Consider the following 54366-nt stretch of genomic DNA (forward strand, 5'->3'; position numbering starts at 1 on the left):
AGTTGAAGGTTCCCCCAACGTGGTACAACCCGGCCCAGTTCAGGGACTGTGGCGGTATCCTGGGACCCGTGTGGAACTTGCTCTCAGGTTACCAGGCGATATTCATGGGGTTGATGACCCAGGCGCCCAATTTAAGAGTGCGGAACAGCATGTTGACGTATAGGGACAAAAAGGGAAATTATAACCTATCCAGGTCAGGCGAAGAGGAAATGAAGTTAGCCTCAGACAACTATCCCTTCGTCTACGAGGGAATAGGGGCCACCCCAGCCAAGCCCATACAGATAGGCAGCCTCTCCATCCCCACCAACATGTACTTCCCCTTCTTCACGTTGAACGGGATGAGCCAGGAGATCGCCTCACTCTGTACCCAAATTATGCCCAAGTATCTATGCGACCTAGGTAAGTCCATTACCAGTATTGGTGACGCCGACCTGGGCGCTCCCATCCTCACCTCCATCGCCTGCGGGAACACGTGTTCAGGTTTCGGGATAGCCGGCCTGGTCTCGGGATACCACATCCTCCAAGGCCTAAACGCGGTCGCGGTGAGGGCAGTGACACCACCTCCCTTCACCTCCTCGGGCGTCATGACCTGGGCAAGAGACCTGGGCCTCGAGCAGGAACTCCTGGCTCTCCTGGACGCCAGGAACCGCTTCAGGAGGGCCCTCTCCGAGCTGGGCTTCCCTCCCTTCATTTCCCTCGCCGCTGCAACCCTGGTTGACTGGATGGACCAGTCCTACGAGCAGGCCCTGGCCTCGGCCAGGGAGATAGCCCAGGAGCTCCAGGCCACCTACAGCAGGCTTGTCCAGGAGCTCTCCGGAAATCCTCCCCCAATCACGGACAGGTTGCTCTACAGGGAGTGGTACGAGCGCAAGCTCAGGGTGGAGAACTGCGCCTCCGAGGCCATCCAGGATCACCCCGACTACTCCTACGACGATCTCGCCGAGATGGTTAACGACTGCGCCTCCACATACGACTAATTTAACCTGTTTCTGACTCCCTTCAACGAGGGTTGGCAAGAGGTTCTTCAGGAAATGTCATAACTACTTTAAGCTATCGTCGCGAAATATCTGGGTCCACATGAGATAGAGGTGGAAAACAAATTACCTGAAGTACTAGTATATTTGTCACTTATCATATTTATCTATCATCATGATGTCATGTAAATACTAAAACCTTTTACACTTAACACAATTAATGGTATTTATCTTTATAAGTTTACATGTAAAGTTTATCATGATAGTTATGTTAGTTGCCAAGCCTAGGTTAATGCTGGGTAATGAGGCTATAGCCTATGGTGCTCTCGCGTCTGGTGTTGCTGTGGCTGCAGGTTATCCGGGCACTCCATCCACCGAGATAATTGAGACACTTATGAGATTCAAGGATGTTTATACTGAATGGAGTTCCAATGAGAAGGTGGCCTTTGAAACCGGATTTGGGGCCGCTATGATGGGTGCCAGGGCACTGGTGACAATGAAACATGTGGGAATGAACGTTGCCTCCGATTCTCTTATGTCATCTTCCTATACAGGTGTATCAGGGGCCCTTGTGGTGGTCTCGGCTGGGGACCCGGGTATGTGGTCTTCGCAGAGCGAGCAGGACACCAGATATTATGGACTCATGGGAATGATTCCAGTGTTTGAGCCCTTTAATCCTCAATCCGCTCATGATCTAACAGTTGAGGCATTTAATCTGAGCTCGCAGGTTGGCCATCCTGTTATCATCTCCACAAATACAAGAATAAGTCATGTCAGGTCACAGGTCAATGTTCTTCCCAAAGGGGAACCTGTGTATGGGAGATTGCAGAAGAACCCGGGAAAGTATTCCCTTGTACCAGAGGTCTCTAGAAAAGACAGGGAGGAACAGCTTAACAGGTGGGAGAAAATCAAGTCGCTCACATCACATCTGGTGGAGTCTCGTGGAGATGGCGATGTTGCGGTGGTAGGAGCTGGAATCTCCTATTCCTATGTCTTGGAGGCCCTGAGAAATCTCGAGATCGAGAAGGTCAGGGTTGTGGGCGTATCCTGCTCTGTGCCCCTGCCGGAGAAAATTCTGGACTACCTAACTGACGTTAAGAGAATACTCGTAATAGAGGAGCTAGACCCTATAGTGGAGAACCAGTTGAAGTCCATGTTGCTTGACCATGGATTGCGCGTCAAGGTTGAGGGAAAGAAACTCACTGGATACATGGGAGAGATGACCCTCGAAAGAGTGTTAAAGGCTGTAGCCACTTTCCTAAACATTGGGGTCGACCCCATAGTTGACTCCCCAACAGTTCCTGAGGATGTTCCCAGAAGACCTCCAGCAATGTGTCCAGGCTGTCCCCATAGATCCAGTTTCTTCTTCCTTAAGAAGGGACTCGCCCTAGGTGGGATTTCAAGCACCTTCTATTCAGGAGATATAGGTTGCTACTCTTTGGGTGTTCTTCCACCCTTTAACGAACAGGACAGCTTAATATCCATGGGTAGTAGCTTGGGAATAGCCAACGGAGTGTATAGATCTACACACGTTATTCCCGTGGCGGTCATTGGAGATTCAACGTTCTTTCACACTGGACTTCCAGCCTTGGCAAACGCTGTGTATAATAAGTTTCCAGTTCTCGTGATAGTCCTAGATAATCGTTCCACTGCCATGACTGGACAGCAAGGGAGTCCATCAACAGTTATTGATATTGCCAGTGCTGCCAAGGGATTAGGAGTTGAGTATGTGGAGGTGGGAGACCCGTTCAGTCCCGCTTTTTCCAGGATTGTGGCCAGGGCCTCTGAATGGGTAAAGAAGAACCTAGCTCCAGCGGTGGTTGTGGCAAAGAGGGCATGTGCACTTGAGGTCTTGGATAGGGTGAAACCCACACAGGTTGCCGTCGTGGATTACGATAAATGCACTGGCTGTACCATCTGTTATGACCACTTTACTTGTCCTGCAATCCTGAAAAGGACTGATAAAAAAGCAGTAATTAACCCGGAAGATTGTATTGGATGTGGTGCCTGCGTACCTGTTTGTCCCTTTAATGCAATTAGACTTGAGGGAGATAAACCGGCAGGATGGGATGAGGCGTGGACAAGCTAAGCGTGTTAATAGCTGGAATAGGAGGTCAGGGCGTCGTCACTGCAGGAAGAATAATAGCTGAGGCTTTTGGTAATAAGGGATACAGGGTATTTGAGGCTGAAACTCACGGTCTATCCCAGAGAGGAGGCGCAGTGAACGTTCATGTCAGAATTGGAAACGTTGAGGCTCCCCTCATACCCCGTGGAGGAGCAGATATAATGATTGCTCTGGAGGCCACAGAGGCGCTAAGGAACATTGAGTATCTTTCAAAATCAGGAGAGATCTTCTTGAACGCATCAGTGAAGCCACCTTCTCTCCCTAAGGTTCAAGAACATGATGCAGAGCAAATACTTGGAAGGCTGAAAGATTGGAAAGTGTATGTTCTGGACTGCAACAAGATAACAGGGAATGCAGGTAAATGCAATACCGCTCTTTTAGGTATAGTATATCAAGCAAGGTTCTCGGAGTACTTAGAGGAAGAGGATTTTCTATCCTTATTAAGAGACCAAAATAATAGGAACTCCTTCCTGGCCGGAGTCAGATATTGGGAAAGGGTCAAGGAACAAGGACTGGCCGTGCAAAAGTGAGAGTGGACCGGCCGGGACTTGAACCCGGGACCTCCTGGGTGCGAACCAGGCACTCTTCCAGGCTGAGCTACCGGCCCACTAAAACTCTTAGTGTTATCAAGTTTTATTTCTTTGGGGGTTAAGGAGGCGGAAGACCCCATCCGCGAGGGTGGGCAGTTCATTTTTACCATCTTCGAGGTTCAAGTTAGTCTCTGGAGGTAGATCTGCGATAGTGGGCATACTTCCTTTAACTTCAACATCCTGATCCCTTCACTCACGGCTCGCATGCCTCTCATTCATCCTTGCGAGGTATCCTACACATATACACTGTTTTTAAATCCCAAGAAAGGAAGATGGATGGCTTCAGCACATTGTCCGGGAAGTGGTATACAGGTACAGGTGATTCAGGGCTTACAAGAATCCCATCTATAGGTCAGGTCTGGAAAGATGACAAGCTAGTGGAGGCACTGGGCAATCTAGATGAATTGAACTCTGTTTTAGGCGTGGTTGCGTCCCTATACCCTAGGTTAAGGGAATTAATTCATGATATACAGAGGGACATTTTTGAGATCTCTTCGGAAATAGCTGGATTTGGTATGGGGTTTGGGAAGTATAAAGTTGAGAAAATTGAAAAACTAATCGAGGTCTATGGCAACCAGCTAGACCCACTGAAGAACTTCGTCTTACCTGGAGGACATATTGCCTCTTCCTTCCTGCATTTAGCTAGGTCCGTCTGCAGGAGGGCAGAAAGGAGTGTAGTAAGTCTGTATAGAGAAAATATAACAAAGGAGGATCATGTAATTTACCTGAATAGATTATCAAGCCTGTTATTCGTGCTTGGGCTTTGGGTCAACAAGGAGACAGGCAATCCGGATGTGATTTGGAAAGGTAAAAGTAAGTGACTAGTTCCCTTCCAAGTTAGGAATAACTATCCTCACCTCAAATCCTTCGTTTCTCAATTTCTCCAGTTCCCTCCTGAGTTTACCCTTTCTCTCAAGCCTTATAATCAAAGGCTCCATGGTGTCCAAATCTGTGGATTTTATGTACTCCACTAGTCTTCCTCGACTCAAAGGAATAATTACTATATCTGCGCTGGTCCTCCTCAAGATAGAGCCTATGTTCATCTTCTGTTCCGTCAGCGTCGCTTTTCTCCAGTTAACAAGTTTGACCATGAGTTACTGTGCCCTGCAGTTCCAAATATTAATATTGTCACTGGATTACGACCGCTATCTCCTTCTAGACAATTGCGGGTGTTACACCTTTAAAAGGCTCCCTAGGGCATTTGGCAGTGAGAAGTTACCTAAAAGATTCCACATTGCCAAGAAGAAAGACAAGAAATACTACAGGATTTAGGCTCATCCACTTGCAAGAATATGGCTGTTTCAAAATTAAATCAGTTCGGAATATTTAGCTTCCATGAGGATAGCATTTTCTTCCACTTCTATTCTTACAAATTCAATGATTCATTTCCATTACGTGCCCATTGAAAGCGGAAATATTTTCTTTGCGAATCACTATAGACCAAGAAAATGATTCGGATTGCTGTGATAGGGGCCAAGGGCGGTGTGGGAAAGTCCACTGTGGCATATGGCATAGCAAAAACATTGTCGTCTAAATATAAGGTGTCAATTATTGATGTTAGTTCATCTAGAACTATATGTAATATCCACGGTATTCGTGGTAGTTTAGAGGACGGTCACGACTATATGGTAGATCAAGGAAACCTAAAGATAGTGTCTATGTCTTCTCAACTTTCCTCCTCATTTAACTTGAGCAAGATAAAGGATACGTACGATGAAATTATCTCAGATACAGACTATTTAATAGTCGACTACGGCGTTCACATATACGACAAGGTGGTTTCTGGAGAGATCCTTGCGTTCTATGATGAGAGGACTGACCCTACACATATTATAGCTGTCAGCAGTCCTCAGGAATTCGTCGTAATGTCCACGGAAAAGATGGTTGAATCATATATTGAATTAGTTAAGACTAGTAATGATTCTGCCAGAGGAGTTTTAGACTATATTGTGATTAACATGGTCAGAGAGAAGGGAAATTTCAGGATTAATATCAAGCCCACATTAGGCATGCTAGTCATACCATTTTACAGAGACCTATCATTTAATGGATTTTGGAACGCCGACATTCCAAGGGAGGTTATAGACATGGCAAACACTATAGAGAATAGAGTTAGATGAAATTCTACTCGCCGGTCAATCCCAAGTAACTAAGCGTAAAGCAGAAGGTATATAGTAAAATAACCAATAATTATTTGAACGGACCAATATTACATGATCCTATGAAAATAATTAGTAGTTCACTCGTCTTTAAATCAGTATCAATAATTGTACAGATTCTTCTCTTGCTTGGTCTGGCTTTTACCATAGCGAGTACTGCTGTTCAGATAGTTGCAGCGTTTCAAGCAGGGTTAATCTATGTCGCATCGGTCATTCTTGAAAATGTACTTTTAATCATCGTTTTCCTTGAGGTCTACTTGAGTGCCCTAGATTTCTTTAGGGGTAAGGGGAGGAGCGTTGTCTATGTTATAGACGCCATGATCTCCTTTGTATCTAGGGAGATCATCATCGAGATACTAGCTCCTCCCTTTAATTATACCGATCTGTTAACGTTTGGAGGTCTTATCGTTGCAGGTTCCCTGGCGAGATACGTCATTTCTAGAAGAACAAGAAAGAAAATCAGAGGGCGACAACTTACAAGGAAAAAAGCAAGGCAATGACTAAAATCTTCAATGGATTTTCATTTCGTATCAAATTTTTAGATTTATTTCCCAATATCCCACAGATAGAATTAGAACATCAACTCTGCCTATTCCGCAACAAGGATGTGGACCGGCCGGGATTTGAACCCGGGGACCTCTCGGTATCCTGCCCATGGGTTGCAAGCCGAGCGCTCTTCCAGGCTGAGCTACCGGCCCACATACTTTATCCTTTCGTTTGACTAAAAATGTTATCGCCAATTCTGTCAAGGTCATTCCTCCCCTATTAATGCGATGTACCCCTCGCACCTTTATAACAGATCATTACGTTAGTTACTGCATGAAAATTGCCATTAATACTCAAACTCCGCCAATTCGTTTCAACTTTACCTATAAGGAACTCTTAGAAAGATATGGAGAAGTTCCAATTCCTCTTGATTTGAGTTCCCTGTCAGAGCAGGACTATCAGATCTCGGTGGGTGGAGTAGCAAGGATGATGATGTCGCTTGTTAAGATCTCTAATTTCGAGAGAAGTAGATGGGTAGCTTTAGGTCCTGGATATCCACCTCAAGTTACATTGGAAGGGATAGAGCTCCACTTCATAGATTTACCTCCCAATCTTCTATCCAGCTACACCAGATTCAAGGAGGGTCTATATAATGAGGCCCACGGACTTTACAGATATAATATCGTTGGATCGGACTATATAGCGTACGCTTCTTATAACTGGTATTCTGCCATAAAGCTTCTTGAGTTCTATTCTGATACCGATGTGTACCTAATCAATGATTTTCAGCAGTTACTGGTTGGTGGGATTATTGGTCCATCAGCGCCAGCAGTTCTTTGGTACCATATTCCTTTCATACCAGAGAGACTGAGCGATAGGGTTAGGGAATTTCTGGTCAGATCATTTGAGGGTTTCGATCTGGTCATATCCAGTACCAAAAGGGACCTAGAGGGACTGGTCAGATCCGGTGTCAAGGTTAAGGTCAGGCAGATATATCCTTTCATAGATCCTTCAGCATACACCCCTGTAAGCAGAAGCGAAGTTGAGTCCGTCTCTGAGAAGTTCGGGATAAAGGACGACGAGAGGATAGTCCTCCTGGTTGGAAGAATGGACCCGATAAAGAGCCAAGATATTGCCATAAAGGCCATAAAGAACACCAACCTGAGGCTGGTTGTGGCAGGAAATGGAAGTTTCACGAGTAAAAACCTAGGACACGATAAGGCCAGCATCTGGGCTAGAAAATTGAGAGACTTAGTAGTCGAGTTGGGAGTTCAGGACAAGGTCATTTTCACTGGATATGTAAGCGATAGGGAGCTAATGGCACTCTACCAGAGAAGTGATGTGGTGACTCTAACTTCTAGAAGCGAAGGCTTTGGGCTTACCATCTGTGAGGCATGGAATTACAAGAAGCCGGTGGTGGTCAGTGAAGGTGCTGGCGTAAGCGAGCTAATCATAAATGGGGTAAATGGCTATACCTTTTCTCCAGATAGGCCTGATCAGATGTCTCAGGCTTTACTTGAGGCCGTCAAGAACTATGACAAGCTAGGCCAAAGGGGTTACGAGACATTAGCCCAATGTTCCGTGCAGACAGCATCGGGAAAAGTCAAGGAAGCTTTAGAGGAAGCTCAAAAGGGATACGTTCATAAGAAGTAACGTGCCTTAAGGGTGAAGATGGTGAGGACTCTTGTTTCATTCCAGGTTTAGGATCATCCAAATGTATGGCGTAGACATTCTTCAGAAGTTAACACTGATACAAGTTTTGGCCTTACTGTATCTTAGTAGAGCTTTAAATGGATCATGCTCCATGTATAATTGAAATGTTCGATTCAATTCTTGTCCCATTCGACGGATCTGAACATTCCAAAAAGGCCCTTCAAGTTGCCATTGATATCGCTAAGAGATACGGTAGCGTGATCTATGTCATAGAGGTAGTAGATGAAGCAGTATTTTACGGCTCAGGTGTGTTGCCTCCTTTAAATGCAGTAAAGGCCATGGAGAAGAAAGCTAAAGATGACATAGATAATGCATTGAAAGAAATAACGAATGCAGGTTTGAAGGGTGTGGGAGAGGCGCTTGAAGGAGACCCTGCCAGCGTCATACTTGATTATGTTCATAAGAACGGTATAAAACTGATAGTTATGGGAAGCAGGGGACTATCAACAATGAAAAGAGTCCTACTTGGCAGTGTCTCAACCAGAGTTGTTCAAGAGTCTAAGGTGCCGGTCTTAGTCATTAAGTGAGCTTATTTAACCCAGGCAAGATTAATTTCATCTAGACAATATTTCTTTACTACATGTTAAATTCAATGAACATCTAGATTAAAATTTGTTTGTGAGCTACCCCGCCCTGAAGGGCGGAGCTTCCTGCTTCATGGATGAGGCTTGCCATAGAGGCCTCATCTCCGCAGGCTCAACGGGTGGCTCCCACCCTGCCCTCCTGAGGAGGTTGAGGGAGGCGTTGAGGTCGCGGTCAAGAACCAGGCCACATTGGCAGGTTATGACGCGGTCAGAGAGGGAGAGGTTATGTCTTCTACCGCACCTGGAGCAGGTCTGAGAGGAGTATGCGGGGTTGACTTCGCGGACCTCTTTACCGTGCTTCTGGAAGACCCATTTAAGGATGAAGGAGAATCTAGAAAAGGAAACGTCGCGGAGATGCCTGTTCAGGGTTCTTGACCCGTCCCTGGTCATCTTCACCACGTTGAGGTCCTCCATTACCAGGACGTCGTAACGCCTGGCCAGGACGTTGGCCAGCTTGTAGTAGAAGTCGGTCTTAGCGTTGATCACCCGTTCCAGGAGTCTGGCGAGACGGAGCCTGGCCTTCTCCCTATTTGAACCCTTCCTCTTTCTGGAGAGAAGCCTGGAGAGAGACCTGTACCTGGATAGGACCCTCTCGAGAAAGCGGGGGTTATCCACGTAGTGGCCGTCTGACGTGACCAGGAGGTGGGAGATGCCTAGGTCGAGTGCAGCGACCTTCCCCGTCCTTTCACTTTCCACGTGAAGGTCTCCCTCCACCAGAAAGGACACGAATAACCTGTTTGTTGGCGTCACCTTCACCGCGACCCTGCTGATCTTGTCTGGAAGTGGTCGATGGGCCAGGACCTTGAACACGCCAAGACCCGAGAGGGAAAGGTGAATCCAGCTCTTCCTCCCTGATCTTGCTGGTCTAGTAGAGAGGATCTTCCATCCCTTCTGTGGATACACCAGGGACCTGTACCTTTCAGGTTTCTTCTCCCTGGGGAACCTGGCCAGCCCCTGGAGAAAGCGATCCCTGGCCTCGCAGTACCTGTCCGCTACGTTCTGGAAGACCTGGGAGAACATGCGTTTATACTCGCGATCCTGCCTTCTTAGGTCAAGGGCTAGTTGCCTTAACTCGGTCCTGTTCAACCACTTCCCATCCCTTTCGTGGAACGCGATGTCTGCATACCTTAAGGTGTTGTACGCCTCGCACAGCAACCTCAACTGGGACTTTAACTCCCTCAACACGTCAGGGGAGGCGTACGCCCTAAACCTTAAGGTATACATTACAATAAAGGTAGTTAGTTCATTTTAAATCTGTTTTGTTTGGACGCGTTCGTTCATCCCCGCCGTTAAACGGCTAGGTTTTCCGAACTTTTATAACCTTTGTCGGGAGAAATCTAACTAATGTTTGATACTCTTCTTCAGATAGCTGATGAGTTGAATAAGGGAAACCTGACCAAGGCTGGGAAGATGATACTTGAACTGGCTAAGGAAGAAGACGATGAGAAAATACTTAGGGTCTCCTCCGAAATCGAGAAAATACTTAGGGATCTAAATTCGAGAGAGTCTGTCCTAGATGATTTTGAAGATGAGGATATGGAATTGAGAAAAATAGAAAAGGAAATGGATGAGTTAAGGATGAGAAAGCTAAAGGTGCTATCCATTTATGTTCTCAGAAAACTTAGTAAGGGGAACCTGATCATAGAGAACATGATCAAGAAGTATCCAACCGCCCAAAGACCTCAGACATACATGTGAGGAGCCGCGGCCGGGATTTGAACCCGGGGCCTCTGCCTGCCCGGGTCTATTACCAGGGCAGCGCTCCAGCCAGGCTGAGCTACCGCGGCACAGTTTAGTAGAGCAAGGAGTAGTTCAAAAATTTTATCTTCTGGGTTCAAAGGGGAAGGATCCTATTCTAAGGTTAGGTGTGGAGATCCTTCAAAGGAAAAATGCTCAAAATGATATAGACTAGGTTTACTGCGGGTCTACTCATTTTGATGAATTAAGGGGCCTTTAACTTGAGATGTGCAACATACCTGACTAAGCCCTATTGCGGTCTATTAGTCTCATCATACGGTCACGTGGGATGGCCACCCGGGACTGAACTCAAGGTCGGCCTTGTAAAGACTAATTTCTCCGTGACCCTACTGCACAGGGTCTTGGATGAATTCCGTCGGACGAAGCATCTGCCATGGGGAGAGAGGTCCGAGCACGGTCAGTAAACCAAGAAGTCTATCTGTGAGGGTGGAGCAGTTTACTCAAGGTCATATTTTAGCGAGTATGAAAAGATACACCGGGAATAAGGATACAAGTAAAGGAAGTTCATCCAATAATGTAAACCAGCTACATAAATCAAAAATTCCACTTTATAGAATAAGTCAATAAGCCTTCCATCGATCTCGTCTCCCATATGATCCCAAAATTTTGAGAGAGTGGGCCAAATCAGATTAGTAACGACCTTCTCTCCCTTCTATATATTTTTCTAAAAATACGATGGAAGTAGAAAATGTAAATCTAATAAGGAAAGTTGTTAATGAACTCATTTCAAGGCTTCCTGAGGATTGTGCCGAAATAGCCAATGAGCACTTCAGTTTAATGTTAGATGAGATAAAAGAGAAGGGGATAGAGAGGGCTACCAAGGATTGGTATATTGGAGAGACCGAGGACGTAGAATACAGTTTTAACCTTTAAAAATAAAATTATATAAGTTAAAGGATTTTTCTACCTTGCATGGAACAATTTTCTCTACCTCGTTCTTGGAAACTCTCAATTAACGATCTTTGGATGCTGGCTAGTAAAAATACTAGCCAGTGTGTAGTACCATAGTGATGTCCACCGGCTAACCGCTCACCCTTATGGATGGGGTCTTCCTCTCCCCCAACCCCCAAAGAGATAAATGGGAAACTTGGTGGCCCACTACTTAGTCGCAATAGAGGACACTTTCCTTAAACTACCTTCCAACTCTAGAAGTCTCCTCTTTAGATCCACACCTCTGGAGTATCCACCTAATCCAGTCTCTGCTACAACCCTATGGCACGGAATCAATAACAAGATTGGGTTTTTAGATAAGGCAACACCTACCGCCCTGGGTGAAGTGCCCACAGCATCTGCGACCTCCTTGTAGGTAGCCACTTCGCCCCATCTTATCTTTCTAACTTGTTTGTAAACTCTCATCCTGAAGCTGTTGGAATTGAGCCTGATAGGTATATCATCAAATTCCGTTCTCTTACCCTGGAAATAATTATCAAATCTTTTAAAAAGATCCCTAAAACTATCGTTGTCTACAAGGCTTTCCTCGGCGCATTTACAGAAATCTAGCATAACTATTTGCTCATCATCTGAAACAACCGTAATAGGGCCCAGAGAGCTAACGTAAGTCCCATACTTTATCATTCATCCAATCCTCTTAATCAGAGTGTTTTCAGCATCTCTATTCTTTATTTCCAGAGATATCTCATCTACAAATTTTGAAAGAGGTACACCCTTAATCTCAACATTTCCTCTGGCCCTTATGGTCACCTTTTCCTCCGAGGCCTCTTTCCTCCCCACTATGAGAAGGTATGGAACTCCGTCATCGTAACCTCTCTTGATTCTCTTCGAGAGAGTCTCACCACTCGGGTCAATCTCTGTCCTGATTCCCCTCTGGAGTAGCACATCTGCTACCTTCCTAGCGTAATCCAAGTTATCCTCGCTTATGGGGAGAACCCTCACCTGAACAGGAGACAGCCAGGTGGGTAGTTTTCCGCGGAAATGCTCAAGAAGTATAGCTATCATCCTGTCCAGCGAACCATATATGGCTCTGTGAACCATTACCGGCCTCTTCTTGCTTCCGTCTTCATTCACGTACTCCAGCTTGAATCTTTCGGGTAGATTGAAATCAACCTGAATGGTTGAGAGTTGCCACCATCTGTTCAAACTGTCCCTGATGTCGAAATCTATTTTGGGTCCGTAAAATGCACCCTCCTTATCCTTAACCACGTAGGGTACATTGAGCTCCTTAAGTACGTCGAGTAGGGCCTTAGTTGCCTTCTCCCATTGCTCATCACTTCCTATGCTTTCATCAGGTCTTGTGCTCAGGTTTATCCTGACGTCCTCTCCTTTGAACCCAAACCTGCCCAGTACGTCAAGCGTCTTCATAACTAGGTTCTTTACCTCATCTTTTAGCTGGTCCTCCCTCAGGAAGATATGACCGTCGTCCTGTGTAAACCCTCTGGTTCTAAGGAGGCCGTAAAGCTCACCCTTTTTCTCCCATCTATAGACGTTACCGAACTCCGAGAACCTGATGGGAAGGTCCCTGTAGCTCCTCACCCTAGATTTGTAAATCAGAATGTGAGCAGGGCAATTCATTGGCTTTATCCCAAGTTCATCATCGTCTTTCTGGAAGATCAACATCTTATCCCTGTAGGTATCGTAGTGACCACTTATCTTCCAGAGGACTGTCCTGAACACGTGGGACGTGTAGACCTCCTGATAACCCATAGATGCGTTAATTTCCCTCATGTAGTTTATCATTTCGTTTCTGATTAGCTGACCCTTAGGATGGAACAGGACTAGACCAGGACCAGATTCCTCGTGGAAGCTGAACAGATCCATCTTTTCCCCTATAATTCGGTGATCGGTCTCAGATGCCTTCTCCAGCCATTGTAGGTAGTCATCCAGCTGTTCCTTGGTCTCAAAGGCTATACCCCTTATTCTCACCAATTGTGTGTTGGCTGAAGGGTGATGTACCGAGATGTTTAAGACCTTAAAGTATCTAGGCTCCCCCGAGGGTATCACATCCCCTTGGAAGCTTATCTGTTTACCGTTATAGATTATCTTTCCGTCCTTTATTTCATATTTGTAATCCTTCCATTGAGCAAACTTCTCAGACTCCTGAAGAGAAAGAGACGAGTCGGACTGAACGTCAATGTAGAAATCCCTCTCTCCTAGGCCTACCTCAACTGGTGCAAGCCCAGCATTATGCATGTTCAACGCCATTATTATTGCTCCCTTTAGCCACAATCCTCTATAGGACTCCATGTTAGCCCTAAATAGGCTAAAAGGGTAAAAATCTTATAGTTTAGCATGAAGAGACTGCTCATCATAGCCAGCGGAGGAGGCCATACTGGATTTGCCAAGGCCATAGCGGAGTACCTCCCCTTTAAGGCAGACTTTGTAATTCCGGAGGGAGATGAGAACTCCAGGAAGCTAGTGAGTCCCTACGCCGGAAAAATATATGAGGTCAGTAAACCAAGGGATCCCAAGGGGTCAAATTACTCCCTTGTTACTAAGGGATTCAGAGCTCTCCACCAATCAATCTCGTTACCCAGATATGACGTGGTTGTTGCCACTGGTTCGAATCACTCAGTTATCCCTTCTCTCTTTCAGAGAGTAAAGGGATCTACTTTGTTCGCCCTGGAGAGTCAAGACAGGATTGTAACTAGAGGAAAGGCAGTTTCTGTTCTCTCGCACTTCTCCAAGGGAGTGTTTCTTCATTGGAAGGAGCAATCATCGCTTTATAGAAACGGAATAGTGGTGGGACCTATTCTTCAAAGGAGGAAATACGATCCAGTAGACGAAGGATATATCTTGGTTACTGCAGGAACAGAGGGTTTCAAGGCTCTCTTTGATAAGATATCCAACCTGGGCCTAACAAACTTGATAATTCAGACCGGAAAGGTATCTCCAGAGCCCTATGCGAAAAAGGGGATCAAGGCCTTCAGTTTTGATCCAGATATTGAAAGGCTGATTGCAGGGGCCTCCGTGATAATAACTCATCAAGGTAAAACGGCCATGGAGTCTGCTGTACTTTATGGTAAACCCACAATTCTAGTATTCAATAGAAGCCTTACTAGGGCAGCTACTTTTGAGGATGTGAAACTTTACTCCGAAATAATAGGAGCAAGGTTTTTAGAGGACCCCTCTACCTGGGATGATGAGAAGTTAGTGGAGGCCATCAACGAGCGTAAAAAACCCAACTCCCATCAACCTGGGACGGAGAAGCTGGTAAAGGTGATCATGGATTATCTTGAATGAACTTGTGGGACTTTTTCAGGAGAACAGGGATATAATAAGAAGTACAGGCTGGGTTATCACTGATCCCAAATCCTATGCGTGGTGGGACGGCTTCGATTCTGCAGACAAAATTGTAATCTCCGCCTTTCTTGTTCAATTGACCAAGTGGGAGTCAGTTAAGAGAGTGATAAGGACACTTGAGGAAAACAGCCTAGCCAAGGTAGAGTCCTTGGCTGACCTTGATCTTCCCTCTCTAGAGACCTACTTCAAGCCCATCAATTTCTATCGAACGAAGGCTAGAAGGGTTATGAGCTTCGCGAGGTTCGTGAAGGAAATGGGAGGTCTTGATAAAGTCCTAGTCCTCGAAAAGAGACCCCTTCTACTGAAACAGGAGGGGGTTGGCGAAGAAACCGCTGATTCCATTCTGTTGTTTGCGGGAAATCAGCCCATTTTCCCCAGCACGGAGTACTCCAGAAGAGTCCTTAGCAGAGTAACAGGGCGAGACATGAGTAAAAGGGAACTTCCGGGATTCGTCTATAGCAATGTTCAACAGGATCTGTACCTGTATAAGATTTTGCATGCAGGTTTAGGCGCTGTTGGAAAAGCTTTTTGTTTACTAACCAAGCCTAAGTGTGATAGATGCTTTCTTAAACAAGTATGCGAATATAATTATAGATAGCCATGAAACTTTATGAGTACGAGGGAAAAAGACTTTTTTCGCTCGTCAATATTCCAGTGCCTCGCGGACAGGTGGTAAGGTCCCCGGTTCACGTTCAAGGAAAAGTTGTGGTCAAGTCGCAGTTACTCGAGGGAGGTAGGGGAAAAAGGGGACTTGTGAGGGTGACTGAGGACAGTTATGGAACCATTGAAGAGCTAATGAAGGAAGGCGTTAACACGTTCTTAATAGAGGAGTTTGTTCCTCACTCCAGGGAAATATATCTTTCAGCCATGATGGATAGGGAAACTGGAAATCCAATGATAGTGGCTTCCCCATTTGGCGGGATTAACATAGAGGAAAGCAAGGACGTAAGGACATTCGTTATCCCCATAGACAGAAAACTCATGAGATATGATATTGATGCAGTAGAGAAATATGTGGGATACAGGGGTCTAAGTTCAGTTATAGAAGGTCTACTCAGGCTCATCCTGGAGTATGACGCGGAACTGGCAGAAATTAATCCGCTGGCAATAACGGAGAACGGTCCCTTGGCTCTGGATTCTAAGGTTATCCTAGACGACAATGCGTTGTATAGGCATGAGGAGTTACTGAAGGAACTGCAAAGGGAGAAGGTCCCCACGGACTCATATGTGGAGCTGGAGGGTGACGTGGGTATAATAGGTAATGGCGCAGGTCTCACCATGGCAACAATGGATCTAGTGAAGCTGATGGGAGGTAATCCTGCGGACTTCTTGGACGTAGGAGGCGGTGCAGATACTGAGAAGGTGGCCTCGGCGGTAATTAGGGTTGGGAGTAATCCGAGGGTGAGAAAGATAGTGATTAACATCTTCGGGGGAATAACTAGGTGCGATGAAGTCGCTAAGGGAATTGTAGAGGCATATCAGAAGGTGAACAAGCCCATTTACGTCAGACTTACGGGTACAAATGAAGAGGAAGGAAAGAAAATCCTTCAAAGTCACGGAATAAGGGTATACGAAGACGCATTAAGTGCTATAGGTGATGCTCTACGTTCATAAATTCAGGTACTAGGGTTCTCGTTCAGGGAATTACTGGAAAGGAAGGAAGCTTCCACACCTCGATGATGCTCAAGTACGGAACTAAGATAGTTGCGGGAGTAACTCCAGGAAAAGGCGGAACTGAGGTAAATGGGGTTCCAGTGTATGATACTGTTAGGGAGGCGCTCAAGGAACATGAAATAGACGCATCCATAATTTTCGTTCCAGCACGCTTCGCTAGCGAGGCTGTATATGAGGCCGTGGACGCAGGAATTAAGCTGATCACGGTTATCACGGAGCACATACCTGTGATCGACGTTGCCAGATTCGTCAGGTATGCCAAGGTCAGAGGAACCAGAATAATTGGTCCCAACTGCCCTGGACTCATAGTGCCAGGAGAGTCACTCCTGGGAATATTACCAGCTAAATACTTCAGGAAAGGGACCGTGGGGATAGTGTCCAGATCTGGTACTCTTACGTATGAGGTCTCTCATCTAGTTGGAGACATGGGACAGTCCACTGTGATTGGAATAGGAGGAGATCCAATTGTTGGAACATCTCTTCAGGAAGTGGTTCAGGAGTTCGATCAGGACGAGAGAACAGAGGCAATTGTGATAATAGGGGAGATAGGTGGAACAATGGAGGAGAGGGTAGCGCAACTCAAGAGAGAGGGAAAGATCAGGAAGCCCATAGTGGGTTACATAGCTGGCTTAACGGCTCCCAGAGAGAAAAGGATGGGTCATGCCGGTGCGGTCGTCTATATGGGTATGGGAACCTTTGAAAGCAAGATAGAGGCCTTCAAGAAAGCTGACATACCTGTAGCTAAAACTCCTTACGAAATAAGGGATATCTTGACCAAAGTCGTCAGGAAATAAGATCAGTTGTTTCTAGGTTTTATCGTTATGGTACCAGTGTCCTCATCGACCTGCAACATATATCTTTTTCCAAATTTTTCCACCATTGACTTTGGAATATACAGGTTTAGAGGTAGTGTGTAGTATTCATATTCATAAACCTTTCCTCTAACCTGTTTCTTTCCCACGAGCCTCTTTGCCTCAACCTCTCTTTCTTTCATAAGATAATAGTAAGGTCTCATTTTTTAAAACCTTTCCTTAAGCAGTTCCTTCTTTAGTTTCGAAGTAAAAGTAAAACTAGTATAGTCTAAACGACTTGTTAAGCATATGGAACACAAGCTCGTTTTTCAGTGCTGTTGGGGTAATTCTGAAGACTGTAGCCTCAAAAGAACCGTCCGAGAACCTTATTTTCAGATGGTAAATCATGTCGTTACCAGAGAAGATGGCCATATAGACGCAGTCGTTATACTCACAGTTCGGGCCTATGCTGGTCCTCACCCTTTCCCCGTTTACTATGGTAAACATTGTTTGTAGGGACCAGTCGGAAACATTGATTATCTCGAGGGAGTCTACGAGCAGTTTATAGAGTAGCCCTATCTGAGATATTTCAAAATCCTTTCGTGAGGGAGCAATCTCATCTTTTCTAACTCTGGAAAGTACGTCAGTTAGTTCTTCCTCAGTAAGCGATATAACAAGTTGTTTGTCATCTATATAAAAGTGGATGAAACCATCCATTGGTGGCGATACGTGGATAGAGTTAACCCTGAAGGACTCTATTACCCCATTGAATCTGGCCTTATCACCGTCAATCTCCACGGAGACCTTTTCATTTCCATCCATCACTAATCAGTTTTGTAGACGACGTATAAAACCATGTTTTACACTCCCTTCAAAAACTAAACTCTCCCAACGCTAATCTTAAAAATTTCATGAAGGCATTTGCTAGATGAACCCCGTTCACATCCTTGCAAAGAAGGGAGATATTGCAGAGAAAGTTTTAGTTGTGGGAGATCCGGGAAGAGCGGAACTTCTCTCCTCCCTGCTTGAATCTCCTAAGCTCGTTAACAAGAACAGGGGCTTTCTAGTCTACACTGGTACATATCGCGGTACTAGGGTTAGTATAGCCACTCATGGTATAGGTGGACCTTCTATGGCCATAGTTTTTGAGGAATTGCACATGCTGGGAGGCAACACTTTCATTCGACTTGGCACAGTTGGTGCCCTGAGGCCTGAAATAGGCCTGGGAGAATATATTATTCCCACGGGTGCATCCTATAATCCAGGAGGACTTTTCTTCCAGTATGTGGGGGATCTAACCTCTGTTTCGGCAACACCTGACCATGAGATAGTCTCTAGGCTTATCACATCTTTTGCCTCAGCGGGACGCAGATTTTACGCTGGAAATATTTTCAGTAGTGACGCTTTTTATGCTGAGGACGAGCATTTCGTAAAGAGATGGTCGGATAGGGGTAATATTGGCGTGGAGATGGAATGCGCCACCCTCTTCTTCTTGAGCAGGTTAAGGGGGACGAGATCTGCTGCGGTGCTGGTGGTTAGCGATAACTTGGCTTCTGGTGGAAACTGGATCTCCAAGGAGGACCTTGAGAGAAGCGTTATCGACGGTGCAAAATTGATTTTAACCGTATTTTCGGAAATGAAATAATGAAATTAATAAGAGATCCAGTTCATGGCTACATAGAGGTCCCTGACAGGTTACTTCCTGTAATCTCAAATCCGCTTTTTCAGCGCCTTAGATACGTGAAGCAGACTGCCCTCGCTTACATGGTATACCCGGGGATGAATCACTCCCGTTTCGAACACAGCCTTGGGGTGATGCATCTCTCCCTGGAGTTTCTCAAGTATATCAAGGAAAACTCATCGCTAGAATTCCTGGACCAGGAGCTTATGGAACTTATAGCTACCACAGCAATGCTCCACGATGTAGGGCATCTTCCCTTCTCTCACACGTTTGAGAACGCTCTTCAGGTCGCAAAACGGATTTATGGCGTGGATGTATTTGAAAGGGACAAGAAGACCCACGTCATTCTGGGTACTCAGCTAGTGGAGAGTGGTTTGGGATCCGAGCTCGAGAAGAGCTTTAAGACGTTCGAGGACCCGGTTAAATTCATCACCAGGGTATTGCTAGAGACCCCCTCGAACAAGGAGGAGAAGCTAGCTCATTTGATAATCTCCAATTTCATTGACGCAGACAGGAGCGACTATCTCCTCAGAGATTCCTATTACGCTGGGGTGGAATATGGCCAGTTTGACATCGAAAGGTTGAAGAGATTCCTCTTTTTCGAGAATGACATGCTTGTAGTCCTGAGCAAGATCTTACCCATAGTGGAGCAATTCCTTCTGGCCAGAATGTACATGTTCCAGAACGTGTATTTTCACAGCGTTGTCGGGATGTATAACGCAATTCTCTCACAGGCCATAGCTCAGTTGTTAAGGGATGGATACCTAGTTGTGCCAACAGAGGTGAAGGACTTCCTGGTCTTTGATGATAATTTTGTGGTTTCAAAGTTACAGCTGGTCAGGCATGAATTACGTAATGCAATCATGTATAGGCAGGGTTTCAAGAGAATCAAGATTGAACCGGGTCCCAGTTGTATAGACAAGCTGGAGTCGATGAAGAAGGAAATATATGAGGATGTTAGGTCCTCTGATGGCCTTCTCGTTTACCATGAATTCAACGATGTTCCGTACAGGGAAGAAAAGGATGAAGCGGTTTATATCCTCACTCCGCACGGGGTTGAGAGACTAAAGAGGATATCACCAGTTATCGGTTCATTAAGCGAAATCAGAAAGGTAGTTGTGGGCTATCATGTGAGCAGGGAGGATCTTGGAAGAAAGTATGAGAAGATCTTGACTGAATGTAGGGACTGATCATGCGTTCAATGCGAGGCGAGAGATAGCTCGCATTCAGGTTAGACTAGATAAGGGCCCTTTCCAACCCTGTTCACTAGAATCTTTACGCTTCCAAGTTCCTTCAGGAATTTCATCACTTCATCCATGTCCTTCTCCAGCACAAATATGTGTGGATTTGGACCAGCATCAAATGTGTACCCAGCTTTACCGAACTCGGCTATCCACTCCATTACCCTGAATGATTTCTCGTTCAGATAATTCATTGGGGGCCACGAGTCCAGAATTACAGCGTGCATACTATTGCTATGTCTCATGGTGAGCTCGAAGAACTTGCTCGCATTTCTTGTCCTTATTGCGTTGACTACTTCCTCAAACGTTTCCTTAACGAACTCTAGTCTGCATTTCATCAGCGAGGAGGTGGCAGTAGTGTTCTCCATTCCAGATCTAGAGGACACCTTCTTTTTCTCCTCTCCGAAAATTGCTATGATATCCACAAGTTCCGGCCAATGATTAGGTGGGAAAATCTCCTCGCAGAAGGAATCCTCACCACTATCCAGGTCACCCTTATTCCATTTCACGAATCCGCCGAACATACTCCTGCACGCGCTTCCTGATCCGATCCTGGCAATCTTGGATAGCTCCCTGTTGCTCAAGCCCAGTCCTAGAGCAGAGTTTGATGCAAAGGTCAGCGCAGCGATTCCTGCTGCAGAGGATGCCAATCCAGCCGAGCTGGGGAAATTGGTTGTGGACTCTATCCTAGCGAATATACTTTTCCCGTATAGTTCCCTAAACCTTCTCAAGACCCTCCCTGCATACTCGTTCACCTCTCTCTCATCCAGTCTTTTACCATTTATGAGAACCTCATCCCTATCCAAGGATTCATCGAATGTAACCTTCGATCTGACCCACAGGGAGTCAAGTGATACGGAAAGTGAAGAATTCAACGGCAGATTGAGCTCCTTGTCTCTCTTTCCCCAGTACTTCACGATGGCAATATTGGAGGGTGCAATTGCCTCAGCTTCCAGTTTCAACTCTCACACCTTCATCCTGTTTAACATCTATGGTTCTAATACTCATTTTCTGCCAGGCCTCCCTTACTTTCTCAAGGTTCTCTCCTAAAGCCATTATGAGATCTCCTCCACCTGCTCCAGGCATTAGGGATATAAGGGCACCATTTTTCTCGGCTAGTGCCATCAGTTTCCTATCCTCCTCGGTCTCTAGTTCCACGCCCACAACCTGTTTCGAGAGCAAGTTCAGGTTTCGTCGCGCCAACTTTATGTGAGGTATCGCGGCGTCAACTTTCCCGAGCTCCAGTAGTTTGATTGCCATCTCGTTATCTATTTCAATCTCGTGCATTACTTCCTTGAACCGCTGGTTTTCCTTAGCTTCCTCGAATCTCCTGACCAAGTTTACCGTGTTAGCACTTCTTCCTGTAAAACCCAAGAGGATCTGTAAGTTGTCGGGAATCTGTAGTTTCTTTATGGTGGAATCCACTTTGTTGATATCGTTATATCTTCTGTACACAACACTACCGAAGGTAGCCGCGGCTATGTCGAACCCACTCCCAATACCTTTCTGTCGCCTATAGTTAGCCCTCTGCGAAAGCCTATACACCAGATCCACGTCCAGTTTTCCTTCTAGGGTATATATGAGGCAACCCGTTAGCGCCACAGTTCCTGCAGAGGAGCTTCCAAGACCGGTCTTCTTCCCATCTATCTGGAACTCTGGGTCGTTTATGAGGTAAACCCTTAAGGGAGGAATTTCGTAAACTCGTCTAACTTCTTCAAGCACGCTGTCAATGAGCTCGTTTTGACCCTCGAGGAAATTCCCGTATGATGTGATGAACTCCAGCCTTTGAGATTCCTCACACCTGCACCTGACTCTCCTGTTTATGGCTATCACATGTGATATCCCACCGAATACCACTGAGTAGCTCCCTATCCATAGGACCTTTCCTGGCGCCGTTACCTCATTCTGCATTTATTTTACTCAATTGAATAAGACCATAAAGCTATTCAGGTGTGTTTACATGAGCTCTTAAGGTGTGAGCAACAAGATCAGAATATAGCTAATTTCTTTATTCGAGATTTTTAGAATTTCCATATGGACTTTCTTGACAAGAAACACAGGACGGTTCTGGTGGCCGTAGCCAAGGAAGGTTATGGAGGAATCTCCATTGATCAGCTTTTTGCCACTCTGTCTCCATTTCTTAGCAAGGACACCATTGTGAAACTTATTGAAGATTTATACTTTTCCCAGTATATCGTGATCGTGAGGGACTCTGGCGAAATAAGATACATAGCGAGTAAGAGCGTTAGGAATGCAATGATCTCGCTGGAGCTTCAGAGATATAGATTGACCAAGTTTCTTGAGTCCCTTAAATCCCTTGGAAACTCTCAAGAAAAACCTAAGCCAGAGGAAATATCCAACTTAGTTGAAAAGGGATTAAGAATAGTGTCCACAGGTTATATTCAGCTACTTTCCGAAGTTCCAGAGCTCACTATTCCGGAGTACACCGAGATGATGGAGCTATTGAGTAAGGAATTGTTCGGAAAACTAATCCAGACGGTGGAGAAGGAGACACCCAACGATGAGATGGAGAAGTTGGTTGAATTAATTGGTAAATATCGTGGAGAAAGGGATGCTGAGGTAATAAAGAATCTGATGTTTATAACCACGAAACAGAATCAACCTCAATCAGGGACATCAAAATGAACTGGAGAGGATCCTTTGAGTTAGTTTAAGAAATCCATTTTGTTACGAAACTACTTGATTTTTACTATGTAAACAAGTTTACATGGGTTATTCATGTTTGCTCATCTGACAAACCGTCAGTTGATATGAAAACGCTTAAAAAGAACAACTGTAGTATTATACTCATGCGATCTCGGAGGACATCAGTGGAAATAATGGCGGATATACTTGAAGTGGTTAGTAGTGGGAGTACTAGCAAGTCCTCCATCATGAAGAATGCTAATTTAAGCGAAGGGCTTACAGAAAAATATCTATTAATACTGAAGAGTAAAGGTCTAATTCAACAGAAAGATGGCTCTTTCGTGTTAACCGAGAAGGGTAGGCAGATCCTTAATAACTTTAGAGAAATTAGAAGACTAGAGCTAAGATTGGACGAACTCTTAAATTCGACATTAAATGAATTATCTTAGATGGCATCAACATTTGTACAGGAGGCCCTTCTGTTTTCGCTAATAATCCTCATGGAGTTAGTGATCTCCTACTACGGTCTTCAGAGGTTTGTAAGTAAACTGGAGCCAGTATCGCACAAGGTGGAAGACGTATTTCTGCTTTACACCTTTAAGCAGATCGTTAACTTCGTTTCAGATAACGACCTAGTTCAACAGAGCCTCATTGGTTCGCTGGCCGGTATGAATGATAAGGATCTTTTGGACTTTATGAGGAATAAAATTGGTGATATAAAGAGTCAGCTCAGCGAGATCGGGGATGGAATCTCCAGATTCGAGAAGGCACGCAGGACCATATCCAGGATACTTACAATGTCTCTTCAGATAAGGATCATGATTATAATCAGTCTAATAGGCCTAGCCCTGGTGATTTTCCTGCCCTACGATGCCGAGCTGATGGACTTGGGGTTAATGTACGGGATTGAACTGGTGGCGCTCTATTACACCTTTCTATCCATTTTCCTCTATATTTCCTTGTCCAGGGATTACTCCAGTGTCTTAAAGTCCATAGAAAGTCTGGAGACCTCCAAGTAGGCAAGAAGGTCTAGTATTTTCCTCATATAGACCTTGACAAAGTAATACATCCTATACCTTCTGAAAACGTTCTCATCCTCTTGGAGAATGTTTATATAACTATCTGGATCGTACCTTTTCACATTTAGATTTCTGCCATCTATTGATAGGGAGTTGGGGCATTCCCTCTTGGATACGATGAGTATTTCGTCACCGTTTATTCCTGCTAGCATAACATCCCATTTGCCCACCATCTCAACGGCTTGGAGAACTACCTCTTTCTCACTTAGCAATTCTGCTGGCCTCCTTTTCAAATATCTCCTTCACTTCGCTCAAGGGTTTGAAGGAATTTCTGTCCATCTCCTCTACCCTTATTTTCACGATCCAGCTTCCATAGGGATCATCGTTCAGCAGGCTGGCGTTATCCAGGACTCTTTTATTAACCTCTATCACCTCTCCCTGAATTGGGAACCTGAACTTTCCTATCCACTTTGCGCTTTCCACAGTGAATACAGGCGTCCTGGGGTTGATCTTCTCTCCCACATTTTTAGCAGATACTTGAAATATTTTCCCAGTCATATACTGTCCCAGATCGGTTACTCCTAGGGTCAGGACGTTTCCTTCCAGCTTTGCCCATACGTGTTTCTCAGGGTCATAGAGAAGGTCTTCGGGAAATGAAAAGCCATTTATTTGCATGTGGAATTTGAGGTAATCAATACTTATAAATCTTAATTTATTAAAAAACCCATGGATTTTGGGATATGGCTGGACGGCGTAGTTTTAGACGCGGATACAACCGAGTCGCTCTACTCCAGTTATAAGGGCAGTAACTCACCGGTTCCCATAACTAGTAGGGTGAACCCTGATTGGCCAAGCTTCTATGCACGGGTGAAAAATAGGGGACGCGTCTACCTTCTCTCCCCTTACTCCTGCGAAGATACCCGGGAAATATTGAGGAAAGTGGGGATGGAGGAGAGGTTTGTGTGTAACACGGGCAAAACCAAGCCATCTAAGGAACCAACGGAGAGACTTGTCATGGAGAATGGGCTAGATCCTCTAAATCTGGTGATCATAGGCTCATCACCATTGGATCTTCTTTCAGCGAGATTCTACGATTCAAGGATTAGGGTAGTCTGCGTGGTGAGGAAGAGCGATTGTTCCAAGTATAGCCCTTTCATTCAGGTCAAGAACCTAGACGAGGCCTTGAAGTCCCTGGAGAGGCTTAAATTACTGCCATAGATAGTTGGTCCTATCCTCCATGTCTGCTATCTTGAACGCCAGTTTCCTTGCCTCACACTGGGAACATCTTCCACAATGGGCCCTGTGACCTAAAAGGCACGAGTAAGTATCTAGCGGATTCATGCCGTACTCAACTCCAATCTTGAGTACGTGGGCTTTGGATAGTCCCATAAACGGGAAAACGAGGTTTATGCGGAGAGCTTCAGCTAACTTTCGCAGGGCACTCATAATCTCAGGCTTGTTGGATTCGTATTGACATTCTTCACTAACCGTGAAAACGTAAACTGAGGAGTAACCCATTTCCAAGGCATACGTGAGTGCGAAGGGAATCATCACAGCATTTCTATGTTTAATGGGTTCGTGCGGGATCAGGGACTTCCCTTCTCTGAAGTATTCTCCCATCTTCCTCACGTCAACCTCAATCAGTCTCTTTCCCAGCCTTTCGCAATTGACCCTCGCGTACTTAACCTGTTCCTTGAACGCTCTCTGACCGTAATTCATTATCATACAATCGTAATCCATTTCCCTGTATCTGTACATACCCGCAGTGGAGTCCAAACCACCTGATACTAGGAACAAGGACTTCATGCTTTTTTAAATAACAAAAAACGAAAATAAGTTAATGGAAAGCAAGGAAAACGAGGCCAAAAAACTGGCAGCCACCTACGCCAGATGGCTGCGAAATCCGGAGGAGGCCCTCTTTGGAAAAACGGGGAAGGGTGTGGTTATGCAGATGTATAACGCAATAAAGCAGGCCAAGACCAAGGACGAACTTGTTCAGGTTCTGGACCTATCCAAATACGAGCTGTCTAAACAAACTTACAATGATATGACCAGATTCATTAACGAACTCAGAAACAAAATTTCCCAAATGCCTGACCAGGATGCTATAAACTTTACAATAGAGGTAATGAGATACTTTCAGATATCTCTTTTCACCAAGCTCGAGGATATGAAGAGGGGACTTTGGGCCTAATGAATATTTTATTCTTGCAATAATCACGAGATACATTTTTGCTAAAATAAGCAAAGATTTATATATACGTTTTTACCACATATTATGTGAGTTAGAATGGAAGTCCAAAAATTAAAAGCTAGACTCCCTTCCGGAAGGGAAGTAGGATTGGTGGAAGCGCTGAGCTTCTGCTACGACATCTCTGACACGGATTTTCAGATACTTAAGGCATTGATAAACATGGGACCTAAGACTGAGGACGACCTGGCCTCCGTGCTGAAGCTTAGTAAGGCGTCCATAAACAGGTCCGTGAACAAGTTAATCTCCATTGGATTCGTGGAAAGGGTAAAGGATCAAGGATCAAAGGGAGGAAGACCAAGATACATATACAAGGCCGTGGACGCGGAAGCTCTCACGGATAAGATATCGAAGGACTTCGAATATTGTGCCAAGCTATTTAGTGGTCTAACTCCCGCTGAACTCAAGAGCTTTCCGAAGCCCTAGGGCATTTATAGCGGAACCTATCAGGCTCTCTCATGAAGGTGAGCTGGCAGATTTCTGTGTCAAAATAGTAAACCGTTTCCTCGTATTTTTGCTGATAGGGTGTGCATTCCGCTTCAAAGAGTCTATTACAAACTGGACATACAACTTTCATGATTTCTTTCATGATTAAGAAGACTTTTTAGCTTTTTGGGTTCATTAAATGCCATGGAGGAGCTAAATCTCTTGGATCTGGAATGTCCCGAACCATTCATGAAGGTAGCTGCAAAATTAATGAAAATGAAAGAGGGAAGGCTAAAGGTAACGTTCAAGGACCCCAAATGCGATGACATGATAATGGAAGCGGTGAAATTGATGGACTGCAAGGTTATAGAACATACCTCTCAGGGAGGCACTTACACCTTAGTTCTTGAGAAGATGTCCTCCTCTGGTAATGAAGGTAAGGTTCAAGAGTTAGGAGGTTGCTGATAGAATCTTTTCGGCGCATCTCTTCAAGTCAATCTTGACTCTCTCCTGAAAGCTGTCAGAGACCGCATAAAGGAACTTCGGCCTTCCTATCTTTTTCCCGTCGACCTTGATTCTTTCGACCAGTCCAAGTTCTATTAACTTCTTCATGCTATTTTCCACCGTGGTTTTACTTAGCCCCATTATCTTACCAAGTTCCACCGAGGTCTTTGGCTCTCCAAGCTCAAGCAACTTGAACAGGCAATCAACATCGGTATCGCTGATCTTATAACAACACCTTATACTCTCCTTCTTCTCCTTCAATGTATCTTTAAGTGCGTCGAAAGTTTCCATCATAAATATTTATAAAGTATGCCCGTTAAAAACTTTTTCTATTTTTTCAGACATCATCCCAAAACCGTGGGCTCTATTGTCCGAAGAGTTTCACATACTCCTTATACATGCATCTATCTTGGATTACTATTAACCCCTCAGACCTAGCCTTTTCGGCAGACTTATCATCCCTTATTCCTTCCTGAAGCCAAACAGCCTTCACGTCGTTCCTTTCCCTTTTCCTTTCCAGCACTTGGTCAATAATGGCGGGTACATCCTTTGAGGGTCTAAACACCTGAACCACATCTATATCATCTTGAACGTCTTTTAATGAAGGGTATGATTTCCTCCCAAGAATTTCAGTTACGGTGGGATTTACCGGGTAAACGACATATCCGTGCTCCATAAGAAATTTGGGAACCCTGTGTGATGGCTTCTCGGGATCCTTGGAGAACCCGATTGTGGCTATCCTCTTGAAGTTGGTTAAAACATACCTTATCTGACTTTCCTCCATGGATTTATATTAGGTACGGAACATTTTAAAAGCTAATACTTGGTTTTCTAGCTATACTATTGAGTTTTACATGATATTTACAAATCTTTCATTTAATAGTAGAATGAAGAACAGAATTGTGATCGTTCCTGTAGCGACATCCAGCACTCGGTCAAGGTTCCTAGGAAGGCGTAGGGTAGCCATTCCGACAAGTATGATTGAGAGACTGGTTACTATGGCGAACCAGGTTATTACCCCAGCCCCAAGGAGTATGGATCCCGTATTCATGGCTAAGATTATTGTAACTATCTTAGAGGGAGTAACGTTGAACATGCCCTGAATTAGTCCCGTGCTCTTGGGTTCGACTTCGAACTCCAGTCTAAATATCCCGGAAATTAGAAGGAGGCCTCCAAACACTATCCCCAATAGGTCAGAGGCCAGTTCAATTTCAGGCTTCACGTAACTAAAGTAAATTAGGACAAGAGAGAGCGGGATCGCTATCAGGGCGAAACCCGCCGAGTGAAATATGGCCATTTCCACCAATTTTCTGTTTTTCCTCACTAACCTAGCCGAGGAGATGTGATCGGGTTCCAGACCGTGCGCTACGCCTATCAGACCTACAGTTGCCAGCACGTCAGCAATGTTTATCATGACTCTGGCTACTCGCGTCCTAAAAAATACGTTATTGACACCTAAACCCAGGAGAATTGCCACCTGATGCTTAAAATAAACAAAACGTAAAAAGATACTTATAATAAGTTTTTTGGGGAAAATCTTTATATATAATATGGTACATTAAGTTAACGAAATGCCCAACTTTAGGTTTATTTTAGAGAAGGGACCTCAGCACAGGATCCTCGCTGGGGAGGAGGCCTTGTTGGATTCCGTTGCTGAGGGATCTGAACCTGTTCTCAGGTTTGTTATCTTTGATCCTACCGCAGTTCTTTTGGGCTATCATCAATCTGCTGAGCAGGAGGTTAACTTGGAGAGGGTGAGAGAGAGGGGATGGGACGTGGGGAGAAGACCCACGGGTGGAGGCACAATAATCATGGGCCCAGATCAGCTGGGCTGGGAGATATATTCAGAATCGTCGCTTTTAGGAGGCTCTGTGGAATCAGCTATTAAGCGTTCAGCAGATGCAGTTATATCAACCCTTTCCAGGTTTGGGATCAAGGCCAATTTCAGGCCCAAAAACGACGTTGAAATAAATGGGAGGAAGATTTCAGGTTTGGGGGCATTTTCCGTGGGGAAGTATATCTCGGTGACCGGAACGATTCTGGTGGACTTTGATGTACAGGCCATGGTTGACACTCTGAAGTTGAGCACAGAGAAAATGAAGGATAAGGTATCAAGGGACTTCAGGGAAAGAATAACTTGGTTAAACAGGGAACTGGATTCCCGGGTTCCCATGGAAGAGGTGATAAGGGAAGCCAGATCAGCCTTCCAGGAATCGCTTGGCGTGGAACTCCATGACGAGAAGTACTTGCCTAGGGAGGAGGAGAACATCAGGGAGCTTGAGTTGAAGTATAGATCTCAGGAGTGGGTCTTCGGCCTTAGGAAAACTCTTGAAGGAGAGGATGTTAGGCAGGGAGAGATCAAGCTTCCAGGCGGACTCTTTAGGGTCCAGGTTAAGCTGGCCGGGAAGGGCCTTATACAGTCAGTTCTAATCACTGGAGACTTCTTCGTGGAACCTAGAAGAAGCATTTATGACCTCGAGGCTAGACTCAAGTGGTCCAGGGTAGAGGATCTAAGAAGAGAGGTCTCTGACTGGTTTCAGGGCGTCAAGTTCCTGGGAGTGGACAGGGATCAATTCATTCAGTTTCTGGAGGGTCTGGTGAAATGAAACCCATCTTCTTTTACGCGCCCTCACTTAAGAGGTATGAGACGGACTACCTAAGCTCAGATGATGGGTGGAAACCAATCTCCGTAACCGGCACATCCTGTGCCTTCAGTTGCAAGCATTGCGAGACCAGAGTTCTTGAGGGAATGGAGGACGGATCCACAAAGGAGAAGTTTGAGAGGATCATGGAAAATGTTAGTAGGGCAGGTCAGAAGGGAGTGATCCTGTCTGGAGGATCTTCTCCCAGGGGAGACGTCCCAGTCTGGAAATATGGTGAAGTCCTCAAGAAGTATCCACAGGTCACTGTTATAGCTCATACAGGAGTGGTCAAATCCAGGGAGATAGCCAAGAGATTCAAGGACAGCGGGGTGAAGATCGCATTATTGGATATGGTTGGGGATCAGGAGACCATAACCGAGGTTTTGGGACAGCCATTCACAGTTGATGATTACCTTAACTCGTTTAAGTTCCTTAAGGAGGCAGGAATCAAGATTGCCCCTCATGTCATAGTTGGGCTCAGCAAGAGGGGAGTGGAGGGAGATCTTCATGCGCTGGAACTTTTAAGGGAGGTCAATCCAGACGCCGTGATTGTTGTGGGACTAATGCCACTGGTGGGAACTCCCTACAAGGGAGTGAAGGAACCCTCCCCAGAGGAGCTGGGAAAAGTCCTCATGAGGGCCAGGGAGCTTTTCACGTCTCCTGTCATGTTGGGCTGTGCTAGGCCCAGGGGGAAGGCCTACCTTGAAGTGGAGAAAATGGCCGTGGATCAGGGTATAGACGGTATGGCATTTCCCTCCCAGGAGACCATAGAGTATGCCATGGGGAGAAGGGAGGTAATCCTTAGCCACGCATGTTGTGGCAACGTGATACATGACTTTCTATTACGGGTGTCCATATGACCCTAAGATTGAATGAAGTAAAACCCATAAGTAGTCCTGAGTGGGTGAGACTCAGCTTCGGTGCAGATATGGTGCTAGGTTTTTCACCTGGAAGGTTTCTGAAGGGAGCACTGAACACCACCATCAACCTCCTGCAGTACTACCCTGATGGGTGTAAGGCAAACTGCATCTACTGCGGTCAGGCAAGGGAAGTAAGTCAAGGTCCTGAGTGCAAGACTTTGATAAGGGTAGAATGGCCATTAAGGCCTCTAAATACAGTACTTGACAGAATAAAGGAGAGACAGGGGGATCCAAACTACGGGTTACAGAGAATCTGTGTTGGTCAACTGGCTCATCCCAGGGCGTCCCCCGATTCCGTGGAGATAACCAGGAGAATTAGAGAGAAGGGAATAGAGCTACAGATCTCCGAGCTGGTTACAGCAACATACACTAGCAAGGACGACATGCGCAAGATGAAGGAGGCAGGCGGAAACATGATAGATGTTGCCATAGATGCTGCTAGCAAGAGGGTCTTTGACGCCGTGAGGGGGAAACCTGTGAGGAGTATGCATAGCTGGGATAGATACATTCATGCCATAGACAACGCGGTGGAGGTATTCGGCAAGAAGAACGCCGGGATACATCTAATCATTGGACTTGGCGAAACAGAGCAGGAAGCAGTATCCCTTATGCTTTACGCTCATTCCAGGGGAGCCAAAATAAGTCTCTTCGCCTTCTACCCGGAAGAGTCGACCCCCATGGAGAATAGAAAGCCCGTACCCCTTCACGTTTACAGGAGAATGCAGATATCGAGGTGGTTGATTGAGAACGACTTGGTGAAGGCTGAGGACTTCGTGTTCGACGAAAAGGGACAGTTAGTGGACATTAATCTGAGCCCCGATATAACCCTTCAGGAACTCTCTGGAGCCTTCTTGACTAGCGGGTGTCCAGGATGCAACAGGCCTTATTCCAATGAGAGACCTGGGGATAGATTGAGGAATATTCCCTGGTATCCCAACGAGAAACAGACCCTCAATGCAATTAAGTCATCGAGACTACCTCTGGCTAAGAGGTTCCTGAACTAAATGAGGTTTCCAGAGGGTAGCTTAGTCAGTTTTTTCACAAGTGGTTTCCCCTCGCACGTAAAGGTAAGTGCGGTAGATGTGGGCTCCTACGACAGGGAGGATTTTATCTCCTTTTTTAGAGGCATTGTGCTATCCGTTGAGAGGTTCAAGGTTGGAAGACCCAACAGGTATGCTGAGACAGACCACGATTACCTAGTGGTGGTGAAAAGCGGGTCCAAGCTTCTGAAGGTGCTTCATGTAGCTCCCTATCTAGAGCCTGGGGAGGAGATTAAACCAGGTGAGGCCCTGGGAAAAATGATATCCTCTCCATATACCGGTGGAGACTTTAGACATGCTCATATTGAGGGACTTAGGTTCACCTTCCCAGAAATCGAAACATCGGATGAAAGGGGTATAGGTCAGGTAGTTAAGACTTCAGAGAATTTCATTGATGTGAGACTATCTACCTATTCCATAGCAGGAGATTTCAGGGGTCTTGGGTGTTGTGGTGGTCTGCTTAACGCCAGTCTTCCCTTTGCTGGTTACGGTGGGTTAATTGGGACAAGGCAGAGAGGTGTAATCATGGTAGGAGGAAAGAAGTATAGCGTAGCCAGAACAAGACGTAATCTCAGCATCTTTGAGAGCAGGAAGGGACTTGTCAAGAACTGGGAATACGACTCGGCATTCAAGGTCATGGCAAACAGGCCAGTGGACGGTCCGCCTCTTCTGGAGAGCATTCTCTCATTCAGGGGTCGACCCGTAGTCAGGATATTTGGTAAGATGGACCTCAAGGAGGGTGATGAAGTTGACGTATGGGCGATCATTGGGGATCATATGGGATGAGAGATTCAGAGAGATTTCTTTTTCCCACCCCATGATAAGGGATGTTTCCAAGAGCAGGATATCCAAGTTCAGGGAGCTGGTCTCTGCCCTGAACAACGTTTACTTCATATCACCAAGGCCAGCCCATTATGAAGATCTCCTAGAGGTTCACGACGAGAGCCTTCTGAGGAAAATAAAGGAAGTAAGCTCCCTTCCTCACATCGGCTTCTTGGATTCCGGAGATACCGTTCACTACCCCGGAATGTTTGAGGATATACTTCTGGTAGCAGGTTCAACTCTCACTGCAATCTCCTTGTCAAGGTTCTTTGAGACAATATACATCCCGCTTGGTGGATTTCATCACGCCACAAGGTCAAGGTCCATGGGTTTCTGCCCAATAAACGACGTTAACCTAGCCATCTCAAGGCTGATCAAGAACGGGGAGAGAGTTGCCCTCGTGGATGTGGATGCCCACCATGCCAACGGTGTGGAGGAAATGTTTTACGATAAACCGGTACTGAAGGTAAACATTTTTGCCTATGACGGAAAGTTCTTTCCAGGTACCGGGGATCCCGGAAGGATAGGAGAGGGCGAAGGTTATGGATATAACTTTAATGTGGGGTTACCCCTGGGCTCCGCTGACGATTCGTTTCAAGAGGCACTGAGAATCCTAGAGGTGGTTGAGGAGTTCAGGCCCTCGGTCTTGCTCGTGGTTGCTGGAGTGGACGGTCATAAGGACGATGGACTGAAATCCCTGAACCTGACCACAAACTCTTTCAACCTACTGGGTCTCAAGGTGAGCAGGCTGGCCAAAAGGCTCAACGCAAGGATCATTTCCTATGGAGGAGGAGGCTACGGTCCAGGGTCAGCACCCTCCATGTTCTCCTTCGTGATGGGTCTCATGGAAACTAAAACTAGGGATGAAATACCAACCCAGGATGAGGAGAAAAAGGCTTACGTGAAAAAGCTGGTTGATCTATTCCTTGAACGCCTTCCCGGTAGCCTTAAGTAGAGAAGTCATTATACCCAGGGCATACTTGGAGTCTGGGTCCCTGGTTAATCCCGCCAATCCTCCTATACCCACAGGCTTCACGTTTGGCAGTTCGTTTGCCCATATCTTCATTGCCTTGGCGAACTTCTCCATTACTGAAACCATTGTATCCACAAGTTGTGGATCTGCCATCACATCCATCAGCTTGTACATTCTGTCCATGACGCCTGTCCTCTGCAGTTCAGCGAACTTCATCATCAGGTTGATCATGGAATCCATATCCATCTGAGCCAGCGCCTTGACCGTCTTCTCATCAGTTAACTTCTTCAGAACCGGCATGGAGGCCTCAAAGGCTCCCAGCATGCTCTCCACATCCAACTGCTGAATCAGTTTAATTGCCCTATCGCTGGTGAGCTTCTGCATCATGGGCATCAAGGAGTTCATGGCCCTTAGCAAGCCGTCAATATCCATCTTCTGTATCATGTTGATCGTTTCCTCACTTGTCATCTTCTCCAGCAGGGGCCACAACGCTTGAACCTTCCCTATCTGATCCATCCCGAAGGCTATCAGGGTGTTCACCAGGTCAGTCTTTTGTACAGTGTCAAGTAGTGCGAGACCCTGTTGCATGAGGTTCATTAGGTTGTCCAGCTGTCCCGATTTTTGCATCTCGCTCATCATGTTGGCAAGTTTGGTCAGGGTTGGGGTCATGGTCTCGGCAGCGGTAAGGAGGGCATCCATATCAAGGCTCTGTATTATCTTCAAAGTTTTCTCGCTTGTCAGCTTACTGAGTAGCGGTGTTAGGGAGCCCATGTATTCCAGAAGAGAGTCGTAGTCTATGCTCTGCAGTACCTTTATTGCCTTATCGCTGGTCAGCTTGTTAAGCACTGGGGTAAGCTTCTCGAGTGCGCTTAAGGTGGAGTCAATATCAAGTTGCTGGATGATGCTGATTACCCTATCACTTGTCATCTTCTCCAGCAGGGGCCACAACGCTTGAACCTTCCCTATCTGATCCATCCCGAACGAAACTAACGTGTTCATCAGATCAGCTTTCTGAATGGCGTCAGCTATACTCACGACCTGCCCCAGCATATCCAGCATGAAGTCAAGTTCTCCCTTCTTGTCCATTTCACTTAGTTTCTCAGCTACCTTCTCGAACGTGGGTAGAACGTCCATCAATTTGGTAACTTTTTGTAAATTCTCTTCTTTGAGCAAAATTTCCAGTGGATCCTGTTGCGACATACTGTTTCACTACTCCTTATATATCATTACTTAAATAATTTTAATGAATATGTTTGCCGTAATCTCACCCAGTTCTTACTCGAAACTGGCCGTTATTCTTGAGAAGTTTTCGGAGTACAAGTTAATAGTCACCACCTACGGGGTCTCTTACGCGCTTCAGAACCACATAAATATTGACTACGCGCTGGATAGGGGTGTATGGGTCAGGGCTTACTCGCATAAGCCTGGGACCTTTTCAGGCCTGCCCATGCATGAGGCAGAGGCCATAATGGTTGCGTCAGACCTTCAGGCAATTCTGATTGCTTCGGACGAGAAGGTAAAGAAGGAGGCGGAGAGACTAGGAGTTAAGGTTGTGTCCCCTGACTAGACTTTACCAGCATCTTCAAGACTATGTTGGGAGGAAATCCTCCAGGGATCTCAGTCTTGTCGTTAAGGACTATCTTTGGAACGCTCATCACGTGATATTTCTTCGCTAGGTCATCGTAGACCTCGCTATCTATGATCTCCAATTCCACGTTTTGATTCACAAGGGCAACCTGGTAGAGGAGTTCGGCAGCAATGGGACACTTGGTGCAATCTGGGGTTACGAATAACTTCACGTTTCCTCTTACCATTTTCGCCATGTCCAGCTCCTGCTGGTCGAGCTGAACGGTATTCGTGGAAATCCTGACCAGGGCATTAAGGAAAGGCCACAATTCATTCATAGATGGAATACCTAGGTATGAGAAATGCCTCCTGCCATTGGACCACACCTGAATTTGAGGCCTTTCGCATCCTTCACTTTCCTCTACTTCAATACTGGCCCCGCTAAGTTGAGATATTAACTCGGAGGCCTTACAGTGACTTATCTTCAGGTTTCTCAGAACCTTGACATACTGCTTGACAATGCTATCGTAGCTCACATGAAATACCTCAAACTCTCAATTCCCTCAAGGGCTTTAATTAACTTTTGTTCCAATTCATTTCGATCATTGAAGCGAATGACCACTTCCACAGTTGTCTCCCTCAACGCATAGGTTACTGGCTCTCCTATTCCCTGAACTAACCTCGAGGCCCTGGCATAGTAAGTCCCCATGGTTACCAGATCATCAAGTTTCTCCCTTCCCGTGGGAAGCGGTATGGGTATGTGAACCTCAGTGCCCTTAATATAAAAGGAATAATCGTCCATGGTTATCATCTCAACGTCACCGTTCCTTGTGTAAGAGAAATTCTTCTTTTCCAGATACTCCTTAAGTTCCATTCCTATCCTTGAATACATCCACGTCCAAGTTAAATAATGCTTTAGCTGCGTTACTTACGCTTTCTGAGATGGATGGATGAACAAATGGCGTGAGGGCCAGATCCCTTGCCTTCATCCTCGATTTTATTGCTATGGAAATAATGTTAATTATTTCCTCTGAGTATTGGGACACAACTTCACCAAAACACACCCTGTCCTGTTCGTCGAAACCCAACTTCACATACCCTTCCCTGATACCGTGGATAATGGCCCTTGTAGAGGCGCCAAGAGGAAAGGAACTGAACTTAACGGCGTTTTCCCTTTCCCCTACCACAGCAATCTGGGGGTCCGTGTAGACCACCTGTGGAACGGCCGAGTAATCCACCTCCACGGGCTGTCCGAGAATCGAAAGGGAAGCAATAACTCCCTCCATCATGGCAGAATGGGCCACCTTTCTCTTCTTGTCCACAACATCGCCTATGGCCCAAACCCGTGGGTTGCTTGTCCTCATGTACCTATCCACAACTATTCCATTACAGTTGAATTCCACTCCGAGGGATTTCACGTCGTCAGGGATGTTAGGCTTCCTCCCGGTGGCGTATACAACTTCACCCCTGAACTCACCGCAGGTTGTTTTTAGTAACTTGCCATCCTGATATACTGGTTCGCAGTTTTCCTTTATTGTGACTCCGTCCCACTCTAGGGAGTCCATAATCACCTTCCTCGCGTCCTCCCCCATTTCGTGGAGCACATTTCCCCGCGTGATAAGGGACACTGAGGATCCCAACCTAGCAAAGAACTGGGCTATCTCAACCCCTGCAAATCCTCCCCCGACCACAACAAGCTCCCTGGGTACATAATTGAGGTTAACCGCTTGATCCTCGGTCATCCCATCCTCTGCTCCCTTAATTCTGGGCAAAGCAGGCGAGGAGCCCGAGGCGATAACCATCTTATCGAATTCTATCTCCTTTCCATTTACCTCAACTTTTGACCCCCTAATCTTGGCCTCTCCCATCATTGTTGTCCCACCAGCATCCTCAACCAGCCTTTGTCCTGCATCAGAAAGGTACTCTATCATGGTGTTTCTAGACGCGAATATATCCCTTACTCCAACATCCACCGATAACCCCTTATAGTTCCCAATCTCAGAGAACCTTGCTAGGGAAAAAGAAACATCATATAAAAAAATACTTGGAACACATCCTGACCTTACGCAGACCCCTCCGAACTTTTCCCTCTCTATTACCAGTACCTTTTTCCCGCTCCTCGCCAGCACTGATCCTGCTATGTAACCGCCGGAGCCACCGCCTATTACCACAACGTCAAACTTCATGGGAATCAGAAGAACAGTGTTCTGTCCGCATCCAGTGTTAAATCTATTAGGGTCGATCCTCCCACAAGTTCTATTCCATCCACAACGTCACTTTCATTCATGTGGCACATATCCTTAAGGCTCTGTACACATACGTACATCTTTACGTTGTTGTCCTTTGCCATGTCGAAGAAGTGTATGAACGGATTTCCTCCTTTCTTTCTCTCATCCTCCTGCCACTTCTTTGACAGCAGTAATGGACCCTTTATCATGAAGAACACGGAAGTCTCGTATTCCATTGAGGCAGATATTGATGCCATGAAGAGGGGTGCATATGTCCTGTCAAGGTCCTCTGGTCCGTGGGTCACAACTATGAGGATTTTCTTCTTCTGTTCCTCCTGTGTTTGTTCAGTTTGGGTTTGTGCCAAGTCTATCCCTCATGATTATTTAATTTAGCTTACTTATATTTTTTATCAAACATATTCATCGAGGGATCTCTTGAGAAATGAGGGTAAGTATCTTACATACCTATCTAATTGATAATTAAAGAATGTTTTTACAAATTATAAACAACACCACAAAGCTTAAATATTTTTGATATAAAAGATATTTTGGTGAAAGTTTGGCAGGAAAGAAGTTATCCATAATAGTCTTCTCAGGAACAGTGGATAAGCTGATGCCTGTGGGCATTCTAGCTTCAGGCGCAGCAGCCTCAGGGTACGAGGTTAATTTGTTCTTCACCTTCTGGGGCTTGAACGCAATTAGCAAGAACGGAATGCAGGCTCAACCACAGGTGGACAAAAACTACGAGCAGATGGGCCCCATGATGATGAAGAGGATGATGGATATGAAGTTCCCCATGTGGCATCAGATGGTGAGAGAGGCTAAGGAAGTTGGCGAGGTTAAGGTATATGCGTGCTCCACAACCATGGAGTTCTTCGGCCTGAAGAAGGAAGATCTAGCTGACTTCGTTGACGATGTGGTAGGTGTTGCCACCTTCCTGGATAGGGCAGAGGGAGGAACAACCCTATTTATCTGAACTTGGATGGTGATATAAATGTCACAAGAGGCAAAAATAGCCAAAACCCTTGACGTAAAGGGAATGTATTGTCCCGGCCCCGTGATGGAGACCGCTAAGGCAATAAAGCAAATAAATGTTGGCGAGGTTCTTGAGGTACTCGCCACGGATCCAGCAGCCAAGCCTGATATAGAGGCATGGGCAAGAAGAACAGGACATCAAATCTTGGACATTCAACAGCAGGGCGGCGTAACTAGGATCCTCGTGAAGAGGGCCAAGTAACTTATTTTATTTTAGATTTTTTTTAACAAAACTTATAAGTCACCTTTTATCATTATTTACCTGTGGAAAGATGGCACAAGCTAAGAGTATACTCCAACTACCCGACGATCCAAGATTTCTAGATATGGCATACGACGTTCAGGGTGCAGTTCCAGAAGAGGAGAGAAATCTACTATCAAACCTGTCACCTCAAGATAGGGAAACTGCCATAAAGTTCTGGCAGGCAGTGAAGTCAGACTTTAGATATAACGAGTACCTGAGGGGTTGCTTGAACTGTGGAGTTTGCACCTCAGGTTGTCCTGCAGCCAAGTTCTACGATTTCGGTCCCAGGGAAATGATACAGTACATGATGAGAGACGAGGTGGACAAAATATGGGAGTTCACCAACAAGAAAGTATGGGCATGTGTGCAGTGTTACACGTGTTCCATGAGATGTCCATTCAACAATGAGATAGCTGGTCTGATCATGCTCCTGAGAGAGTATTCAGTTCAGTTTGCCCTGCCATCCGCCAAGGAGATCCTCGCTCCATATAGAAGGGTCCTCTATACCGTGCTAACTATGGGTAACCAAGTTACTCCAGACATGATTCAGCCAGATTCCTTCCCAGACTGGGGACCACAGGCAGTCGAGGAATCGAAGAACATGGACGTATACAGAAAAGCTATTCCCGTGGACCTGATGCAGAGGACAGACATTGGCTGGCATCCCTCGCTTCAGACTGCAGTTGAAATGATGACCATCATGATAGAGTCAGGAGTCATGGATTCACTCAGAGGAGTTGACAAAGACCTTTATGACATGATCATGGATATCTACGAGGACAGGAAGTCTCAGCTGGAGGAAATCAAGGAGAAGTGGCAAAAGGGAGAGTTGGACGAGAACGAGCTTCCAGACAGCTGGTTAGACCTTTAGTCTTTCTTTTTAACTTTTTTCCCTTTTTCTCGCTATTTGCTTGAGTTTAGAAAAACCTTTCATAGTTACATAAAATGTTTAATAAGTAAAGTATATAACCCTGAGGAATAATAATGATTGAAGGTGTAAAGTTTGGCTACGCAGGAAATGGATAAGAAAATGGAGGAAGAGCTCAAGGAAGCCTTCCCCATGGCTGACAATGTTGACTGGAACGAAGTGTATCAAAGAATAATCTACAGATATAGTACACCTCATGGCCTACAACACGTGAAGGAGGAGCTATACAAGCTTGAGGACAAGGGCGAGATAATTGTGCATCACATTAAGCCCTACAACAACCCCGTGAAGATGCAGACCCTGAACGGCTCTCCCAAGATCATTCCAACTACCAAGTTATGGCAACACAAGAGCTGTGGGCAGTGCGGTCATATCCCAGGCTATCCCACCTCCGTGTTCTGGATGATGAACAAAATGGAGATAGACTACATGGACGAGCCTCATCAGACCTCATGTACCGGATGGAACTATCACGCTTCCGGCGCGTCTAACCCTGTGGCTCTGGCTGGAGTATATGTCAGGAACATGTGGAGGGCATACGAGATAGATTACTTCCCACTAATCCACTGTGGAACCTCATTTGGTCACTATAAGGAGATCAGGAACATGCTAGTTCTCCACAAAGAGATTAGGGACAAGTTGAGACCCATCATGAGGAAAATGGATATGGATATAGTGATACCGGAAGAGGTGGTTCACTATTCAGAATGGCTATACACCATGAGCAAGAAGGCAGCCCAGCAGAAGAAGTATGATCTCAGCGGAATAAGGGCTGCAGTTCACACACCATGCCATGTATACAAGCTAGTGCCCGAGGACACAATTTATGATCCAGAGGTATTCCAGGGTAGAAGGCCAGCAGCTCCGAGCGGTACTGCACAGAACTTCGGAGCCAAACTGGTTGACTACTCCACGTGGTGGGATTGCTGTGGTTTCGGTTTCAGGCATATCCTGACTGAGAGGGAGTTCTCCAGGAGCTTTGCACTATTCAAGAAGGTTATTCCGGCAGTCGAGGAAGGAAAGGCCGACATATTCGTGACCTCCGACACCGGATGTGTTACCACTCTAGACAAGAGCCAGTGGGCAGGAAAGGCTCACGGTTTCAACTATAACTTGCCAGTGCTAGCAGACGCTCAGTTCGCTGCCATTGCAATGGGTGCTGATCCCTACACCATCGCCCAGGTTCACTGGCACGCTACTGACGTAGAAGGATTCATGAGGAAGATAGGCGTAAACGTGGATGATTACAAGGAGAAGTTCATCCAGTACTTGGCTGACCTGAGAGAAGGGAAAGCAGAGCCCGAGTACCTCTACAAGCCCCACAGGAAGATCGACTTCTACCTCTCAGTCCCAGAAAGGGTAAAGTGGTACAAGGGCGATAAGGCCCAAGTGCCAAACACTTCTAAGTAAACCTTTTTAATTATTTTTATTAAAAATGATCTGAGAGTGGGAATTTGGCAGGAGAAAGGGTTCTTGTAATAGGGTCCGGTCCGGCCGGTCTGTCGGCAACCAAGGAGCTAAGAAACCTTGGCGTAGATGTGGTTTTAGTTGAAAGGGAGTCATATCTGGGAGGCACTCCTAAGAAACTGAAGTATAGCTTACTCTTCCCAGAGCTTAGGCCAGCCTCAGAGGTGCTTGACCCCCTGATTAAGGGCGTGGAGTCAAGCGGAGTAAAAACCTACATGGAAAGTATAGTTGAGGGTGTTAAGGACGAGGGAAAAGGCTTTACCGTCTCCATTAAAGATAAGTCCGGAAAAATAACTAATGAGAAAGTAAACGCAATAATTGCAGCTTCCGGGTTTGAGCACTTCGATTCCAGGAGAAAGTACGAGTACGGTTACGGCATAATTCCAAACATATATCAGATCTCAGACATAGAAAGGATGCTCTCCGAGAATAAGCTCGTAACGACCAAGGGTGTACCACCCAAGAGGGTTGCCATTCTTCTCTGTGTGGGATCCAGGGACGCCACTGTGGGTAACACTTACTGCTCCAGGGTCTGCTGTGCGGTGTCCACGAAGCAGGCCATGGAGATAAAGGAGAGAGTGCCAGATGCGGTAGTCCACATCTACTACATGGACATCAGGACCTATGGTCTAATGGAGGATAAGCTCTACTGGAAGTCCCAGCTGGAGTACAGGGTCGGTTACATCAGGGGAAGGATATCCGAGTTCATGAGAGGGCCAAATGACACAGTGATAATCAAGGGTGAGGACACCATGAACCTGAACAGGGCGCTTGTGGTTCCCTACGATATGGTGATTCTAGCCAACGGCATGGAGTTAGGACTAGGTTCAAAGCAGGTGGCAAAGGCCCTAGGCTTAGAACTTGAGGAGCACGGGTTCGTAAAGCCCATAGACCCGGACAGATTACCGGTGCAGTCCACTAAGAAGGGAATATTCCTGGCAGGTGCCATAACTGGTCCCAAGACCATCTCTGACTCCATCACCGAGGGATATGCCGCTGCCATGAAGGCCTATGAGTATGTGACCAAGGGCGTATGGGACGAATCCGACTTCGCGAAGAAGAGGGTCGAGGTGGCCCATCATTAGCACAGTTTTTTTGAGCGTTGATTTCGTCCGTGAGATTTACAATGCAATGTTAAATGTAGACGTGAATAACACTGCCTCAGGGGACGCCAAGAAGTCCCTCAATCTCATACTTGAGGCAATGAAATTAAAGACCGACTTCCTCAGGACCGTAAAGGTTGATACTGAGGAGGAAATGAAACAGGTTTTCGACTCAGTCTTCTACGCAAGGAAGCATTACGACGACGTGTTGAGGAACACTGGTGTAACAGCGTTTTCGAAGGCCCTTGAAACCCTCAGAAACGAGAATCTGTCATATCAGGAAAGAGTGGAAAAGTTCGTCTCCGCGGTGAGGGCCTCCGATCAGGAGGACATGGAGGATATGGCCAAGGAGATAATCCATTATCTTTATCCTGAGGAGTATCCCCTGTGGACTAGATGGATATGGAATCCCAAGAGAAATACAGGCTCCATCAATTACGTGCTGAAGGAGAATCTATCTCTCAAATCCACGGAAGAGTTCCTATCCTCGGTGAACGAGCTTAAGAAGGTCCTTGAGGTCTTCGGTCTGTCTACAGGTAATTATTATCCAACTTCCATTTTTCTTGTATACGCATATGTGAGGTATTTGGACTATACTACACACCTCGCAGTCGATAAGAAGGCTGCGGGGTTAATCCCCACACACCTCACAACCACGGCCCTGGTTATGGGCCTAAAACCATATATAAAGGTGATAAAACTTGCCCATACCTAATTTGGAAAAACCCATTATAAAGGGTTTAATTCAAAAAGACAAGGTAATAGTAGATGGAGTAGAGCTAGACGGAACATGGAACGCCTTCATGATAGAGAGGACGCAAACAGGCTACGACCAGTCCGTGTGGGATGAGATTGCCAACACGGTTGAAGGTGCCACTATCAGCCTCTGCTGGCAATGCGGAACCTGTACCTCAGGCTGTACCATGAGGGAGTATGATCCAAACTACAGTCCCAGAAGGTTCATTGATCTAGCCAGAAAGGGAGACAAACAATCGCTAATAGAGCTTCAGGACAGCATCTGGAGATGTGTATCATGCCAGAAGTGCACCCATAGATGCCCTAAGGGAGTACTGGTAGAGGAGGTTGTACACAGCATTCATAACTACCTACTGAAGCATGGTCTCGTCAAGACCGATCCAGGAACCGTGTTCGATGAGCTCTTCCTGGAGACGGTGATGAAGAATGGAGGAAGGATCAGCGAACTCCTGCTTGGTGGCGCATCTGCTAAGGCTGGGTTTGTTACCATGAGCTTGAGGGATCTGCTCACCATGATGGGCCCACTGCTCAAGTCAGGGTTAATAAAGGACCTCATGAAGCCCAGTAGGGTGAAGGAGTGGGACAGGATAAAGCCTGTCCTTGAGGAGGCAATGAAGGAGGAGGTGACCCCAGAATGACCGAGATAGCTAACCCATACGGTAAAGTAGCCCTATATCCGGGCTGTGCTCTGGACGGACTAGGGAAGTCATATGACGTATCTCTACAGCTGGTAGCGAGAGACCTTGGAATAAACTATGAGAAAATCGAGGACTACAACTGCTGTGGAGCTCTGGAAGTCAAGAACGTAAATACCATGGCTGGACTACTGCTCCCCGCCAGAAACCTCTCCCTGGCGAGGCAGATGGGAGCCAATGCCGTGATGTCAGCCTGTCCAGGATGCCACTATTCCCTATCGAGGACCCAGTACTTCATGACAAGGTATCCAAAACTCAGGGAGAAGGTTAACTCCTATCTGGAGAAGATGGGAGAGAAACAGTACGATATGCAACTGCTCATGATCCATGCCGTTGAGTTCATCTACAACACAGTAGGACCAGAGGGCGTAAAAGCTAGGGTAAAGAGGCCACTTCAGGGACTGAAGGTAGCCCCATACTACGGTTGTCTGTATTCCAGACCTAAGGCCTACACGCTGACAGGGTACATGAAGATGAAGGATGACCCAGAGAGGCCAGTGTTTATGGACGAACTGTTGAGGGCGCTTGGTGCCGAAGTAGTTCCATTTGAGTCCAAGACGATGTGTTGCGGAGGACCTCACGTTTACTCCGACGTCACCACCTCACTGCATCTTGAGGCCAGGATTCTGAAGGATGCCAAGAGAAATGGTGCAGAACTCCTAATAACTGACTGCCCACTGGGACACGTGGCCATAGAGACCAACATGAACAAGATAGCTGAGAAGTATGGAGAAGATCTGAGAATGCCACTGGTGTACTTTACGCAGTTGCTGGCCTTCGCTTTCGGTCACAGCCCGGAGGAGGCTCTCCTCACGGCTAACCTCTCCAATCCCATGTCTGTCCTCAAGAGATATCTCTAAACTTTTTTCTTTCCATCTTATTCTCTAACCATGGTATCCCCATCGGACCATATGGCAAACGAGAGAACGTTTTTAGCCTGGGTAAGAACCGGAATTGCGCTCATAGGATTTGGATTTGTCATAGCCAAGTTTGCTCTTTTCCTTCAGATCCTGAAAGGGGTAAAGGGAGTGGGGCAATCCGTGATCTTCGGTGAAGTTATGATTGTGCTTGGAGCGGTAGTGATAGTGTATGGGCTCTTAGCGTATCATCTCACGGAGAGAGACTTGGAAAATAATACGTATAGATCGAGACACGTTCTCAACTCTGTTTTCGCAGCCATAGTGCTCATAGTTGCCGTGAGTCTAGCGTTACTAGTAATATAGATGACTGAAACTGTTTATATTCCAGTATACCGGTGGGTTGATTGATTCATTCACAAAGACTATCATTAACTAATTGATCTTTTGTTTTCTCTCACTCCTTCATCATCCGACTCGCCATGTTCTGAGCTTATAATACAGATGTTGTCAGTTTGACGTGATGGAACTATCTTACCTGTTATTACAGTTTTTGCTAGTGCTATTTCTAATGTTACTCTCGGCGGAACTTCTCTCAAGAGGAGTGGAGGACCTAGAGAGAGTCATGGGTCAAGGTCTCGCAGGGGGAGTGATACTGGGGACTCTCACTGCACTACCCGAGACATTGATAGTCCTTGTGGCGGTACTGGAACACAAGGGTGGGATTGCCCTCGGCTCAGCCGTTGGAGGTAATGTAGTTCTATTCACCCTGGGCCTTGGATTGGTTGCAATTGCCTATCATTTAAAGTGGGGCAAGTCCCTGACCATGAAGGGAGACTACAAGCGGGAATTATTGGTTATGACCCTTGCCTCCATCATCTTAGTTGTGTCCCTGGCCCTAGGTGACCTGAATCCTTTATTCTCTGCAGTTCTATTCTCAATTTACGTTTACTATGTAGCCTCTAGGATCAGGAGGGGTACCAGAGGTAAAATCAACGTCAAGAGCGTGATGGAGGTACTGGTTGGTGGGGGCATAGTGGTAGTGCTCTCACCCTACTTCGTCAACTTGATCTCGGATATAGCAACTTATAGCGGGATTTCTCAAACCTGGATATCCCTTGCACTCACCCCCGTTGTGGCTGAGTTAGAAGAAGGAATGTCCGCCTTGAGGATAGCCCTCAGATACCCGGCTGGAGGCTCAACCGCGGTGGTGAGTTATTTCGGTAGCAAGATACAGAATGCGACCTTTCTTCTAGGTTTAGTAGGGTTAGACTTCGTAGATGTTAGGGGACCCTTCTTACTCCTAGCTCTCATTTCCAACTTAATAGGAATAGCGATAGTTAGAGATGGTAAGTTGACGTTTGCAGAGGGGCTGATCTTGTCAGTTCTGTACTTTGTAATGCTGTACGTCGCCTTCATATTTCAATTTTCCTCAATTTGATTTGCGTGGTACCGCGTATAAGCCTATTGGAAATGGACACAACGCCAAAAAGTTTTCCTTACGTTTAACGCATCACGTCTCGATTTCACAACGAATGGCGAATCACTTTTTTATTTCTCTTCTGTAATTTTTCTCTCGCTCTTCTTTTCTAACTTAATCTGTTCTTTCGCCATGACATCAGGATAGGCAGTCTCTCCATGTACTGCGTAATCTCCCTGGGCTATCTCATCCCTAGTTAGCCTCAACGGGGTTATTTTACCTATCAGCTTAGCCAGACCTAAACTCACAATGAAGGAATAAGCTCCCACCACCAGTACTGCCAACCCCTGCACCAGAAATTGATGCCAGTTTCCAAATAGTGCACCTCTATATCCAGGAAGGAAATACTGGGACACTGCAGGATCTATCATGAGGCCGGTCAGCAAACCTCCCACGGTCCCTCCAATACCGTGAACTGGGAAAACCCCTAAGGCATCGTCTACCCTTAGCCTGGGTAGTAGCTTGTACAGCCCCATCCATACCAAGGGAGCCGTGATAACTCCTCTCTGTCCTATTGCCATAGCGAGGGCTAGCGCGGAGTACCCTGCGGTCATATGAATCACGTATCCACCAGAGTAATCCACAGCCCCTAGCTGGTTTAACCAGCCACCTGCAAATAACCAGTAGGCTACCGGAGCGTAAACCAGCACAATCCAGATGGGGGAGAACAACATCCATGCCTTGAAGTTCGTCCTCTCCACTATGGCCCCTACTATAAGTCCCGGGGTTATGGCAGCAAAGGCGAATTGAAACATAACAAATGTGAGGAATGGGATATTGAGCGGAGTCCCCGTGGGACCATACACGGTTTCCCCAAACATGGGTAAGTTCCAGGCGGGAAGAGGTAGCCCCAGGAAATTGAGCCCGCCCACATGTATGGATGATGAATAGAAGCTAAGTGAATAACCTAGGATGGTCCATACAAGGAACGTTGATGCAAAGGAGTAAAGAACCATCATCACCGTGTTCATGGAAAACCTACTTCTGGTCATGCCGGCGTAGAAGAGGGCAAGGGCCGGAACTGATTGTATCATGACGAGCGTTGTAGCCGTTAGCATCCAGGAGTTGGATCCTAAACTCAACCTTGGGGTACCGCTGCCGGCGGATATGTCGCTAGGTTTCCCAATGCCATAAAGCTTAAACTTTAGATTTATCATATAAGTTTGATTGTCTTTTGCATCAAAGATGATCAATCATAAGAATGGAGAATTAAAAAACATACAACTTATTTCCTATCATTTTATCATTATATTTGTCTACTTTTCACTCGTGACAGGATCTAGATGATGCATTGCATTTGGTAGCTTAAGACATAGCCAGGTTGTTGGAGTAACTTTTGTCCCAGAATGTTGCCCGACAAATTTTAGGTTATTCTGCGAATGGAATATTTTTGGAAATCACAAATTATTTGCTTTTGAGTCTCCAATAAGAACGGAGTTGGGCAGTGTCTAGAGTGTAAACTCTAGAAAATGAGGGAGTTTCTCTCATTTATGTTTCCGCGAAATATGTTAAAACTACGTTAGAAGAAGATTAATATTGTTATCATGCAGATCCAGAGTATAAATGAATAAAACTTGGTCATTAATTGCTTTTTTCGTCTTCCATAGGAAACAACTTCCTGGCGAAGAATTTTCTCGATTAACGTGTTTTCTCGCAACTCCTTCACTTTACCTCCGTATATCTCACTCCCTTCCACTGTCAAGTTAATCTCGAGTTAACTATACCAAATATTACTAGGGTTAAGGATATCCCCTGAAAAGACGCTATCTCCACTGGAAACCTTGGCATTCACGATCTTTTCTGAAATTGAAAGTATTACGTTAATGGATATTACTCCCTCAGGAAGAGTGAAAGTAGCTATATCCAGAGAGTGATGTAGCGAGTGTATTAAAAATTCGAAAGGGTAATTTATGGTTTTAAAGTCATTGAAGTGAAGGGACCTTGGCGAATCGCAGAGCTCCGAGTTCCACCAAAGACGGTATGGAGAAGAGATTTTAACAGTATCAGGCCAATTGAAAACGTGTTGGATTGGAGCGAGTACGAGCGATGGATGAGGGCGTCAGTAAGTACCTTGAGAAGCGCTGAAAAGGACAGCGATTTTAACTGGGCGTGCTTTAAGGCGGAGCAGGCCGCGCAACTCTCCGTAAAGGCCTACCTCATCTTAATAGGAAAGCAGTATTTCGGGCATGATTTGCCATCCCTCCTAAAGAGAACTGGACTGGACATTTCGGGCCCAATGATGGATTGTGCCCTGTTTCTTGCCCGTATCTACATACCGTCAAGGTATCCTGATGTCCTGCCGGAGGAAGCTATCCCGCAGGAATCCTATAGCGAGAGTGATAAGCAAAAGGCTATTGAGTGCGCGTCAAAAATAATAGATATGGTGAAGGTGGCTGGAGAGGATCTTAGAAGAAAGGAGAAAGCAGAGGGAAGCGGTTCTTCTTCAGGTTAAAACTTACGCAGAGGAATGGCGGAAAAGTCTGGGAAAGGTAACTGTAGTCCTTTACGGCAGTTACGCTAGGGGAGACTTCAACTTATGGAGTGACGTGGATCTGGTTTTAATTTCCGAGAAATTTGCAGGGGTCAGGTTCCTGGATCGATTCGATATGTTCAGGATTGGAGAAGGATTTGAGGTAAAGCCCTATACCCCCGAGGAATTTAGGATAAAGATGAATAAGATAGGATGGAAGGAGGCGCTAAAGGATAAGGTTGTTATACTGGACGACTATTCTCTATTTGAGTAACTTGTTTCGAAGTTCAGGAAAACCGTTTCAGGGTGGGAAGCCCGAGTTAAACCTTATTACCCTGGAAGTTAAACCATTATTATGAGATCCACCACCAAGATTCACAGGAAGGGGATAGTGGTGATTCCAAAGGAGATGAGAGATCTACATCACATGAAGGAAGGTGACGAGGTGATCATTTACAGCGATGAGTATGGGGTGCACATCCTTCCCAAGAAATCTCCCGAAGAACTGTTTGGCATGGATGAGGGGATGGGACTAGAGGAGCTGGCTAGCGAACACGTGAAGGAAAGGGAAGAGGAACGTGCAAAGGTACATCCTTGATGCCAACATCATATTCCAGTTCTTTGCAGGCACTCCCTCCGTCAAGAGGTACTTTCTGAACCGTGACGAGAAGGTGATAAATGTTATCAACCTCTCCGAGTTTGCCTTCCACTACGCAAGGAAGTTCGGGGTGAAGGCTTCAGGGGTTAGGGTTAACTACCTCCTCACCTTTGTTAAGCCAGTTGAAGTGGACAGGGAATTGGCTGAGACTGCTTACAAAATCAGGGTAAAATATAACCTATCCCTGGGGGATTCTTTTCTAGTGGCCACAGCGGATAAAATGGGTGGAATCATTGTAACATCAGATCATGAGGTGGCAGAAAGGGTATCCGGCGAATATCGAGTTGACTTGGTACCGCTATCCAAGACTTAGGGGGCCTTGAAAGGCGTAACAGACTGCAGGCTAGAAGTAAATTTGCTTTACATTGCGCCATGGTTATGATGCCTAGATGGCTATTATTAGTTGTTGATTACAAATACGCCGATTTAATAATGCTTTACAAGTAAATTTGTTTTATTTGTTTCACTGAATTGAACTGTTACCTAGGGGTCAGATCAGGATATTACGTTCCATCAGTATTACCCCTGAATGCTGTTTGTCTGGGCTATACCAAAAGAGTGATAACATTTTTCTATTAATATCCAAATCTAGTTTATTTATGGATTGACGTGATAGAGATGATCAGTGCACTGACCGGTGCATCGATAAGTGCATCAATCCATTTTCCTTACTAGATAAACGTGCTTAGTCTTAATACGCTACTGGTAAGTGAGTTGTGGAGCGTTAACCGCGATCGTTTACAGGGGTAATACAGCGACAGAATGAATCAGTAACATGGTATTAGGCTGTCTTAATGACCGAATTTCCCGTATGGACCTCACGTTATCCACGAAATGGTAGGGAACGCGTGCATTTGAAACAAGGATGCAACTTGTATTTAGCAGTGAGTCGTTGTAACCCATAGGAAGCTAACATGAATACGTGATACGATTCCCGTACTTTAATCTTAGCGTGACCCCAATTCTCGTCTGGAGTAGATGCAAGGCCCCATTTCAGGACATTTCCAGGAGGCATAAGAGATCATGCGACCATACCGTGTAATTTTAAATTACGCGAGAAATTATTATCCAGTGTTTTCCCCTTCCCCTCATTCAAGTGTTGTATTTGCTTCCTCATGTCGTGATAATAGCAAAACTTGACTGAAGTAGATTATATGGCACGGAACATTCATAAAGATTTTGCTAATGGGTAAAATTAATCCAATTATCGGGAGAACAAGCCCAGACATGAATAGCAAGTTTTATATAGAAAATATTACCTTATCTTCTATAATGAACAAAGTTAAGTGTGGTCTTTCAGACTCTATAGTTGTATTGATCTTAGTAGTGGTAGCAGTTACATTAACTTTGACTGTCTCCCTTCTTGGTTTTACACTATTCAAATCATATGGCTCGCAGAACATAGTGTATGTCAGAGGCGTTCCGACGCTTTCCGAAAATAATGGGAAACTGGAGCTAAACGTTACGCTTGAAAACTCGGGGACCACTACAATAAGAGTGGAAAGCGTCACACTAGGTAACCTGGAGAACACGACGACTTTCACATTACCTGCAGGCTCAATTACCACTCTTCACGTGGAGTTCACAGGGGCAAGTCTTTCCAATTCAACGCTGGTCAAGGTTACGATAATTACGTCTTCTCAGCTGGAACCTGTAATTTACTCATACGCTCAGGTCCAGAGCTAATCGGTACCCCGCATTGTCGTATATTTAAGGAGCCTTTGACTTGAAATACACAATAAACTGTGCTAGACCCGCTAATCTAGTTTTTCTGATTTGGCCAGATCTGATCTGGCCTCCTCCTCTCTTCCGAGCTGGGAGTAGGCCTTTGACCTCCTAATGTATGCCTCCTTGTAGTTGGGCTTGAGATTGATGCTTTTGGTGTACAACCTGATAGCTCCTTGAATATCTCCCCTTTTTTCTGTGAGGATTCCCTTGTTTAAGTATGCCTCAGCGTAATAGGGATTAAGGTTTATGGCAATATCCAGGTCCTTTTCGGCGTTTTGTTCGTCTCCCAGTGAGATCCTAGTAAGGGCTCTAAAATAGAAGAGATCAGCATCCAAGGGATAAGAGAATATGGCCCTGCTGAGATCTTGAAGCGCTTCATAAAACCTCCCCATGAAATACTCTGAGATCCCCTTTACCTTCAGAACCAGAGGATCCTTATCCTCCAGGTTTTCAATCTCCTTAAGTGCCTCGTCGTATCTCTCCTTCCTGAGAAGCAACATTGCGCGAATTATCCTGACCTCTTTACCTTCCCTATCCTTAAGAAGGTTAAGGGTTAAGTCTGGATCCTTCAATGCCAGCAACTTAGATGCGCTCACGTAATCTTCCCCCTTGATAAACGCATCAATTGCCTCATCATCTCTTCCCAGTTCCAGGAGAACCCTGCCAAGGAGCTGATAGTTCTCCTTGGATGGATTTTGCTCCACCAGTTCCCTGAGTTTCAGCAGGGCCAGATTCAGGTTGCCTGACTGTAACAGGTTTGAGATATCCATCGAAATAATTAACTCAATGTTTCCTTATAAACGTGGATAAAGGGACTAATCCCATTTGCTGTGCATCAAAGAGCTTTCAGTACAGATACAAATCAATCAGGAGCTCTGCAGAAAAATGGGTCACCTTCTCCAGGTGAGGATGGATATTGAAAGAACGATCATTCCTCCACCAACTATCTCAAGCAAGCTGGGCACTTGATTGAATATTGGCAATGCCAGGAGGGTTGCAACAACCGGCTCCAGAAGACCAATTACCTCTATATGCTGAGGTTTAACATGCCCCGAGGCGTAGATAACTGAGGTATGTCCCACCAGAGTTGGTAGGGCTATGAGTCCCAGAAGGGATAGCGTAGAGGGTAAATCTATCCTTCCGGGTCCCTGCAATAAGGCTACTGGGAGGCTAAATAAACTCGACATTAAGTAAATGTAAGATGTCAGGAGGAGAGGATCTTCAGTGCCGGTCTTGGAAAGAAGGATGGTGTAGAGAGCTATGGTGAAGGCGGATACTATCGCCATGAGATTTCCTAGAAGATAACCTTGATTTACGGGAAAATTCATGAGGACAACCCCTAGGAAGGCCACTAGTCCTGTTATGATTTCCTTTCTAGTTGTGGGGATTCCGACCAGTGGAGCGAGAGCCAAAGAAAACAGTGGAGACGTGGATACCAGCACCGTGGAGTCAATAATTGTGGTATGATAGACGCTGAAAATGAAAAGTATCATGTGGGCTGATAACAAAAGTCCCACCTTCCACTGGGAAAGTATCTTTCTAGGATCCAGTTTTCCCCTGGATAGTATTAGTCCAGCTATGAAGAATCTGGCGAAGGCAATCATTCCCGGAGACATTTCTGAAAGCTTGATGAATATGGCCGCAGTACCGAAGGTTATCCCACCTAGGATGAGGATAAAGTAATACTTGTTCAACTTCAGTGTAAAAGGGTATCCTGCGTTAATAGCGGTTTTCCTCTGACGTGACTATGTAAAGCTTGGTTGAAAGGTCATACCAGGGAGTCGTTTTTGAAAGTCATAACGAGACTTCTTGTGATAAGCAGGTAAGATACTCCCAATTAGTTCAAGTAATGAAAAGTTGAAGGAAAAGTTTTAATTATAGAATCAAACTGTTTATTCTATTCTTTCTATCTGCCCATCCCTGATGTGAACCTTTCTTCCAGCTATGGCAGCCACATCTGGATCGTGAGTTATAATGACAACTGTGGTCTTGAACTCCTTGTTGGCCTGCTGAAACGTCTTCAGTACAGCCTCACCGCTCTTGGTATCCAAGTTTGCTGTGGGCTCATCTGCGAGGATTATCTTTGGACTCTGCGCTAAAGCCCTTGCAATGGATACCCTCTGCTGTTGTCCGCCCGACAGTTCGGTGGGTTTCTTATAGGCAAGTTCTCCTAGGCCCAATTTTGTCAGAATGTCCATCGCAATTTCCCTTCTTTCCTTCTTGGGTAAATTACGAGCCACCAACGGTAACTCGACGTTCTCTAGAGCGCTCATTCTATCTATTAAGTTGTAGTTCTGAAAAACGAACCCGATATATGTGTTCCTGATCTTGGAAAGTTCGTCATCGTTCAATGAAGTTGTATCGTGACCGTAAATGTATACCTTCCCTGTGGTTGGCCTAGCTAAGGTTCCCATTATCGTGAGCATGGTGGTTTTTCCGCTTCCAGAAGGCCCAACCACTGCCACAAACTCTCCCTCCTCAATGCTAAGGTTGATCTCCTTGAGTGCGGTAACCTTGACCTTAGTTCCATAAACCTTGCTCACATTCTCAAGCTTTATAACTTCCATAAGGCAAAGGTCAAGTTACGCATTTAAAAAGATATTCCGGAGACCTCTGAATAGAGGCCGACTCTTCCTTTCCCTCTGCCCCGATATCTTCACTTCACGCACGGCTAAAATTTCATCCTCTGGTCAGAATGAGTTTAAGGCTTCTTTCTCTGGGTCGTAATAACCTTGGAGATCTTCTACATCATCACATAAGGTAAACGAGTCTTATAAAGGATGTAACAGGAGTATATGGAAAAGTCTTATAAAAGGCATATCGAATAACCGACTATGAAAAATTTGATAGTTTTACTACTTATGGTAGTATTCTTATCTCCTTTATCATTTTTTATCGTCACTGCCAATCCAGCTACCCCCACGGTCTCCATCTTGGGATATGGTTGGGGTAGCCCAAGTTCCACGGTAAGCGCTTACCCAGGTTACACTGATTTTCCATTCTATGTCGAGATAGGGGCAGTCGACTCTGCCACTCCACTGAGCGCATCCATTTCCTTTCCCACTGGTTCCCCCTTCACTGCAGTGGGCGGGAATCAGGCAGGAGTTTCTCAGGGAAGTGGTTACTACCTCGCTGTTTTCTACCTAACCGTATCTAGCTCGGCGTCCCCAGGTTACTATTCAGCTAAGGTTACGGTTAACTATGGAGCCCCAATAGCGGACCAGGTGTGTGTTGAAAGTAAAACGTTCAACATTGAAATTCCTGTATCTGCAGTCGATTTCCCAATTCCCGTGGGAATCCAGGGCGGAACCAGCCAGGTATCTCAACCACTGGTCACGGGAGAGGGGGTTACACCAATCACAGTATCCGTCTCAAACCCCTCAAGTAACACAGTAGATAATGTTCTGGTAAATTTGACCCTTCCATCTGGTTTGATGAGCGAAACAGGCAAGAACTTCCTTACGTTCACTATTCCCTCAATTCCCCCTCAGGAAACTCTTCAATCAACTCAAATGGTCAACGTTACCCAGAAGGCAGTCCCGGGGACCTACACCCTCAACTACTCGGTGACATTCACCAACTATCTGGGCTACAGGTACTATGCCACAAACTCTAACATAACTTCAGGTAATGCTAACGTAACGCTGGTTAACATACCCTTAACTCTCACCATCTATCCAAAAACGCCGTTAACCTTTTACGCTACCTCCGCTTCAGCCACACCCTCCTCTCTAGTATCCATCACGTTAAGGGTAAACTCCTCTTTTAACGCATATATTGAGTCCGTAACCCCGCAGACCAGCTTAACTCTCATTAGCTCTAACTTCACACCCACCACATTTCAGGGAACTTCTAGTTTCAACTATACATTCCAG

68 protein-coding genes and 3 tRNA genes (1 of these 71 only partly in view) are annotated in these 54366 nt (G+C 45.7%); 45 read left to right on the top strand and 26 right to left on the bottom strand.

The window, feature by feature from the left end; translation table 11 throughout:
* The 3 genes from L3N51_RS01720 to L3N51_RS01730 form a co-directional block, all read left to right on the top strand.
* Nucleotides 1–977, top strand: a 977-nt coding sequence (locus tag L3N51_RS01720; protein ID WP_238024927.1) for a hypothetical protein, incomplete at its 5' end; no start/stop codon positions are given.
* A 259-nt stretch (nt 978–1236) separates the two neighbouring features.
* On the top strand, nt 1237–3063 hold the full coding sequence (locus L3N51_RS01725; protein ID WP_428846152.1) for a thiamine pyrophosphate-dependent enzyme: 1827 nt from the start codon (nt 1237–1239) through the stop codon (nt 3061–3063).
* A complete protein-coding gene (locus L3N51_RS01730; RefSeq protein ID WP_238024933.1) occupies nt 3051–3629 on the top strand; it encodes an indolepyruvate oxidoreductase subunit beta in 579 nt (192 codons plus the stop codon). Before L3N51_RS01725 ends, L3N51_RS01730 begins: the two co-directional genes overlap by 13 nt.
* Nucleotides 3630–3632: 3 nt before the next feature.
* Here L3N51_RS01730 and L3N51_RS01735 read toward each other — a convergent pair.
* Nucleotides 3633–3706 (bottom strand) — tRNA-Ala (locus L3N51_RS01735).
* Nucleotides 3707–3961: 255 nt separating this feature from the next.
* Here L3N51_RS01735 and L3N51_RS01740 point away from each other — a divergent pair.
* A complete protein-coding gene (locus L3N51_RS01740) occupies nt 3962–4510 on the top strand; it encodes a cob(I)yrinic acid a,c-diamide adenosyltransferase (RefSeq protein ID WP_238024936.1) in 549 nt (182 codons plus the stop codon).
* Here the strand turns inward: L3N51_RS01740 and L3N51_RS01745 are convergent, their stop codons facing one another.
* A complete protein-coding gene (locus L3N51_RS01745) occupies nt 4511–4780 on the bottom strand; it encodes a hypothetical protein (RefSeq protein WP_238024942.1) in 270 nt (89 codons plus the stop codon).
* Nucleotides 4781–5152: 372 nt separating this feature from the next.
* On the opposite strand from L3N51_RS01745, the gene L3N51_RS01750 reads away from it, so the two are divergent.
* Complete coding sequence (locus L3N51_RS01750) at nt 5153–5809, top strand: P-loop NTPase (RefSeq protein WP_238024945.1); 657 nt, start codon at nt 5153–5155, stop codon at nt 5807–5809.
* A gap of 101 nt (nt 5810–5910) precedes the next feature.
* Nucleotides 5911–6348 carry a phosphate-starvation-inducible PsiE family protein gene (locus L3N51_RS01755; RefSeq protein ID WP_255775998.1) on the top strand — a complete coding sequence of 146 codons (438 nt, stop codon included), beginning with the start codon at nt 5911–5913 and terminating at the stop codon, nt 6346–6348.
* Between the two features lie 108 nt (nt 6349–6456).
* Here the strand turns inward: L3N51_RS01755 and L3N51_RS01760 are convergent.
* Nucleotides 6457–6546: transfer RNA gene (locus L3N51_RS01760), tRNA-Ala, on the bottom strand.
* 121 nt (nt 6547–6667) lie between these two features.
* Between L3N51_RS01760 and L3N51_RS01765 the strand changes: the two genes are divergently transcribed.
* Nucleotides 6668–7987: a glycosyltransferase family 4 protein gene (locus L3N51_RS01765; protein WP_238024954.1), complete on the top strand. Its 1320-nt coding sequence runs from the start codon at nt 6668–6670 to the stop codon at nt 7985–7987.
* Between the two features lie 164 nt (nt 7988–8151).
* Nucleotides 8152–8574, top strand: coding sequence for a universal stress protein (locus tag L3N51_RS01770; protein WP_238024958.1), 423 nt, complete (start codon nt 8152–8154; stop codon nt 8572–8574).
* A gap of 96 nt (nt 8575–8670) precedes the next feature.
* Here L3N51_RS01770 and L3N51_RS01775 read toward each other — a convergent pair whose 3' ends face one another.
* On the bottom strand, nt 8671–9855 hold the full coding sequence (locus tag L3N51_RS01775) for an RNA-guided endonuclease InsQ/TnpB family protein (protein WP_238024960.1): 1185 nt from the start codon (nt 9853–9855) through the stop codon (nt 8671–8673).
* 120 nt (nt 9856–9975) lie between these two features.
* Between L3N51_RS01775 and L3N51_RS01780 the strand changes: the two genes are divergently transcribed.
* Entirely contained in the window at nt 9976–10329 is a 354-nt protein-coding gene (locus tag L3N51_RS01780) for a hypothetical protein (protein WP_238024961.1), read from the top strand.
* Nucleotides 10330–10331: 2 nt separating this feature from the next.
* On the opposite strand, the gene L3N51_RS01785 is transcribed toward L3N51_RS01780, so the two are convergent.
* Nucleotides 10332–10418, bottom strand: a tRNA-Thr gene (locus tag L3N51_RS01785).
* A 646-nt stretch (nt 10419–11064) separates the two neighbouring features.
* Here L3N51_RS01785 and L3N51_RS01790 point away from each other — a divergent pair.
* Nucleotides 11065–11262, top strand: coding sequence for a hypothetical protein (locus tag L3N51_RS01790; RefSeq protein WP_238024962.1), 198 nt, complete (start codon nt 11065–11067; stop codon nt 11260–11262).
* A 225-nt stretch (nt 11263–11487) separates the two neighbouring features.
* On the opposite strand, the gene L3N51_RS01795 is transcribed toward L3N51_RS01790, so the two are convergent.
* Together L3N51_RS01795 and thrS are read right to left on the bottom strand one after the other, a co-directional pair.
* The gene (locus L3N51_RS01795; RefSeq protein ID WP_238024970.1) at nt 11488–11964 is read right to left on the bottom strand and encodes a methylated-DNA--[protein]-cysteine S-methyltransferase; all 477 of its coding nucleotides are present in this window, start codon (nt 11962–11964) and stop codon (nt 11488–11490) included.
* Nucleotides 11965–13590 (bottom strand): threonine--tRNA ligase, encoded by a 1626-nt coding sequence (thrS, locus tag L3N51_RS01800; protein WP_238024977.1) that lies wholly within the window; start codon nt 13588–13590, stop codon nt 11965–11967.
* Nucleotides 13591–13635: 45 nt separating this feature from the next.
* Here thrS and L3N51_RS01805 point away from each other — a divergent pair, with 45 nt between their 5' ends.
* The 4 genes from L3N51_RS01805 to sucD are packed head-to-tail and all read left to right on the top strand — an operon-like array spanning nt 13636 to nt 17114.
* Complete coding sequence (locus L3N51_RS01805; protein ID WP_238024979.1) at nt 13636–14586, top strand: UDP-N-acetylglucosamine--N-acetylmuramyl-(pentapeptide) pyrophosphoryl-undecaprenol N-acetylglucosamine transferase; 951 nt, start codon at nt 13636–13638, stop codon at nt 14584–14586.
* Nucleotides 14579–15244 carry an endonuclease III domain-containing protein gene (locus L3N51_RS01810; protein ID WP_238024982.1) on the top strand — a complete coding sequence of 222 codons (666 nt, stop codon included), beginning with the start codon at nt 14579–14581 and terminating at the stop codon, nt 15242–15244. The genes L3N51_RS01805 and L3N51_RS01810 overlap by 8 nt, the downstream gene beginning before the upstream one ends.
* Nucleotides 15245–15246: 2 nt before the next feature.
* On the top strand, nt 15247–16260 hold the full coding sequence (locus L3N51_RS01815) for a succinate--CoA ligase subunit beta (protein WP_238024996.1): 1014 nt from the start codon (nt 15247–15249) through the stop codon (nt 16258–16260).
* Nucleotides 16257–17114, top strand: coding sequence for a succinate--CoA ligase subunit alpha (sucD, locus tag L3N51_RS01820; RefSeq protein WP_320056934.1), 858 nt, complete (start codon nt 16257–16259; stop codon nt 17112–17114). Before L3N51_RS01815 ends, sucD begins: the two co-directional genes overlap by 4 nt.
* A gap of 2 nt (nt 17115–17116) precedes the next feature.
* Here sucD and L3N51_RS01825 read toward each other — a convergent pair whose 3' ends face one another.
* Both L3N51_RS01825 and L3N51_RS01830 read right to left on the bottom strand, forming a co-directional pair.
* Complete coding sequence (locus tag L3N51_RS01825) at nt 17117–17314, bottom strand: hypothetical protein (RefSeq protein WP_238025005.1); 198 nt, start codon at nt 17312–17314, stop codon at nt 17117–17119.
* A gap of 76 nt (nt 17315–17390) precedes the next feature.
* Nucleotides 17391–17933: a hypothetical protein gene (locus L3N51_RS01830; protein WP_238025009.1), complete on the bottom strand. Its 543-nt coding sequence runs from the start codon at nt 17931–17933 to the stop codon at nt 17391–17393.
* A 106-nt stretch (nt 17934–18039) separates the two neighbouring features.
* Between L3N51_RS01830 and L3N51_RS01835 the strand changes: the two genes are divergently transcribed.
* Both L3N51_RS01835 and L3N51_RS01840 read left to right on the top strand, forming a co-directional pair.
* Nucleotides 18040–18756 carry a purine-nucleoside phosphorylase gene (locus tag L3N51_RS01835; RefSeq protein ID WP_238025010.1) on the top strand — a complete coding sequence of 239 codons (717 nt, stop codon included), beginning with the start codon at nt 18040–18042 and terminating at the stop codon, nt 18754–18756.
* Nucleotides 18756–19982 (top strand): HD domain-containing protein, encoded by a 1227-nt coding sequence (locus L3N51_RS01840; RefSeq protein ID WP_238025011.1) that lies wholly within the window; start codon nt 18756–18758, stop codon nt 19980–19982. The genes L3N51_RS01835 and L3N51_RS01840 overlap by 1 nt, the downstream gene beginning before the upstream one ends.
* Before the next feature lie 41 nt (nt 19983–20023).
* On the opposite strand, the gene mvaD is transcribed toward L3N51_RS01840, so the two are convergent.
* Together mvaD and L3N51_RS01850 are read right to left on the bottom strand one after the other, a co-directional pair.
* Nucleotides 20024–20995 carry a diphosphomevalonate decarboxylase gene (gene mvaD, locus L3N51_RS01845; RefSeq protein WP_238025012.1) on the bottom strand — a complete coding sequence of 324 codons (972 nt, stop codon included), beginning with the start codon at nt 20993–20995 and terminating at the stop codon, nt 20024–20026.
* Complete coding sequence (locus tag L3N51_RS01850) at nt 20979–21944, bottom strand: phosphomevalonate kinase (protein WP_238025013.1); 966 nt, start codon at nt 21942–21944, stop codon at nt 20979–20981. The genes mvaD and L3N51_RS01850 overlap by 17 nt, the downstream gene beginning before the upstream one ends.
* A gap of 123 nt (nt 21945–22067) precedes the next feature.
* Between L3N51_RS01850 and L3N51_RS01855 the strand changes: the two genes are divergently transcribed.
* From L3N51_RS01855 to L3N51_RS01865, 3 genes are all read left to right on the top strand, one after another.
* The gene (locus L3N51_RS01855) at nt 22068–22679 is read left to right on the top strand and encodes a hypothetical protein (RefSeq protein WP_238025014.1); all 612 of its coding nucleotides are present in this window, start codon (nt 22068–22070) and stop codon (nt 22677–22679) included.
* A 185-nt stretch (nt 22680–22864) separates the two neighbouring features.
* Nucleotides 22865–23128: a winged helix-turn-helix domain-containing protein gene (locus L3N51_RS01860; RefSeq protein WP_320056933.1), complete on the top strand. Its 264-nt coding sequence runs from the start codon at nt 22865–22867 to the stop codon at nt 23126–23128.
* A complete protein-coding gene (locus L3N51_RS01865) occupies nt 23129–23698 on the top strand; it encodes a hypothetical protein (protein WP_238025015.1) in 570 nt (189 codons plus the stop codon).
* Here L3N51_RS01865 and L3N51_RS01870 read toward each other — a convergent pair.
* Nucleotides 23650–23970 carry a hypothetical protein gene (locus tag L3N51_RS01870; RefSeq protein ID WP_238025016.1) on the bottom strand — a complete coding sequence of 107 codons (321 nt, stop codon included), beginning with the start codon at nt 23968–23970 and terminating at the stop codon, nt 23650–23652. The genes L3N51_RS01865 and L3N51_RS01870 overlap by 49 nt on opposite strands.
* On the bottom strand, nt 23960–24373 hold the full coding sequence (locus L3N51_RS01875) for a glycine cleavage system protein H (protein ID WP_238025017.1): 414 nt from the start codon (nt 24371–24373) through the stop codon (nt 23960–23962). Before L3N51_RS01875 ends, L3N51_RS01870 begins: the two co-directional genes overlap by 11 nt.
* 51 nt (nt 24374–24424) lie before the next feature.
* Here L3N51_RS01875 and L3N51_RS01880 point away from each other — a divergent pair, with 51 nt between their 5' ends.
* Nucleotides 24425–24916: an HAD family hydrolase gene (locus L3N51_RS01880; protein WP_238025018.1), complete on the top strand. Its 492-nt coding sequence runs from the start codon at nt 24425–24427 to the stop codon at nt 24914–24916.
* Here the strand turns inward: L3N51_RS01880 and L3N51_RS01885 are convergent.
* Nucleotides 24905–25504: a 7-cyano-7-deazaguanine synthase gene (locus L3N51_RS01885; protein ID WP_238025019.1), complete on the bottom strand. Its 600-nt coding sequence runs from the start codon at nt 25502–25504 to the stop codon at nt 24905–24907. The two genes, L3N51_RS01880 and L3N51_RS01885, sit on opposite strands and share 12 nt — an antisense overlap.
* Nucleotides 25505–25538: 34 nt before the next feature.
* Between L3N51_RS01885 and L3N51_RS01890 the strand changes: the two genes are divergently transcribed.
* The 3 genes from L3N51_RS01890 (at nt 25539) to L3N51_RS01900 (ending at nt 26840) form a co-directional block, all read left to right on the top strand.
* Nucleotides 25539–25892, top strand: coding sequence for a hypothetical protein (locus L3N51_RS01890; RefSeq protein ID WP_238025020.1), 354 nt, complete (start codon nt 25539–25541; stop codon nt 25890–25892).
* Nucleotides 25893–25988: 96 nt separating this feature from the next.
* The gene (gene lrs14 / locus L3N51_RS01895) at nt 25989–26375 is read left to right on the top strand and encodes an HTH-type transcriptional regulator Lrs14 (protein WP_238025021.1); all 387 of its coding nucleotides are present in this window, start codon (nt 25989–25991) and stop codon (nt 26373–26375) included.
* A 204-nt stretch (nt 26376–26579) separates the two neighbouring features.
* Nucleotides 26580–26840 (top strand): sulfurtransferase TusA family protein, encoded by a 261-nt coding sequence (locus L3N51_RS01900; protein ID WP_238025022.1) that lies wholly within the window; start codon nt 26580–26582, stop codon nt 26838–26840.
* On the opposite strand, the gene L3N51_RS01905 is transcribed toward L3N51_RS01900, so the two are convergent.
* From L3N51_RS01905 to L3N51_RS01915, 3 genes are all read right to left on the bottom strand, one after another.
* The gene (locus L3N51_RS01905) at nt 26826–27173 is read right to left on the bottom strand and encodes a helix-turn-helix domain-containing protein (RefSeq protein WP_238025023.1); all 348 of its coding nucleotides are present in this window, start codon (nt 27171–27173) and stop codon (nt 26826–26828) included. The genes L3N51_RS01900 and L3N51_RS01905 overlap by 15 nt on opposite strands.
* A gap of 70 nt (nt 27174–27243) precedes the next feature.
* Entirely contained in the window at nt 27244–27663 is a 420-nt protein-coding gene (locus tag L3N51_RS01910; RefSeq protein ID WP_238025024.1) for a CoA-binding protein, read from the bottom strand.
* A 66-nt stretch (nt 27664–27729) separates the two neighbouring features.
* Nucleotides 27730–28293 (bottom strand): hypothetical protein, encoded by a 564-nt coding sequence (locus L3N51_RS01915; protein ID WP_238025025.1) that lies wholly within the window; start codon nt 28291–28293, stop codon nt 27730–27732.
* Between the two features lie 157 nt (nt 28294–28450).
* On the opposite strand from L3N51_RS01915, the gene L3N51_RS01920 reads away from it, so the two are divergent.
* The 5 genes from L3N51_RS01920 to L3N51_RS01940 are packed head-to-tail and all read left to right on the top strand — an operon-like array spanning nt 28451 to nt 33258.
* The gene (locus tag L3N51_RS01920) at nt 28451–29485 is read left to right on the top strand and encodes a lipoate--protein ligase family protein (protein WP_238025026.1); all 1035 of its coding nucleotides are present in this window, start codon (nt 28451–28453) and stop codon (nt 29483–29485) included.
* Nucleotides 29482–30381: a radical SAM protein gene (locus tag L3N51_RS01925; protein ID WP_238025027.1), complete on the top strand. Its 900-nt coding sequence runs from the start codon at nt 29482–29484 to the stop codon at nt 30379–30381. Before L3N51_RS01920 ends, L3N51_RS01925 begins: the two co-directional genes overlap by 4 nt.
* Nucleotides 30378–31445: a radical SAM protein gene (locus tag L3N51_RS01930; RefSeq protein WP_238025028.1), complete on the top strand. Its 1068-nt coding sequence runs from the start codon at nt 30378–30380 to the stop codon at nt 31443–31445. Before L3N51_RS01925 ends, L3N51_RS01930 begins: the two co-directional genes overlap by 4 nt.
* Nucleotides 31446–32267, top strand: a complete 822-nt coding sequence (locus L3N51_RS01935) for a hypothetical protein (RefSeq protein WP_238025029.1) — start codon at nt 31446–31448, stop codon at nt 32265–32267.
* On the top strand, nt 32224–33258 hold the full coding sequence (locus L3N51_RS01940) for a histone deacetylase family protein (protein ID WP_238025030.1): 1035 nt from the start codon (nt 32224–32226) through the stop codon (nt 33256–33258). The genes L3N51_RS01935 and L3N51_RS01940 overlap by 44 nt, the downstream gene beginning before the upstream one ends.
* On the opposite strand, the gene L3N51_RS01945 is transcribed toward L3N51_RS01940, so the two are convergent.
* Nucleotides 33223–34476 (bottom strand): DUF1641 domain-containing protein, encoded by a 1254-nt coding sequence (locus tag L3N51_RS01945; protein ID WP_238025031.1) that lies wholly within the window; start codon nt 34474–34476, stop codon nt 33223–33225. The two genes, L3N51_RS01940 and L3N51_RS01945, sit on opposite strands and share 36 nt — an antisense overlap.
* A gap of 49 nt (nt 34477–34525) precedes the next feature.
* On the opposite strand from L3N51_RS01945, the gene L3N51_RS01950 reads away from it, so the two are divergent.
* The gene (locus tag L3N51_RS01950; protein ID WP_238025032.1) at nt 34526–34843 is read left to right on the top strand and encodes a PIN domain-containing protein; all 318 of its coding nucleotides are present in this window, start codon (nt 34526–34528) and stop codon (nt 34841–34843) included.
* On the opposite strand, the gene L3N51_RS01955 is transcribed toward L3N51_RS01950, so the two are convergent.
* The 4 genes from L3N51_RS01955 to L3N51_RS01970 are packed head-to-tail and all read right to left on the bottom strand — an operon-like array spanning nt 34821 to nt 37435.
* A complete protein-coding gene (locus L3N51_RS01955) occupies nt 34821–35378 on the bottom strand; it encodes a thioredoxin family protein (RefSeq protein ID WP_238025033.1) in 558 nt (185 codons plus the stop codon). The genes L3N51_RS01950 and L3N51_RS01955 overlap by 23 nt on opposite strands.
* Nucleotides 35375–35716: a hypothetical protein gene (locus L3N51_RS01960; protein WP_238025034.1), complete on the bottom strand. Its 342-nt coding sequence runs from the start codon at nt 35714–35716 to the stop codon at nt 35375–35377. The genes L3N51_RS01955 and L3N51_RS01960 overlap by 4 nt, the downstream gene beginning before the upstream one ends.
* Nucleotides 35706–37028, bottom strand: coding sequence for an FAD-dependent oxidoreductase (locus L3N51_RS01965; RefSeq protein ID WP_238025035.1), 1323 nt, complete (start codon nt 37026–37028; stop codon nt 35706–35708). The genes L3N51_RS01960 and L3N51_RS01965 overlap by 11 nt, the downstream gene beginning before the upstream one ends.
* A 5-nt stretch (nt 37029–37033) precedes the next feature.
* Nucleotides 37034–37435: a DsrE family protein gene (locus L3N51_RS01970; protein WP_012021492.1), complete on the bottom strand. Its 402-nt coding sequence runs from the start codon at nt 37433–37435 to the stop codon at nt 37034–37036.
* Between the two features lie 194 nt (nt 37436–37629).
* Here L3N51_RS01970 and L3N51_RS01975 point away from each other — a divergent pair, with 194 nt between their 5' ends.
* From L3N51_RS01975 to L3N51_RS02020, 10 genes are all read left to right on the top strand, one after another.
* A complete protein-coding gene (locus tag L3N51_RS01975; protein ID WP_012021491.1) occupies nt 37630–38046 on the top strand; it encodes a DsrE/DsrF/DrsH-like family protein in 417 nt (138 codons plus the stop codon).
* An 18-nt stretch (nt 38047–38064) separates the two neighbouring features.
* Complete coding sequence (locus L3N51_RS01980) at nt 38065–38307, top strand: sulfurtransferase TusA family protein (RefSeq protein ID WP_238025036.1); 243 nt, start codon at nt 38065–38067, stop codon at nt 38305–38307.
* Nucleotides 38308–38377: 70 nt separating this feature from the next.
* Nucleotides 38378–39220, top strand: coding sequence for a 4Fe-4S dicluster domain-containing protein (locus L3N51_RS01985; protein ID WP_238025037.1), 843 nt, complete (start codon nt 38378–38380; stop codon nt 39218–39220).
* A 147-nt stretch (nt 39221–39367) separates the two neighbouring features.
* A complete protein-coding gene (locus tag L3N51_RS01990) occupies nt 39368–40687 on the top strand; it encodes a heterodisulfide reductase-related iron-sulfur binding cluster (protein WP_425598001.1) in 1320 nt (439 codons plus the stop codon).
* Between the two features lie 44 nt (nt 40688–40731).
* Nucleotides 40732–41829, top strand: coding sequence for a CoB--CoM heterodisulfide reductase iron-sulfur subunit A family protein (locus tag L3N51_RS01995; RefSeq protein ID WP_238025039.1), 1098 nt, complete (start codon nt 40732–40734; stop codon nt 41827–41829).
* 46 nt (nt 41830–41875) lie between these two features.
* On the top strand, nt 41876–42562 hold the full coding sequence (locus tag L3N51_RS02000) for a hypothetical protein (protein WP_238025040.1): 687 nt from the start codon (nt 41876–41878) through the stop codon (nt 42560–42562).
* Nucleotides 42549–43241, top strand: a complete 693-nt coding sequence (locus L3N51_RS02005; RefSeq protein ID WP_238025041.1) for a 4Fe-4S dicluster domain-containing protein — start codon at nt 42549–42551, stop codon at nt 43239–43241. The genes L3N51_RS02000 and L3N51_RS02005 overlap by 14 nt, the downstream gene beginning before the upstream one ends.
* Complete coding sequence (locus tag L3N51_RS02010) at nt 43238–44158, top strand: CoB--CoM heterodisulfide reductase iron-sulfur subunit B family protein (protein ID WP_238025042.1); 921 nt, start codon at nt 43238–43240, stop codon at nt 44156–44158. The genes L3N51_RS02005 and L3N51_RS02010 overlap by 4 nt, the downstream gene beginning before the upstream one ends.
* A gap of 30 nt (nt 44159–44188) precedes the next feature.
* A complete protein-coding gene (locus tag L3N51_RS02015; protein WP_238025043.1) occupies nt 44189–44521 on the top strand; it encodes a YidH family protein in 333 nt (110 codons plus the stop codon).
* A gap of 157 nt (nt 44522–44678) precedes the next feature.
* Nucleotides 44679–45596 carry a sodium:calcium antiporter gene (locus L3N51_RS02020; protein WP_238025044.1) on the top strand — a complete coding sequence of 306 codons (918 nt, stop codon included), beginning with the start codon at nt 44679–44681 and terminating at the stop codon, nt 45594–45596.
* Nucleotides 45597–45706: 110 nt separating this feature from the next.
* Here the strand turns inward: L3N51_RS02020 and L3N51_RS02025 are convergent, their stop codons facing one another.
* Nucleotides 45707–46792 (bottom strand): ammonium transporter, encoded by a 1086-nt coding sequence (locus tag L3N51_RS02025; protein WP_238025045.1) that lies wholly within the window; start codon nt 46790–46792, stop codon nt 45707–45709.
* An 863-nt stretch (nt 46793–47655) separates the two neighbouring features.
* Here L3N51_RS02025 and L3N51_RS02030 point away from each other — a divergent pair.
* From L3N51_RS02030 to L3N51_RS02050, 5 genes are all read left to right on the top strand, one after another.
* On the top strand, nt 47656–48087 hold the full coding sequence (locus tag L3N51_RS02030) for a HEPN domain-containing protein (protein ID WP_238025046.1): 432 nt from the start codon (nt 47656–47658) through the stop codon (nt 48085–48087).
* Nucleotides 48038–48379, top strand: coding sequence for a nucleotidyltransferase domain-containing protein (locus L3N51_RS02035; protein WP_320056935.1), 342 nt, complete (start codon nt 48038–48040; stop codon nt 48377–48379). Before L3N51_RS02030 ends, L3N51_RS02035 begins: the two co-directional genes overlap by 50 nt.
* An 81-nt stretch (nt 48380–48460) precedes the next feature.
* Nucleotides 48461–48703, top strand: a complete 243-nt coding sequence (locus L3N51_RS02040; RefSeq protein ID WP_238025047.1) for an AbrB/MazE/SpoVT family DNA-binding domain-containing protein — start codon at nt 48461–48463, stop codon at nt 48701–48703.
* Nucleotides 48684–49076, top strand: a complete 393-nt coding sequence (locus L3N51_RS02045; protein WP_238025048.1) for a type II toxin-antitoxin system VapC family toxin — start codon at nt 48684–48686, stop codon at nt 49074–49076. Before L3N51_RS02040 ends, L3N51_RS02045 begins: the two co-directional genes overlap by 20 nt.
* Before the next feature lie 959 nt (nt 49077–50035).
* Nucleotides 50036–50449 carry a hypothetical protein gene (locus L3N51_RS02050; RefSeq protein ID WP_238025049.1) on the top strand — a complete coding sequence of 138 codons (414 nt, stop codon included), beginning with the start codon at nt 50036–50038 and terminating at the stop codon, nt 50447–50449.
* Nucleotides 50450–50520: 71 nt separating this feature from the next.
* Here the strand turns inward: L3N51_RS02050 and L3N51_RS02055 are convergent, their stop codons facing one another.
* The 3 genes from L3N51_RS02055 to L3N51_RS02065 form a co-directional block, all read right to left on the bottom strand.
* The gene (locus L3N51_RS02055; protein WP_238025050.1) at nt 50521–51261 is read right to left on the bottom strand and encodes a tetratricopeptide repeat protein; all 741 of its coding nucleotides are present in this window, start codon (nt 51259–51261) and stop codon (nt 50521–50523) included.
* 120 nt (nt 51262–51381) lie between these two features.
* Nucleotides 51382–52185, bottom strand: a complete 804-nt coding sequence (locus L3N51_RS02060) for a DMT family transporter (protein WP_238025051.1) — start codon at nt 52183–52185, stop codon at nt 51382–51384.
* Nucleotides 52186–52383: 198 nt separating this feature from the next.
* Entirely contained in the window at nt 52384–53058 is a 675-nt protein-coding gene (locus L3N51_RS02065; protein WP_238025052.1) for an ABC transporter ATP-binding protein, read from the bottom strand.
* Between the two features lie 294 nt (nt 53059–53352).
* On the opposite strand from L3N51_RS02065, the gene L3N51_RS02070 reads away from it, so the two are divergent.
* Nucleotides 53353–54366, top strand: the beginning of a protein-coding gene (locus tag L3N51_RS02070) for a COG1361 S-layer family protein (protein WP_238025053.1). It continues 1566 nt past the right edge of the window; only the first 1014 of its 2580 coding nucleotides appear in the window; the start codon lies at nt 53353–53355; its stop codon lies off the right edge, out of view.

Origin of the sequence: Metallosphaera javensis (ex Hofmann et al. 2022) (assembly GCF_022064045.1) — an archaeon.
Classification (GTDB): domain Archaea; phylum Thermoproteota; class Thermoprotei_A; order Sulfolobales; family Sulfolobaceae; genus Metallosphaera; species Metallosphaera javensis.

Excerpts from the sequence above, each read along its gene's own strand:
- L3N51_RS01740 (WP_238024936.1), top strand. The coding sequence starts at position 3,962 with ATGGATGGCTTCAGCACATTGTCCGGGAAGTGGTATACAGGTACAGGT.
- L3N51_RS01745 (WP_238024942.1), bottom strand. The coding sequence starts at position 4,780 with ATGGTCAAACTTGTTAACTGGAGAAAAGCGACGCTGACGGAACAGAAG.
- L3N51_RS01755 (WP_255775998.1), top strand. The coding sequence starts at position 5,911 with ATGAAAATAATTAGTAGTTCACTCGTCTTTAAATCAGTATCAATAATT.
- L3N51_RS01765 (WP_238024954.1), top strand. The coding sequence starts at position 6,668 with ATGAAAATTGCCATTAATACTCAAACTCCGCCAATTCGTTTCAACTTT.
- L3N51_RS01770 (WP_238024958.1), top strand. The coding sequence starts at position 8,152 with ATGTTCGATTCAATTCTTGTCCCATTCGACGGATCTGAACATTCCAAA.
- L3N51_RS01775 (WP_238024960.1), bottom strand. The coding sequence starts at position 9,855 with ATGTATACCTTAAGGTTTAGGGCGTACGCCTCCCCTGACGTGTTGAGG.
- L3N51_RS01780 (WP_238024961.1), top strand. The coding sequence starts at position 9,976 with ATGTTTGATACTCTTCTTCAGATAGCTGATGAGTTGAATAAGGGAAAC.
- L3N51_RS01790 (WP_238024962.1), top strand. The coding sequence starts at position 11,065 with ATGGAAGTAGAAAATGTAAATCTAATAAGGAAAGTTGTTAATGAACTC.
- L3N51_RS01795 (WP_238024970.1), bottom strand. The coding sequence starts at position 11,964 with ATGATAAAGTATGGGACTTACGTTAGCTCTCTGGGCCCTATTACGGTT.
- thrS (WP_238024977.1), bottom strand. The coding sequence starts at position 13,590 with ATGGAGTCCTATAGAGGATTGTGGCTAAAGGGAGCAATAATAATGGCG.
- L3N51_RS01805 (WP_238024979.1), top strand. The coding sequence starts at position 13,636 with ATGAAGAGACTGCTCATCATAGCCAGCGGAGGAGGCCATACTGGATTT.
- L3N51_RS01815 (WP_238024996.1), top strand. The coding sequence starts at position 15,247 with ATGAAACTTTATGAGTACGAGGGAAAAAGACTTTTTTCGCTCGTCAAT.
- L3N51_RS01825 (WP_238025005.1), bottom strand. The coding sequence starts at position 17,314 with ATGAAAGAAAGAGAGGTTGAGGCAAAGAGGCTCGTGGGAAAGAAACAG.
- L3N51_RS01830 (WP_238025009.1), bottom strand. The coding sequence starts at position 17,933 with ATGGATGGAAATGAAAAGGTCTCCGTGGAGATTGACGGTGATAAGGCC.
- L3N51_RS01835 (WP_238025010.1), top strand. The coding sequence starts at position 18,040 with ATGAACCCCGTTCACATCCTTGCAAAGAAGGGAGATATTGCAGAGAAA.
- L3N51_RS01840 (WP_238025011.1), top strand. The coding sequence starts at position 18,756 with ATGAAATTAATAAGAGATCCAGTTCATGGCTACATAGAGGTCCCTGAC.
- L3N51_RS01850 (WP_238025013.1), bottom strand. The coding sequence starts at position 21,944 with ATGCAGAATGAGGTAACGGCGCCAGGAAAGGTCCTATGGATAGGGAGC.
- L3N51_RS01855 (WP_238025014.1), top strand. The coding sequence starts at position 22,068 with ATGGACTTTCTTGACAAGAAACACAGGACGGTTCTGGTGGCCGTAGCC.
- L3N51_RS01865 (WP_238025015.1), top strand. The coding sequence starts at position 23,129 with ATGGCATCAACATTTGTACAGGAGGCCCTTCTGTTTTCGCTAATAATC.
- L3N51_RS01875 (WP_238025017.1), bottom strand. The coding sequence starts at position 24,373 with ATGCAAATAAATGGCTTTTCATTTCCCGAAGACCTTCTCTATGACCCT.
- L3N51_RS01880 (WP_238025018.1), top strand. The coding sequence starts at position 24,425 with ATGGATTTTGGGATATGGCTGGACGGCGTAGTTTTAGACGCGGATACA.
- L3N51_RS01885 (WP_238025019.1), bottom strand. The coding sequence starts at position 25,504 with ATGAAGTCCTTGTTCCTAGTATCAGGTGGTTTGGACTCCACTGCGGGT.
- L3N51_RS01890 (WP_238025020.1), top strand. The coding sequence starts at position 25,539 with ATGGAAAGCAAGGAAAACGAGGCCAAAAAACTGGCAGCCACCTACGCC.
- lrs14 (WP_238025021.1), top strand. The coding sequence starts at position 25,989 with ATGGAAGTCCAAAAATTAAAAGCTAGACTCCCTTCCGGAAGGGAAGTA.
- L3N51_RS01900 (WP_238025022.1), top strand. The coding sequence starts at position 26,580 with ATGGAGGAGCTAAATCTCTTGGATCTGGAATGTCCCGAACCATTCATG.
- L3N51_RS01905 (WP_238025023.1), bottom strand. The coding sequence starts at position 27,173 with ATGATGGAAACTTTCGACGCACTTAAAGATACATTGAAGGAGAAGAAG.
- L3N51_RS01910 (WP_238025024.1), bottom strand. The coding sequence starts at position 27,663 with ATGGAGGAAAGTCAGATAAGGTATGTTTTAACCAACTTCAAGAGGATA.
- L3N51_RS01915 (WP_238025025.1), bottom strand. The coding sequence starts at position 28,293 with ATGATAAACATTGCTGACGTGCTGGCAACTGTAGGTCTGATAGGCGTA.
- L3N51_RS01920 (WP_238025026.1), top strand. The coding sequence starts at position 28,451 with ATGCCCAACTTTAGGTTTATTTTAGAGAAGGGACCTCAGCACAGGATC.
- L3N51_RS01925 (WP_238025027.1), top strand. The coding sequence starts at position 29,482 with ATGAAACCCATCTTCTTTTACGCGCCCTCACTTAAGAGGTATGAGACG.
- L3N51_RS01930 (WP_238025028.1), top strand. The coding sequence starts at position 30,378 with ATGACCCTAAGATTGAATGAAGTAAAACCCATAAGTAGTCCTGAGTGG.
- L3N51_RS01935 (WP_238025029.1), top strand. The coding sequence starts at position 31,446 with ATGAGGTTTCCAGAGGGTAGCTTAGTCAGTTTTTTCACAAGTGGTTTC.
- L3N51_RS01940 (WP_238025030.1), top strand. The coding sequence starts at position 32,224 with ATGAAGTTGACGTATGGGCGATCATTGGGGATCATATGGGATGAGAGA.
- L3N51_RS01945 (WP_238025031.1), bottom strand. The coding sequence starts at position 34,476 with ATGTCGCAACAGGATCCACTGGAAATTTTGCTCAAAGAAGAGAATTTA.
- L3N51_RS01950 (WP_238025032.1), top strand. The coding sequence starts at position 34,526 with ATGTTTGCCGTAATCTCACCCAGTTCTTACTCGAAACTGGCCGTTATT.
- L3N51_RS01960 (WP_238025034.1), bottom strand. The coding sequence starts at position 35,716 with ATGGAACTTAAGGAGTATCTGGAAAAGAAGAATTTCTCTTACACAAGG.
- L3N51_RS01965 (WP_238025035.1), bottom strand. The coding sequence starts at position 37,028 with ATGAAGTTTGACGTTGTGGTAATAGGCGGTGGCTCCGGCGGTTACATA.
- L3N51_RS01980 (WP_238025036.1), top strand. The coding sequence starts at position 38,065 with ATGTCACAAGAGGCAAAAATAGCCAAAACCCTTGACGTAAAGGGAATG.
- L3N51_RS01985 (WP_238025037.1), top strand. The coding sequence starts at position 38,378 with ATGGCACAAGCTAAGAGTATACTCCAACTACCCGACGATCCAAGATTT.
- L3N51_RS01990 (WP_425598001.1), top strand. The coding sequence starts at position 39,368 with ATGGATAAGAAAATGGAGGAAGAGCTCAAGGAAGCCTTCCCCATGGCT.
- L3N51_RS02000 (WP_238025040.1), top strand. The coding sequence starts at position 41,876 with ATGTTAAATGTAGACGTGAATAACACTGCCTCAGGGGACGCCAAGAAG.
- L3N51_RS02010 (WP_238025042.1), top strand. The coding sequence starts at position 43,238 with ATGACCGAGATAGCTAACCCATACGGTAAAGTAGCCCTATATCCGGGC.
- L3N51_RS02015 (WP_238025043.1), top strand. The coding sequence starts at position 44,189 with ATGGTATCCCCATCGGACCATATGGCAAACGAGAGAACGTTTTTAGCC.
- L3N51_RS02020 (WP_238025044.1), top strand. The coding sequence starts at position 44,679 with ATGGAACTATCTTACCTGTTATTACAGTTTTTGCTAGTGCTATTTCTA.
- L3N51_RS02025 (WP_238025045.1), bottom strand. The coding sequence starts at position 46,792 with ATGATAAATCTAAAGTTTAAGCTTTATGGCATTGGGAAACCTAGCGAC.
- L3N51_RS02040 (WP_238025047.1), top strand. The coding sequence starts at position 48,461 with ATGAGATCCACCACCAAGATTCACAGGAAGGGGATAGTGGTGATTCCA.
- L3N51_RS02050 (WP_238025049.1), top strand. The coding sequence starts at position 50,036 with ATGAACAAAGTTAAGTGTGGTCTTTCAGACTCTATAGTTGTATTGATC.
- L3N51_RS02055 (WP_238025050.1), bottom strand. The coding sequence starts at position 51,261 with ATGGATATCTCAAACCTGTTACAGTCAGGCAACCTGAATCTGGCCCTG.
- L3N51_RS02065 (WP_238025052.1), bottom strand. The coding sequence starts at position 53,058 with ATGGAAGTTATAAAGCTTGAGAATGTGAGCAAGGTTTATGGAACTAAG.